The sequence below is a fragment of the Xanthomonas sp. WHRI 7945 genome (genome assembly GCF_035026585.1).
The window spans coordinates 1-57,671 of record NZ_JAYIQP010000003.1; the positions used below are offsets into that span (position 1 = coordinate 1).

Genomic DNA, 57,671 nt, shown 5'->3' on the forward strand with positions numbered 1-57,671 from the left:
CGACGCCTTACCGGTAACGCGTCGGGGCTGAAGCCCCTCCTACAGAAACGCGCAAATGCGGCGAACTTGCGAAAATCCCGAGTCCCGAGTCCCGAGTCCCGAGTCCCGAGCTTCATTCCGCCTGCACCAACAACGTCATCCCATCCACCCCGACGATGCGTACCGCGGTGCCGGCCGGCAGGTCGGGGCCGCCGACCACCCAGAACGCGTCGTCGACCTTGGCGCGGCCGCGGCCGGCCTGGATCGGCTGATCCAGGGTCACCACGCGACCGATCAGCTGCTCGGCGCGGCGGTTGAGCAACGGCCGGTCGCTGGCCCGGTCGCGGCCGCGGAACCAGGTGCGGTACACCTGGATCGAGACGAAGCTGAGCACCACGAACGCGCCGATCTGCAGCAGCAGCGAGATATCCGGCAGGACCAGCACGGCGACGAACACCGCCGCGGCGGCGAAGCCCATCCACAGCATGAACGCGCCCGGCGCCAGCGCTTCGGCCGCGAACAGCAGCAAGGTCAGCGCGCCCCACGCCACCACCTCCGCGCGCATGGCTCAGACTCCGCTGCGCGGCGGCATGCCGCGCGGTACCGCCGGCGGCGCGGACTGCTGCTTGCTCAGCGCCTCGCGCGCCAGTTCGCCGATGCCGGCGATCGAGCCGATGATGCCGCTGGACTCCATCGGCATCAGCACGAACTTCTGGTTCGGCGCGGTGGCCAGTTCCTTGAACGCCTCCACGTACTTCTGCGCGATGAAGTAGTTGATCGCCTGCACGTCGCCCTCGGCGATCGCCTTGGACACCATCGTGGTGGCGCGCGCTTCGGCCTCGGCCAGGCGCTCGCGCGCCTCGGCGTCGCGGAACGCAGCCTCCTTGCGGCCTTCGGCCTCCAGCACCGCCGCCTGCTTCTCGCCCTCGGCGCGCAGGATCTCCGACTGCCGCGAACCCTCCGCTTCGAGGATCTGCGCGCGCTTCTCGCGCTCGGCCTTCATCTGCCGCGCCATCGAATCGATCAGGTCGCGCGGCGGCTGGATGTCGCGGATCTCGATGCGGGTGACCTTGATCCCCCACGGGTTGGTCGCATGGTCGACCACGCTGAGCAGCTGCGCGTTGATGGTCTCGCGCTGGCTCAGCGATTCGTCCAGGTCCATCGAGCCGATCACGGTGCGGATGTTGGTCTGCACCAGCGCGATGGTGGCGATCTCCAGGTTCGACACTTCATAGGCGGCCTTGGCCGCGTCCAGCACCTGGAAGAACACCACCCCGTCCACGCGCACCACCGCGTTGTCCTTGGTGATCACGTCCTGGCTGGGCACGTCCAGCACCTGCTCCATCATGTTGACCTTGCGGCCCACGCCGTAGACCACCGGGATCAGGAAATGCAGGCCCGGCGACAAGGTGTGGGTGTAGCGGCCGAAGCGCTCCACCGTCCACTGGAAGCCCTGCGGCACCATGCGCACGGTCTTGAACAGCACGATCACGCCTGCGACCAGGATCACCAGCGCGAGGAAATAGGTGGACGGCATCGATTTGCTCCATGTAACCGAAAGGGTGTATCCGGCGAGTATAGCGAGCGCCCGGGACGGCGCCGGCTACCAGCGGATGCGCCCGAGCAGCATGTCCTTGAACATGACCCAGTCGCCGGCGAACGAGTACAGCGGGTGGCGGAAGGTGGCCGGGCGGTTCTTCTCGAAGAAGAAATGCCCGATCCAGGCGCAGCCGTAGCCGCACAGCGGCGCGGCCCACAGCCAACGCGGCTGCCCGGTGCAGATCGCCAGCAGCACCGCCAGCAGTACCGCGGCGCTGCCGACGAAATGCAGCCGGCGCGACAGCGGATGCCGGTGCTCGCTCAAATAGAACGGATAGAACTCGCGGAAGCTGGCGAAACGCCGCATGCGGTGGCCCTCCCGAGGCAACGCAGGCAGCCAGCATACGCCGCGCTGGCGCCTACATTAAAGAAGGGAGTATCGGCGCCCGGCGTGGCCGGCCACCGCCGGCAGCGCACCCCCTCCTGCACGGTCACGCACGCAGCAGCGTCGAGCGCGCCAGCGAATACGGAGCGCCGCCTCGCCACAGCCCACCGCCATCGCGCCGAAGATCGCGGCGCACGGCAGGCGCCGATCCCGCGCGCTGCGCGTGCGTCAGCCCTGCCGCGGCGCGAACATGATCACCGCCATGCCGAGCAGGCACAGGCCGGCGCCGAGCAGGTCCCAGCGCGTGGGCCGGATCGATTCCACCGTCCACAGCCACAGCAGCGCCACTGCGATGTAGACGCCGCCGTAGGCGGCATAGACGCGGCCGCTGGCTTGCGGATGCACGCTCAGCAGCCAGACGAACGCGGCCAGGCTGGCGGCCGCCGGCAGCAACAGCCACGCGCTGCGCTGCTCGCGCAGCCACAGGTACGGCAGATAGCAGCCGACGATCTCGGCCAGCGCGGTCAGCACGAACAGCAGCAGCGTCTTCACTGCGCCGCGTCGCGTTCCTGGCACTTGGCGCGTTGCCAGTACGCTTCCTGCTGCTCCAGCGACAGCCCGTCCAGCGCGCCGCCGTCGCGCTGCGCCAACTGTTCCATCGCGCGGAAGCGGCGTTCGAATTTCTGGTTGGCATGGCGCAGCGCAGCACCGACATCGACCTGGGCGTGGCGCGCCAGATTGGCGCAGACGAACAGCAGGTCGCCGATCTCGTCCTGCAGCCGCGCCTGGTTGTCCAGCACCGCGCCGCGCGCGAACTCCACGCGCACCTCCTCCAGTTCTTCCTGCAGCTTGTCCAGCACCGGGTCGGGGCCAGGCCAGTCGAAGCCGACCCGCGCCGCGCGCGCCTGCAGCTTCACCGCGCGCTGCCATTCCGGCAGGCCGCGCGCGATCCCGGCCAGCGCCGAGCCGTCGGTCTTGCCGGCCGCGGCGCGCTCGTCGCGCTTGATCTGTTCCCAGTTCAGCGTCTGCTGCTCGGCGTCGGCGATCTGGCTGTCGCCAAACACGTGCGGATGCCGGCGCACCATCTTGTCGCAGATCGCCGTCACCACGTCGTCGAAGCCGAAGGCGCCCTGCTCGCGCGCCATCTGCGCATGGAACACCACCTGCAGCAGCAGGTCGCCGAGTTCGTCCTTCAGTTCGCCCAGGTCGTTGCGGTCGATCGCGTCGGCCACCTCGTACGCTTCTTCGATCGTGTACGCGGCGATGCTGGCGAAATCCTGCTCCAGATCCCAGGGGCAGCCATGCTCGCGGTCGCGCAGGCGCGCCATGATCTCGAGCAGGGCGGGAAGGTCGTAGCGGGCTGCGGTCACGGGGTCGTTCCGATGCGACGGCCACGGCGCCGCCAGGCGGTTAGTTTGGCAGAGCGGCCGGCACGGCGGGCGCCACGCGGCACGGCACCTGGCGGCGCGCGGCGTTCGCCGCACGCGAGGCCCGGCGCCGTTGTCCGCGCATCTTCGTCATGACGTTTGCCGGCCGCTGGCGCGCGTCGCCGCGCGCCAGCCGCAGCGGCGACGTCCGTACCGCGACCGCCTGCGGCGGCAGCGCTCGCTCAGCCCAGCCAGTTGCGCCACGGCAGCGCCGGATCGCCCAGCGCCATGAAGTCGCCGTTGAGCAGCGATTCGCGGCGGTTGTAGCGGAACGGCTTGCCGGTGGCGGCGGCGAGCAGCGCGCCGCCGGCGGACTGCAGCACGCACTGGCCGGCCGCGGTGTCCCATTCGGAGGTCGGGCCGAAGCGCGGGTACACGTCCAGCTCGCCGTCGGCGATGCGGCAGAACTTCAGCGACGAACCCTGCGCGACCGTCTCGATCTCGCCCATGCGCAGCAGCAGCGCATCGGTGCGCGGATCGCGGTGCGAGCGGCTGGCCGCCACCCGCAACGGCGCGCTGGCCGGGCGCCGCGTGGCCAGGGCGGTGTCGCGGAAGCCTTCGCGGCGGTACGCCTGCTCGCCGCGCACCGCGTGCCAGACGCGGCCGTCGACCGGCGCCTGGACCACGCCGAACACCGGTGCGCCCTGGTGGATCAGCGCGATGTTGACGCTGAACTCGCCGTTGCGCTTGACGAATTCGCGGGTGCCGTCGAGCGGGTCCACCAGCCAGTAGCTGGTCCAGTGCTCGCGCACCTCCCACGGAATGTGCGCCGACTCCTCGGACAGCACCGGCAGGTCCGGGGTCAGCCGCTCCAGGCCTTCGACGATGATCCGGTGCGCGGCCAGGTCGGCCTGGGTCAGCGGGCTGGCGTCGGCCTTGTGCTCGACCTCGAAGCCGGTGGCGTAGACGGCCATGATCGCCGCGGCGGCGTCGATGGCGATGGCGATGACGGTTTCGCGCAGGTCTGCGGTGATGCGGATCATCCGGCGCGACCCAACCACTCGCGGGCGATGAACAGCGCCGCCAGCGAACGCCCTTCGGAAAAATCCTCACGCAACATCAGTTGATCCAGCTCAGCCAGTTTCCAAGGCACCACTTCAAGTTCCTCCGGCTCGTCGCCGGCCAGTTTTTCGGGATAGAGGTCTTGCGCCAGCACCAGCCACGATTGGTGGCTCATGTAGGTCGGCGCCAGGGTCATCGCGCGCAGCACCTGCAGCTGCCGGGCGCCGTAGCCGGCCTCTTCCTTGAGTTCGCGGTCGGCCGCCTGCAGCGGCGTCTCGCCTGCATCGATACGGCCTTTGACCAGGCCCAGCTCGTAGCGGTGCACGCCGGCGGCGTACTCGCGCACCAGCAGCACGGTCTGCGCGTCCAGCATCGGCACCACCACCACCGCGCCGTGGCCGGGGGATTTGAGCCGGTGGAACACGCGCCGTTCGCCGTTGCTGAACTCCAGGTCCAGTTCCTCGACCTTGCGCTCGGCGGCGGACTCGCTGCGCTCGCGCAGCGCATGGATGATCGGCAACGGACGGCTCACGCTGCCGCCCCGCGGCGCGGCGCGGCATCGGCCGATAGAATGCACGGAGCGAAGAACCTGTTCATGAGCGCGAAATGCTAACAGACCTGACCGCATCACAGACTGCCGCAACCTGGCGGCAACGCGACCTGGCGGTGCTGTGGCATCCCTGCACGCAGATGCGCGAGCACCCGGACACCCTGCCGCTGCTGCCGATCGCGCGCGGCGAAGGCGCCTGGCTGATCGATCACGAGGGCAACCGCTACCTGGACGCGGTGAGCAGCTGGTGGACCAATCTGTTCGGCCACAGCGAGCCGCGCATCGCCGCGGCCATCGCCGCGCAGGCCACGCAGTTGGAACAGGTGATGCTGGCCGGCTTCAGCCACGCCCCGGCGGTGGAACTGGCCGAGCAGCTGCTGGCGCTGGCGCCGCGCCAGGACGGGCGCGCGCCGCTGGCCAAGGTGTTCTATGCCGACAACGGCTCGGCCGGGGTCGAAGTGGCGCTGAAGATGGCCTTCCACTATTTCCACAACCGCGGCGAGACCCGGCGCACCCGCTTCGTCGCGCTGGAGAACGGCTACCACGGCGAGACCATCGGCGCGCTGGCGGTCGGCGACATCCCGCTGTACCGGCGGGTGTATGCGCCGCTGCTGGCCGAGGCGCTGTTCGCGCCCTCGCCCGACGCCTACCTGGCCGCGCCCGGGCAGACCGCGCGCGAGCGCGCCGACGCCGCCGCCGATGCGCTGGCCGACCTGTTCGACCGCCATCCGGGCGAGATCTGCGCGGTGATCCTGGAGCCGCGCCTGCAGTGCGCCGGCGGCATGCGCATGCACGACCCCGCCTATCTGCGCCGCGCCCGCGAACTGTGCGACGCCAACGGCGCGTTCCTGATCGCCGACGAGATCGCCACCGGCTTCGGCCGCACCGGCACCCTGTTCGCCTGCGAGCAGGCCGGGGTGATGCCGGACCTGCTGTGCCTGTCCAAGGGGCTGACCGGCGGCTTCCTGCCGCTGTCGGCGGTGCTGGCCACGCAACACTTATATGACGCCTTCCTCGACGACAGCCGCGAGCGCGCCTTCCTGCATTCGCACAGCTACACCGGCAATCCGCTGGCCTGCGCCGCCGCGCTGGCGTGCCTGCGGATCTTCCAGCAGGACGACGTGATCGTGCGCAACCGCGGCACCGCCGAGACCATGCGCGCGCTGTCGGCGCCGTTCAACGACCATCCGCACGTGGCCGACGTGCGCCAGGCCGGGATGGTGGTCGCGTTCGAACTGAGCCGCGACGGCGACAAGCGCACGCCGTTCGCGGCCGGTGCGCGGGTCGGCCTGTGCGCGTACCGCGCCGCCCTGCAGCGCGGCGTGGTGCTGCGCCCGCTCGGCGACGTGCTGTACTGGATGCCGCCGTACTGCGTGGACAACGAGCAGTTGGCGCTGCTGGCCGAGACCACCCTGGCCGCGATCGACGAGGCCGTCGCATGCGCCTGACCCGCTGCCATGTCGATGTGCCGCTGCGCGCCGGCGACGACCTGATCCTCCCCGAGGACGTCGCCGGGCACCTGCTGCGCGTGCTGCGGCTGCGCGAGGGCGACCGCTGCGTGCTGTTCAACGGCGACGGCTGCGACTACGACGCCGAACTGCTGCAGGTCGGCAAGCGCGGTGCCAGCGCGCGGATCGGCGCGGCGCGGCCGGCGGACAACGAATCGCCGTTGGCGATCACCCTGCTGCAGGGCGTGGCGCGCGGCGAGAAGATGGACCTGATCCTGCAGAAGGCGACCGAGCTGGGCGTGGCCGCGATCGTGCCGGTGTGGGCCGAGCGCACCGAAGTGAAGCTGGATGCCGCGCGCGTGGACAAGCGCGTGGCGCACTGGCGCAGCGTCGTGGTCGCGGCCTGCGAGCAGTCCGGTCGTGCGCGCGTCCCCGACCTGGCCGCGCCGCTGGCGCTGGCCGATGCCGCGCGCGCCGTCGCCGCCACGCAACTCAAGCTCACGCTCGATCCGCAGGGCGAGCACCGGCTGCGTACGCTGGAGATCGTCGGCGATGCCGCAACGATCGCGATCGGTCCGGAAGGCGGCTGGTCGCCACGCGACCGCGCCACCCTGCAGGCCGCCGGCTTCGCCGGCCTGCGCCTGGGGCCGCGCATCCTGCGCACCGAGACCGCGGGCCTGGCCGCGATCGCGGCACTGCAGGCGCATGGTGGCGACCTGTGAACTGATGCACACAATCGCGTAGACATCGGCTACGGAAGAGACCGCCCCCAACGGCGCCGCAGAGCGCCTCGTGCCGGCGCATTGCCCTGAAAAACAGTGGTTTTTGAAGGAAATCGCCAGCCGCACACGCGTTGACAACGAAGGACAAGCGCGACACAGTCGGCGCTCCTGAGCCAACACGGATACCTCCGGTTTGGATCGATCAAAACCACGCGACGCAACATCGTCGGCGTGCGGCCGCCTGTCCGAACGACGTCCGCACGCAACACGACGCGCGATCTCCGCAACCAGCGCGCCCATGCATCGCGCACGCTTGCCGGCATGCAGCGCCGCCGCATTCCACACCCCGCATCCGCCGCTCGGCGGCATGCGCGCACTACCGCCCTTTTTGATTCGCTCATCGCGCCGCATCCGGGCCGATGGCGTCGCTTGCCCGCCGCCACGCCGGCGGGCCTTTCGTGCCCTGTGCCACTTTCGGAGACCGCCCACTTGAACCGCATCCGCCTCGCTCCCCTGGCCTTCGCCGTCGCCGGCGTCCTGGCAACGCCCGCCAGCGCCTTCGCCCAGCAACTTCCCGAACAACCGCGCGACGCCGCAGCGCCGCCCACGACCGACGGTGCGGCCGCCACGGACAACGCCCAGGCCTCGCCAGCGGTGCAGGAACTGGATGCGGTCAAGGTCACCGGCTACCGCGCCAGCCTGCAGAAATCGCTCAACATCAAGCGCAACGCCGATGCGATCGTCGATGCGATCTCGGCCGAGGACGTGGGCAAGTTTCCCGCCGCCAACGTCGCCGAATCGCTGTCGCACCTGCCCGGCGTCAGCGTCGACCGCCAGTTCGGCGAAGGCGAGAAGGTCTCGATCCTGGGCACCGACCCGGCCTTGAACCGGGTCCTGCTCAACGGCCAGAGCATCGCCTCCACCAGTTGGGGCGGCGATCCGAACAATCCGGACAGCCGCTCGTTCAACTATTCGCTGCTGGCGCCGGAAGTGATCGGCAGCGCCGAGGTGTACAAGAGCCCGCAGCCCAGCATCGACGAAGGCAGCCTCGGCGGCACCGTGATCCTGCACACGCGCAAGCCGCTGGAGCTGGACAAGAACCTGCTGACCGGCAGCGTCAGCTACGGCTACAACGACCGCTCCGAGGACGGCAAGCCCAACGCCTCGCTGCTGTACAACTGGAAGAACGATGCCGGCACGCTCGGCGTGCTCGGCTCGGTGATGCATTCGGAGCGCTCGCTGCGCCGCGACGGCGTGGAGATCTTCGGCTACAGCGACATTCAGGGCGCCGGGTTTCCCGACGCGGTCGCCGCCGGCAAGCAGGGCGTCTACCCCACCGCGATCAACAGCGCGCTGTTCACCCAGACACGCAAGCGCGACGGGGTCACCGGATCGCTGCAGTGGAAGCCCAACGACGCGTTCGAACTGACCTACACCGGCCTGTACGTGGAGGAGACGTTCGACAACGTCAACCAGAGCCGCTACGCCAACTTCGTCCCGGCCAACGCCACCGCGCTGGACGTGGTCGACGGCGTCGCCACCTCCGGCGCCTACGGCGGCAACGCCGAGACCATCCTCGATTCCTACGTGCGCAACACCACGGTCAAGACCAGCAGCAACACCTTGCGCGGCGACTGGCACGGCGACGGCTGGAACGTCTCCGGCCAAGTCGGCGCGACCCGCTCGGCCGGCGGCGCCGACCGCATCTACGGCCTCACCTTCCGCGGCAACGGCGGCTACGACTACGCCATCGATCACCGCAGGGTCGGCGTGGACTACGCCGTGCCGCCGTCGGCGCTGGATACGATGTCGGTGATCGGCGCCACCGTGAACCGCTATCCGAACCTGGACAAGGAGCGCTACGCGCAGTTGGACTTCGACCACGACGTGGCCTGGGGGCCAATCACCAAGCTGCGGCTCGGGGTCAAGGCCACCCGCCACAGCACCGCGCAGGACATGTACTACGACAGCTTCCCGGCCGATCCGAACACGACGTTGGGCGCGGTCTACGGCGGCGACACGCCCGGCGGCTACCTGGACGGCCTGTCGGTCAGCGACGACATGCGCCATTGGCCGCGGCAGAGCCCGGGCGCGCTGATCGACTACGTCAGCGGCCTGCCCGGCAGCGATACCCTCGCGCCGAGCTACGGCAGCACCTTCGACGTTGTCGAACGCAACCGCGCCGCCTACCTGCAGGCGGATTTCTCCGGCTACAACTACCGCGGCAACATCGGCGTGCGCTACGTCAACACCCGCGACGCGATCGGCGGCTACCAGTACGACGGCAGCGCCTATGCGCCGGTGCGCTACAACAAGTCCTACGGCGAGTGGCTGCCGTCGCTGAACTTCGCCTACGACCTGTCCGACGCGCTGATCCTGCGCGTTGCCGCGGCCAAGGTGATCGCCCGCCCGCGCTATGCCGACCTGACGCCCTACGTCAACGCCGACGACAACAAGCTCACCGCCAGCAGCGGCAATCCGGCGCTGGATCCGTACCGCTCCACCAACTACGGCGCATCGCTGGAATGGTATTTCGCGCCCAACAGCGTGTTGGCCGGCGAACTGTTCTACCGCGACATCTCCAACTACATCCTGCAGACCCTGGTGCAGCGGCCGCTGCACAACAACACCTACGACCGCGAGGACATCTACGAGGTGACCCTGCCGCAGAACTCCGGCGCGGCCAAGGTCAAGGGCGTATCGCTGAGCTACCAGCAGGAATTGGGCGGCGGCTTCGGCGTGGCGGCGAACTACACCTACTCCAAGGCCGACACCCAGGGCGACTACAACCTGCCCTACAACTCAAAGAACAGCTACAACCTCAGCCCCTACTTCGAGAAGGGGCCGTGGGAGGCACGGCTGACCCTGGGCTGGCGCTCGGCCTACTTCACCCAGATCGGGCGCCTGGGCGCGAACCAGATGACCGACGCCTTCACCCAGCTCGATGCGTCGGTGTCCTATGCGATCACCGACAAGGTCAAGCTGCAGCTGGAAGGCAGCAACCTGCTCGACGAGACCTACTACAGCTACGTCGGCCAGGAGAGCCAACCCTACTATCTGTACAAGAACGGGCGCGGCTACATGCTCAGCGTGCACTTCACCCTGTAGCCGCGGCAACGGCGGCGGCCGCGCAGGCCGCCGCCGCATCACAGGCACGGCGCCGCCGCCAAGGGCTCGCAAGGCGTCGCTGCGGAAGTGATTGCGATCCGATAAACGCTACTACGCAGGCAAAAGCCCGTCGCGACGGAAAGGGAACCTGTCGCGACGGATCGCCTAGCTCTACTCCGCCGACACGGCGACCTGTGGGAGCGACTTCAGTCGCGACGGGCCTTGCCGACGCCGCGACGGTGTTGCGGCACCCACGAAAACACCCGCGTCGCGAACGCGCTATCGCTGCTGCTGCAGGAACCAGTTCGCCGCGCCGATCACTCCGAGCTGGCCATGCTCGACCAGCTTCACCGGGATCTGCTCCAGCGCCGGACGCATCGCACCCTTGTTCAAGTAGCGCGCGACGAAATCGCTGGCGGCCAGGAACTCGCCGATCTGCGGCAGGAAGCCGCCGGCCAGGTAGATTCCGCTCTGGATGCCGTACAGCAGCGCCATGTCGCCGACCACGCTGCCGAGCAGGCCGCAGAACGCCGACAGCGCCTCGCGCGCCAGCGGATCGTGCCCGGCCAACGCCGCCGCGGTGACCTCGCTGGGCGTGGCGTGCGCCGGCGCGGCATCGCGCAACTCGCACAACACCTTATAGAGATTGAGCAGGCCAGGGCCGGACAGCAGGTGTTCGACCGGCACGTAGCTGCGCGTGCGCAGCAGCCGCTGCGCCATGGCCATTTCCAGTTCGCTGCCGACCGGCAAGGCGGCATGGCCGGCTTCGGTGGCCAGCACGACGGCGCCGCCGTTGGCCGGAATCCACACCGCCGCGCCAAGCCCGGTGCCCGGACCGATCACCAGCGCCGGTCCGCGCTGCGCCTTGCGCGGGCCGGTCAGGTGCAGCACTTCGCTGGCATCCATCGACGAGGCCGCGTACGCCACCGCCTCGAAATCGTTGACCAGGTGCAGCGCCTGCAGGCCCAGCCGCTCGCGGATCTCCGGCGGCGACAGGCTCCACGGTAAATTAGTGGTGATCACCCTGCCGTCCTCCAGCGCGTAACCGGCGCTGGCGATCACGCCACGGGTCGGCGCCGGGCCGCTCACGCCGGACAGGAACTCGCCGATGATCTCGGTCAGCCCCGGGTAGTCGGCACAGCGGTACTTGCGATAGTCCAGCACCTTGACCGGCGCGGCATCAGTCGCATCCCCGCGCGCCACCAGGCCGATGCGGACATGCGTGCCGCCGACGTCGGCGGCAATGAAAGGTTCGGCGCGCGACGCGGCCGCTACCACTGGTGAACTGCTTGCAGACACGTATTCTCCCGTTGCGCCCGACTGGGCGCACGCCGATGGGCCTGTTGACCGATCGAGTTTCAGACCACCTTGACAACGTTGTCAAGATGAATTCGTCCAGTCTCGCTCTTCCTCATTCCTTCACCACGGCATCGTGGCGTCTTCGTCGTCCTGCTCGAATGGGTCACAACCATGCCATTCAGGGCTGTGCACCAGTAAACAGTTGTCGCAAAAAGCTCGCCGCAATGCACAAATTTACATGGAAAGTGTGCTGACGACCACAATTAGCGCGTCATTGCAGATGTGTCAGCAAATGAACCCCGCAATTCTGCCCGCGTCATAATTTCCTTCGTAGACAAATACCTACGTTCAGCGGCAGCGACCACTTCCAAGCTATTGCGCCGCGCTTGGCCGCAATCGCACCGAGATTTGTCAAAATTCTGTGAAGCATGTGTTGACAACGCTGTCAGCGCTATTACAGACTCGGATCACACAAATTTTTACAGCTTCGCGACATGGCACGTTCAGGGCCTGGAACCAGCACCGACTGCAGTTCCAGCGTCATGGCAAGCGCGTACCGAAGCCGTCCTACGGCGCGCGCCCGCAATGGAAAGCGGATCGCTTGCGCCACTGCCCGCCAGGCCGTCCCGGCGAGCACGAAATATCGGGACATGCACTGTTTGCTGTATTTGGTTTTGCACCAGGACACAAAGGAAGGACCGGCGCCGCGGTGCCGCCGGCCGGCTACTTCCGCGTCAACGACCGGACGACGCGCACCGAAACGCGATACGCGCAGCCACCGCAAGGTGCCGCGCAGTCAACAGGCCGGGCAGCGGCCAGCACGCCGGAACATCGGTTGGCACCTCATGCCCATGTACTAACCCAGAGGTTTAGCCAATGAATAGCCGCACCACCACGTTAGCCATCAGCATCATGGCCGCGCTGTACCTGTCCGGTAACGCAATGGCGCAGGAAGCACCCGCTTCCGGCGCGGAATCGAAGAACGTCCAGGAACTGGACACGATCACCGTCACCGGCTACCGCGCCTCGCTGGAGAAGAGCCAGGCGGTCAAGCGCTCGGCCAACTCCATCGTCGACGCGATCAGCGCCGAGGACATCGGCAAGTTCCCGGACACCAATGCCGCCGAGTCGCTGGCGCACCTGCCCGGCATCAGCGTGGACCGCCAGTTCGGCGAAGGCGAGAAGGTCAGCATCAACGGCACCGACCCGGCGCTGAACCGCGTGCTGCTCAACGGCCAGACCATCGCCTCCGGCGACTGGGGCGGCAACCCGTCCGACACCAGCGGCCGCACCTTCAACTACACCCTGCTGTCGCCGGAAATCATCGGCCTGATGGAGGTCTACAAGACCCCCGAGGCGCGCATCGACGAAGGCTCGATCGGCGGCACCGTGATCGTGCATACCCGCAAGCCGCTGGACCTGCCGAAGAACACCATCCGCGGCTCGGTCGGCTACAACTACAACGACCGTTCGGAAGAGGGCAATCCGCGCGGCTCGGCGCTGTGGAGCTGGAAGAACGACGACGAGACCTTCGGCGCGTTGATCTCCGCCACCCACGACAAGCAGGACATCGCGCGCGCCGGCATCGAGTTCTTCGGCTACACCACCGGCGCCGGTATCCCCGCCACTGCCGCCATTTCGGGCGACGGAGGTAACGTTGCTACTGCCAAGATTCCGGCCGGCATCAACAGCGCCTACTTCCAGCAGACCCGCGAGCGCAACGGCCTGCAGGGCGCGCTGCAGTGGAAGCCGAACGAGCAGAACGAGTTCAACCTGACCGGCATCTACATCAAGGGCAAGTACAACAACTTCAGCGAATCGCGTTACGTCTGTCCGGCGTGCAACAGCGATCTGCAGAAGGTCACCAGCGCCAACGTCCAGAACGGCTACATCACCTCCGGCACCGTCACCGACGGCGCCGCCGGCCAGCCCTACGCCCAGCTCGACACCAACTATCGCGAGAGCGAAGTCACCACCAAGAGCGTGAACCTGCGCCACGACTGGTACGGCGACAACTGGGTGTTCACCACCCAGGTCGGCACCACCAAGGCGACCGGCGGCAAGAATCCGGAATACCTGATGAAGTTCCTGCTGCAGGATGGCGGCTACAACTTCAACTACGACGGCTCGCACACCGGCGTCACCTACGACAACAACAGCGCCTCCAACTGGGGCCTGGCGTCCGGCCAGCAGGCCGGCGGCGTCGAGTACACCACCACCGAGGACAAGGAGAAGTACTTCCAGTTCGATGCGGCCCGCGATCTGGAATGGGGCCCGTTCAACAAGGTGCTGGTGGGCTACAAGTACATCAACCACAACAACGGCCAGAACTCGCGCGGCAATGCGATCTTCGCCAACCAGGACGTGCTGCTGACCGGCTTCAACCCGGGCACCACGCCGGGCGGCCTGTACGACGGCCTGGGCGCAAGCGGCGACCTGGTCACCTGGCCGACCGCCAACCTCAACTCGGTGCTGGACTACCTGAAGGGGCTGCCGCAGGCGGCGCTGACGCCCAAGTTCGGCCAGATCTACGACGTCAAGGAAATCACCAGCGACCTGTACGCGCAGATGAACTTCGAGGCCGGCAAGTTCCGCGGCAACGTGGGCCTGCGCTATGCCGACACCAAGGACAAGTCGCAGTATTACCAGACCAGCGATGGCGGCACGACGTATGCGTTCCAGCAGGTCAGCAACGAATACAAGAAGCCGCTGCCGAGCTTCAACATCGCCTACGACCTGGACGACACCAAGGTGCTGCGCTTCTCGGCCGCGAAGGTGATCGCGCGTCCGCGTTACGGCGACCTGGCCGGTTCGTTCTCGCTCAACAGCACCAGCGGCGACCTGACCGCCAGCGGCGGCAACCCGGACCTGAAGCCGTACGAGTCGACCAACTACGATCTGGCCGCCGAGTGGTACTTCGCTCCGTCCAGCATGCTGTCGGCGGAACTGTTCTACCGCGACATCGGCTCCTACATCGTCAGCACCACGACCACCGAGATCCTCAGCGACCCGACCAACGGCATCGTCAACCAGCCGTACAGCGTGACCCGCCCGGTCAACGCCACCGGCGCCAAGGTCAAGGGTGCGTCGCTGAACTACCAGCAGGCGTTCGGCTACGGCTTCGGCCTGCAGGCGAACTACACCTATGCCGAGTCCAGCTCGCAGGACGGCCTGAACCTGCCGTACCTGTCGCGCAACACCTACAACGTGATCCCCTACTGGGAAAACGGTCCGTGGATGGTGCGGGTGAACTACAGCTACCGCTCCAAGTACTTCACCCAGATCGGCCGCCTGGACTCGAACGTGTTCACCGACGAGTACAAGCAGCTGGACCTGACCGCCTCGTACGAGATCAACGACTGGATGAGCGTCAGCGTCAGCGCCACCAACCTGCTCGACTCTACGTACTACTGGTACAACGAGGTCAAGTACGCGCCGATCGGCATGTACAAGAACGGCCGCGGCTACCAGGCGCAGCTGAACTTCAAGTTCTGATGTAGGACTGGCGCGCCACCGACCCTCCACGGTGGCGCGCCCTTTTTTTGTCCGACGTAACGCTACACCGCTACATGCAGGAGCGCAGCCGCGCGTAACGCGTCCCATGATCCGGGCGCGGCAGATTCGCTCTCCTGCAATCCCCGGAGCCGGCGTCCATGCGCCGGTACCGACTTCGACCCAGGAGTGCAGTTCCATGACGTCCGAGACCCGCCCACGCGCGGACCGATCCCGCCACGCCGGAGCTGTACGCAAGACTCTGGCCAGTACCCTCTCCCTGATTCTCGCGCTGGCGGCCGTGCCCGCCTGCGCCGCGGATGCGCCGTCGCCGACCGCGCCCACCGCCACCACGCTCAGTCCCGAACAGATCGACCAGCAGTGGCTGCAGGCCACCGCCAAGTACGCGCCCGAGCGCGCGCGCCTGGTCCGCGAAGCCGCTGCCGGCGCGCGCAAGGGGCCGTTCCGCCCGGACTGGACGTCGCTGAAGAACTACCGTTCGCCCGGCTGGTACGACAACGCCAAGTTCGGCATCTTCATCCACTGGGGCGTGTTCTCGGTGCCGGCGTTCGGCAACGAGTGGTACTCGCGCAACATGTACCAACCCGACGCCAAGGACAGCAAGGACTACGCGCACCACCGCGAGAAATACGGTCCGCAGTCCACGTTCGGTTACAAGGACCTGATCCCGCTGTTCACCGCGCCCAAGTTCGACCCGCAGGGCTGGGCCAGGCTGTTCCGCGATGCCGGCGCCCGCTACGTGGTGCCGGTGGCCGAGCATCACGACGGCTTCGCGATGTACGACTCGCAGCTGTCGGAGTGGACCGCGACCAAGATGGGCCCCAAGCGCGACGTGATCGGCGAACTGTCCAAGGCGATCCGCGCCGAAGGCCTGCATTTCGGCCTGTCCTCGCACCGCGCCGAGCACAACTGGTTCTTCGACGGCGGCCGCACGTTCGAATCCGACGTCAACGATCCGCGCTACGCCGGCCTGTACGGCCCGGCGCAGATCCGCCTGCGCGGCAAGGACGACGCCGACGTCGCCAACGACTGGACGCCGGTGTCGCAGGCATGGCTGGACGACTGGCTGGCGCGCACCACCGAGCTGGTCGACCGCTACGACCCGGAACTGATCTATTTCGACTGGTGGATCGCCCACCCGACCTTCCGCAGCACCTTGCCGACCATGCTGGCGTACTACTACAACCACGGCGCCGCGCACGGCGACGGAGTAGTGGTGAACTACAAGCTGGGCGCGTTCCCGGAAGGCGCCGGCACGCTGGACATCGAGCGCGGCCAGCTCACCGGCATCCACCCCACCCACTGGCAGACCGACACCTCGGTCAGCAACGCCTCGTGGGGCTATGTCGAAAACGACACCTACAAGACCCCGACCTTCATCGTGCACATGCTGGTGGACGTGGTCAGCAAGAACGGCAACCTGATGCTCAACATCGGCCCGCGCGCCGACGGCTCGATTCCCGACACCGAGCGCGACATCCTGCTGTCGATCGGCAAGTGGCTGAAGACCAACGGCGAGGCGATCTACGACAGCCAGCCGTGGCGCACCTACGGCGAAGGCCCGACCGAAGTGGTCGGCGGCACCTTCCAGGACACCAAGACCAAGCCCTACACCGCCGAGGACTTCCGCTTCACCACCGGCCACGGCGCGCTGTACGCGATCGAGCTGGGCTGGCCGGCCGGCGGCAAGGCAGTGATCCGCTCGCTCACCCCCGCCGACGGCGTGCGCGGCGTGACCCTGCTGGCCACCGGCAAGAAGGTGCCGTTTGTACAGCGCGCCGACGGCCTGCACCTGACCCTGCCGGCCAAGCCGGCCGGCGAACACGCCTACGTGTTCCGCATCGACCTGCCCTCCCCCACCTCCACCCGCTGACGGATATCCCCCCGATGATGAAGCGATTCGCAGGGCTGCTGCTTGCCCTGGCCATGGTCTGCACGCCGGCCATGGCCAAGAACCCGACCGCGCTGTTCTATCTGATGAGCACGCAAAAATCGACCAATTCGTTCCTGGCCAACGTCGACAAGATCGACGTGGTGGTGCCGACCTGGTACGGCGTGGACCAGAACGGCCTGGTCAACGGCACCCCCAACGCGTACATCTACGACATCGCCAAGCAGAAGAAGCTGCGGGTGATGCCGATCCTGTCGATGACCACCGGCCGCGACGGCTTCCACAAGCTGATGCACGACGAAGAGGCGAAGAAGCGCATGATCGCCTCGCTGCTGATCCACGGCAAAAAGCACGGCTACTACGGCTTCCAGTTCGATTTCGAGAACATCGCCTGGACCGACCGCGACGCCTACACGCTGATGGTCAAGCAGACCGCCGATGCGCTGCACAAGGCCGGCTTCAAGATGTCGGTGGCGGTGGTGCCGAACGCGCCGGGTTATGGCGAGGGCGGCCAGTTCTCCAAGTGGATGTGGGAATACTGGCGCGGCGCCTACGACCTGAAGGCGCTGGGCCAGGCGGTGGATCTTGTCAGCATCATGACCTACGACCAGCACACCCGCTGGACCACGCCCGGCCCGGTCGACGGCATGGTGTGGATGAAGAAGCACCTGGACTACGCGCTGACCCAGGTGCCGAAGGAGAAGCTGTCGCTGGGCATCGCCACCTACGGCTACCGCTGGTACACCGGCAACCCGGTGAAGGAAGACGGCACCGAAGCGTCGAACATCTCGGCGACCTACATCGACGCCGACGAATCCTTCCCGCTGGCGATCGAGCAGAACGCCACCGTGCAGTGGGATCCGGTGGAGCAGGAATCGTGGTTCTACTTCTACCGCGACGACATGCGCGAGTGGGTGTTCCGTCCGGACGCGCGCAGCTTCAAGGCGCGCTATGACATGGTCAAGCAGTACGGCCTGGAAGGCTTCAGCTGCTGGGTGCTCGGCGCCGAAGACCCGAAGGTGTGGGACGAGCTGCCGACCGCCTCGCGCTGATCCACTACGATAGAGGCCCCCAGGCACGAGATAGACCGCATGACTGCAGCAAGTGCACCCCCGCGCACGCCACATCGCCCGACGACCGCCCCGGCAGGCGCCGCGACGGCCTTTCGCACCACGTGGCTGGGGCTTGCCCTGTTCGCACTCACTGCCGTCCTGAGCGGCTGCGGCCGCGAGGCCCCCGCCACCGCGGACACGGCCAAGCCGGCCGCGGCGCCGGCCCCCGCAGCGCCAAAGCCGGCCAACAGCGCGCCGCTGCCGCTGACCCCGGCGCCGGCGCAGGTCAAGCGCGGCGACGCCACGCTGACCATCGGCACCGGCAGCACGCTGTCGGTGCCGACCGACGACGAAGCGGCGATGCGCGTGGCCCGGCAACTGGCCGCGCTGCTGGAAAGCACCCGCGGCCTGGCGCTGGAAGTGCGCGCCGAGACCATTCCGCCCAACGGCAGCATCCGCCTGCAGATGAACCCCAACACCGGGGTGGATGCGCCGGAAGGCTATGCGCTGGACGTGGACGGCAACACCATGCTGATCCAGGCGCGCGACGAGCGCGGCCTGTTCTACGGCGCGATGAGCGCCTGGCAGCTGCTCACCCCCGACGCCGGCAAGGGCGAGGTGGACGTGCCGGAGGTCAAGATCCGCGACTGGCCGCGCTTCGGCTGGCGCGGCCTGCTGCTCGACGTGGCCCGCCATTTCCACGGCCCGGACACGGTCAAGCACGTCATCGACGCGATGGCCGAGCACAAGCTCAACGTGCTGCACCTGCACCTGACCGACGACCAGGGCTGGCGCATCGAGATCAAGCGCTATCCCAAGCTCACCGAGATCGGCGCCTGGCGCACCCCGCCCGGCGCCGGCACGCAGGGCGTGCCGGACCGCTACGGCGGCTTCTACACCCAGGACCAGATCCGCGACCTGGTGGCCTACGCCGCCGCGCGGCACATCACCATCGTGCCGGAACTGGACATGCCCGGGCATGCGCAGGCGGCGGTGGCGGCGTATCCGGAACTGGTCGGCGTGACCCGGCAGCGGCCGAAGGTGTCGGTCGACTGGGGCGTCAATCCCTACCTGTTCGACACCGACGAAAAGAGCATGACCTTCATCCAGGGCGTGCTCGACGAAGTGCTGGCGCTGTTCCCCTCGCAATACATCCACATCGGCGGCGACGAGGCGGTCAAGGACCAGTGGGAGCGGTCGCCGGCGGTGCGCGCGCAGATGCGCAAGCTCGGGGTCAAGGATGCGCACGCGATGCAGGGCTGGTTCAACCAGCAGCTGTCCGATTACCTGACCAAGCACGACCGGCGCCTGATCGGCTGGGACGAGATCCTGGAAGGCGGCTTGCCGGCGAGCGCGTCGGTGATGTCCTGGCGCGGCGTCGACGGCGCGGTGACCGCGGCCAAGCAGGGCCACGACGTGGTGCTGGTGCCGGCCGGCTGGCTGTACCTGGACAACCTGCAGAGCGCGCGCAGCGACGAGCCCAACGGCCGCCTGGCGGTGCTGCCGCTGCAGAAGGTCTATGAGTTCGATCCGGTGCCGGCCGCACTCAGCGCCGAGGAAGCCAAGCACGTGCTCGGCGCGCAGGCTGCGCTGTGGGCCGAATACATCCCCTCGGCCTGGCACATCGACCACGCGCTGTTCCCGCGCCTGAGCGCGCTGGCCGAGGCGGCGTGGTCGCCGATGGCGGTGCGCAGCTGGGACGGCTTCCTGCAGCGCCTGCCGGCGCAGCTCAACCGCTACCGCGCGCTCGGCATCGACTACGGCGACGGCGCGTTCGCGCCGGACATCGTCATCCAGGGCGGCGACAACGCCGCGCTGGACAGCGGCAAGGCCAGCATCGCACTCGGCAACCAGGCCAAGTTCGGCAGCTTCCGCTACACCACCGACGGCAGCGAGCCCAAGGCCGATTCGCCGCGCTACACCGCGCCGTTCGAGGTCGCGTTGCCGGCCACCGTGCGCGTGGCCACCTTCGCCGACGACGGCAGCCTGCTGGCCGCCCCGCGCACCCGCATCCTCGACCGCCCCGGCCTGCTCAGCCGCGACACCCAGGGCCTGAGTTCCTGCGCCGACGGCAGCCTGGGCCTGCGCGTGCCGCTGCTGCCGGACCTGCCGGGCAAGGACGCGCCGGTGTTCAACATCGACCTGTTCAGCAGCTGCTGGCGCTATGCCGACGCACGCCTGGAGGGCATCGGCAGCATCCGCATCGATGCGGCGCGGCTGGCGCGCAACTACGGGCTGGCGCACGACCAGGTCAAGGTCAAGCGCTACCCGGCCAAGACCGCGCACGGCGAACTGGAAGTGCGCCTGGGCGACTGCAAGGGCAAGCTGCTGGCGCGGATCCCGCTGCCGGGCGGCAAGGCGCTCGGCGAGCAGTTCTCGCTGGAAGCGCCGCTGCCGAAACAGAGCGGCACGCACGACCTGTGCCTGCGCTCCACCGCACGCATCGACGGCCCGTACTACGCCATCGGTGCCGTGCACCTGATCGAAACCACCGCGCAGGCGCCCCCCGCCGCCACGCGCTGACCCTGGAGACCTCCGCATGACCCAGCCCCACCGCCGTCCCCGTTCCGCGCCGCGCTCGCGCTTCCCCGCCCGGCTCGGGCTGTTGCTGGCGCTGGGGCTGCCGCTGCTGGGCCAGGCCGCCCCCCCGTCCTCGCTGTCCTTGCAGCAGGGCTGGCAGGTGCGGCTGGCGCCCGGCGAGGCGCGCGCCAAGGAATTCCCGAAGGCGGCGAAGTGGCTGCCGGCGCAGGTGCCCGGCACGGTGCAGACCGACCTGATCGCGGCCGGCGTGGTGCCCGACCCGTTCTATCGCGACAACGAGGCCAAGATCCAGTGGGCGGGCCTGAGCGACTGGCAGTACCAGACCCGCTTCAAGGCCGATGCGGCGCTGCTCGCGCGCGAGCACGTGGAGCTGGTGTTCGATGGCCTGGACACCTACGCCGAGGTCTACCTCAACGGCAAGAAGCTGCTCGTCGCCGACAACATGTTCCGGCAGTGGCGCGTGGACGCCAAGCCGCTGCTCAAGCGCGGCGACAACGTGCTGGAGGTGCGGCTGTTCTCGCCGATCAAGAAGATCCAGCCGTGGCTGACCAAGCAGCCGTACGCGCTGCCCGGCGCCTACGACTCGGCGTTCGGCGACGAGCCGCTGGCGCGGCACAGCTCCACCTACGTGCGCAAGGCGCCGTACACCTTCGGCTGGGACTGGGGCCCGCGCATCGTCACCGCCGGCATCTGGCAGGACGTGCGCGTGGAAGCCTGGGACGCATTGCGCGTGGACGGCCTGCACATCGCCCAGCAGCGCGTCGATGCCGACACCGCGCAACTGCTGGCGCAGCTCGACGTGCAGGCCGGCCGCAGCGGCGAAGTGCAGCTGGACCTGGACGTGCTCGGCCCCGACGGCCAGCGCGTGGCGCAGCTGAGCCAGAAAGCGGTGCTCGACCCCGGCAGCAATACGCTCACCGTGCCGGTGCGCATCGCCAAGCCGCAGCGCTGGTTTCCCGCCGGCTACGGCAAGCAGGACCTGTACACGTTCAAGGCGCGCATCCGCGACGCCGCCGGCGACAGCTACGCCGCCCAGCGCGTCACCGGCCTGCGCAGCGTCGAGCTGCGCCGCGAGAAGGACAAGTGGGGCAAGGGCCTGGCGATCGTGGTCAACGGCATCCCGGTGTTCGCCAAGGGCGCCAACCTGATTCCGTTCGACAGCTTCCCCAGCCGCGTCGATGCGGCGCGCATGCGCGGCATCCTGCAGTCCACCCGCGACGCCAACATGAACATGCTGCGCATGTGGGGCGGCGGCCACTACCAGCCGGACAGCTTCTACGAAGACGCCGATCGCCTGGGCATCATGATCTGGCAGGACTTCATGTTCGGCGGCGCGATCCCGCCCTACGACGTGGCGTTCCGCGAGAACACCCGCGCCGAGGCCGAGGCGCAGGTCAAGCGTCTGGGCGACCACCCCAGCATCGTGATCTGGTGCGGCAACAACGAAGTGCAGACCGGCTGGGAAAACTGGGGCGACCGGGTCAAGTTCAAGCAGTCGATCGATCCGGAAGAACGCAGCCGCATCGAACGCGGCATGACCACGCTGTTCGGCACCGTGCTGCGCGAGGCGGTGAGCAAGTACGACAGCGACACCCCGTACTGGGCGACCTCGCCCGGCACCGACTTCGACGGCGCCGCCGACCAGCCCGACGACGGCGACATGCACTACTGGCGGGTGTGGGGCGGCCCGGCGCTGCCGGTCACCGAATACCTCAACGTGACCCCGCGCTTCATGTCCGAATACGGCCTGCAGTCGTTCCCGGAAATGCGCACCATCCGCGCCTTCGCCGAACCCGGCGACCTGCAGCCGGAATCGCCGGTGATGCGCGCTCACCAGAAGTTCGACAAGGGCAATGGCAACCAGCGCCTGCTGCTGTACATCCGCCGCGAGTTCGGCGAACCCAAGGATTTCGAGAGCTTCGTCTACCTGAGCCAGCTGATGCAGGCCGAGGGCATCGCCCTGGCCGCCGAGCACCTGCGCGCGTCGCGGCCGCAGTCGATGGGTTCGCTGTACTGGCAGCTCAACGACGTATGGCCGGGCGCCTCGTGGTCGAGCCTGGACTACTTCGGCCGCTGGAAGGCGCTGCACTACCACGCCAAGCGCTTCTACGCGCCGGAACTGATCGCCGCGCTGCGCAACGACAAGGGCCAGACCGAGATCTCGCTGGTGTCCGACCGCACCGTGCCGCTGGCCGCGCGCTGGCGCATGCGGGTGATGGACGTGTCCGGCAAGGTGCTGAGCAAGAGCGAAAAGCCGGTGACCCTGGCGCCGCTGTCCAGCGTGCGCGTGGGCAGCTTCAGCGACGCGCAGCTGCTGCGCCGCGCCGATCCCAAGCGCAGCTTCGCGGTGTTCGAACTGCTCGACGGTGCGCGCGTGCTGTCGCGCAACCTGGTGTTCTTCGACGCGGCCAAGCGCCTGCAGCTGCCCAGCCCCGACATCCGCAGCGAGCTGCGCGCCGACGGCGACGGCGACGGCTATGCGCTGACACTGACCAGCGCCACCCTGGCGCGCGAAGTATGGCTGGCGTTCGGCGACCTGGATGCCACGTTCTCCGACAACGCCTTCGACCTGCTGCCGGGCGAACCGTTGACCGTGCACGTGCGCAGCAGCGCATCGCTGGAGCAGTTGCGTGCGGCGCTGCAGGTCCGCGACCTGGCCGCCACGCTGGCCGGCGCGCCGGCCGAGCCGGCGGAGGCGAAGTGATGCGGGTGGCAAAGACGAAGACCAACCGGCCTGCGCCGCTGGGCAATGAACTCCGGGTAGATGCGAGCGGTTGCGTGCGGCGCGATGCGGATAGTGGGTGGTCGCGGCTGAAGCCGCTCCTACAGGGGATTTCGCAGGGGTTGTGCGTGCTTGGGTTGGCCGCTGCGCCGCTCGCCCATGCCGACGACGCCGAGGACCGCGCCGCCGCGCTGGTGGCGAAGATGACCCGCGAGGAAAAAGTGGCGCAGGCGATGAACGATGCGCCGGCGATTCCGCGCCTGGGCATACCGGCCTACGAATGGTGGAGCGAGGGCCTGCACGGCATCGCCCGCAACGGCTACGCCACCGTGTTCCCGCAAGCGATCGGCCTGGCCGCGACCTGGAACACCGCCCTGCTCGAGCAGGTCGGCACCGTCACCTCGACCGAGGCGCGCGCCAAGTTCAACCTCGCCGGCCGCCCCGGCAAGGACCATCCGCGTTACGCCGGGCTGACCATCTGGTCGCCGAACATCAACATCTTCCGCGACCCGCGCTGGGGCCGCGGCATGGAGACCTACGGCGAGGATCCCTACCTCACCGGGCAACTGGCGGTGGGCTTCATCCACGGCCTGCAGGGCGACGACCTCAGCCACCCGCGCACCATCGCCACGCCCAAGCACCTGGCCGTGCACAGCGGCCCGGAACCCGGCCGCCACGGCTTCGACGTGGACGTATCGCCGCGCGACCTGGAAGCGACCTACACCCCCGCCTTCCGCGCCGCCATCGTCGAAGGCCGCGCCGGTTCGGTGATGTGCGCCTACAACTCGCTGCACGGCACCCCGGCCTGCGCCGCCGACTGGCTGCTCAACGGCCGCCTGCGTGGCGACTGGGGCTTCAAGGGCTTCGTCGTCTCCGACTGCGACGCGGTCGACGACATGACCCAGTTCCATTATTTCCGCGCCGACAACGCCGGCTCGTCCGCCGCCGCGCTCAAGGCCGGCCACGACCTCAACTGCGGCCACGCCTACAGCGAACTGGGCACGGCGATCGAACGCGGCGACGCCGACGAAGCCCTGCTCGACCAGTCGCTGGTGCGGCTATTCGCCGCGCGCTACCGGCTCGGCGAGCTGCAGCCGCAGCGCAAGGACCCGTACGCGCGGCTCGGCGCCAAGGACGTGGACAGCGCCGCGCACCGCGCGCTGGCGCTGCAGGCCGCGCAGCAGTCGATCGTGCTGCTGCAGAACCGCAACGCCACGCTGCCGCTGAAGCCGGGCCTGCGGCTGGCGGTGCTCGGCCCCAACGCCGACGCGCTGGCCGCGCTGGAAGCCAACTACCAAGGCACCTCGGCCGCGCCGGTCACGCCGCTGCTGGGCCTGCGCGAGCGCTTCGGCGCCGCGAACGTGAGCTACGCGCAAGGCGCGCCGCTCGCCGCCGGCGTGCCCGGCATGATCCCCGAGACCGCCTTGCGCAGCGACGGCAAGCCCGGCCTGCGTGGCGAATATTTCGACAACGTCGATCTGGCCGGCACCCCGCGCACGCAGCGCCAGGACCGCGTGGTCAGTTTCAACTGGGATCACGTGGCGCCGGCCAAGGGCGTGGACAAGGACCGCTACTCGGTGCGCTGGAGCGGCGAACTGCTGCCGCCCGGGCCGGGCGACTACACCCTGGCGGTGCGCGTGGCGCGCTGCTTCGACTGCACCGGCCACGATCCGGTACGGCTGTACATCGACGACAAGCTGGTCGTCGCCGGCAACGCCGAGGACAAGCACCTGCCGGCCGGCATGCACAACGCCGACGGCCGCAACGTCGAGACCGTGCTGCACTTCGACGACACGCGTCCGCGCCGCATCCGCCTGGAACTGGAGCACCGCGGCCAGGACCAGGGCCTGCGCCTGGAATGGCTGGCGCCGGCCGCGCCGCAACTGGCCGAGGCCGAACGCGCGGTGGCGCAGGCCGATGCGGTGGTCGCCTTCGTCGGCCTGTCGCCGGACGTGGAAGGCGAGGAACTGCGCATCGACGTGCCCGGCTTCGACGGCGGCGACCGCAACGACCTCGCCCTGCCCGCGGCGCAGCAGGCGCTGCTGGAACGCGCCAAGGCCAGCGGCAAGCCGCTCGTGGTGGTGCTGATGAGCGGCAGCGCGGTAGCGCTGAACTGGGCCAAGCAGCACGCCGACGCGATCGTTGTGGCGTGGTATCCGGGGCAGTCCGGCGGCACCGCGATCGCGCAGGTGCTGGCCGGCGACGTCAACCCGGGCGGCCGCCTGCCAGTAACCTTCTACCGTTCCACCAAGGACCTGCCGGCGTACGTCAGCTACGACATGAAGGGCCGCACCTACCGCTACTTCAAGGGCGAACCGCTGTTCGCGTTCGGCAGCGGGCTGAGCTACACCAGCTTCGCCTACGCCGCGCCGCAACTGTCCACCACGACGTTGCAGGCCGGCGCCAACCTGCAGGTGAGTACGCAGGTGCGCAACAGCGGCACCCGTGCCGGCGACGAAGTCGTGCAGGTGTATCTGCAGTATCCGCAACGCCCGCAGTCGCCGCTGCGTTCGCTGGTCGGCTTCCAGCGCGTGCACCTGCAGCCGGGCGAAACGCGCGAGGTGCAGTTCACGCTCGACCCGCGGCAGCTGAGCGACGTCGACCGCGCCGGCCAGCGCACGGTGCAGCCGGGCGACTACCGCGTGTTCGTCGGCGGCGGCCAGCCCGGCACCGACGCTCCCGGTGGCGAGGCCGCGTTCTCGATCCAGGGCAGCGCACCACTGCCGCGCTGACCAGCGGATGCACGCCGCGACTGCTCCCCTGTAGGAGCGGCTTCAGCCGCGACCGGGCCTTGCCGGTAACACCCGGTCGCGGCTGAAGCCGCTCCTACAGAAAGCAACGCAACGCACAGCTGCCGCCGCGCAACCACGCACAACGACACACAGGAGCTCCACATGCCCTCCCGCCGCGATGTCCTCCAGTTGCTCGGCGCCACCGCCGGCGCCGGCCTGCTCGCCACCGCCGTGCCCGGCTTCGCCGCCGCGTCCAGCGCCTCGGCGACCGCGCTGCCCAGCAAGCGCCCGCCACCAGCGAAACGCCACTTCGTCAGCGCCGCGGTGGAAAAGCACCTGCGCGCGATCAAGGCCGACATCGGCGACCCGCGCCTGGCCTGGCTGTTCGAGAACTGCTACCCGAACACGCTCGACACCACCGTGCGCACCGGCACCCGCAACGGCAAGCCGGACACCTTCGTCATCACCGGCGACATCGAGGCGCTGTGGCTGCGCGATTCCTCCGCGCAGGTGCATCCGTACATCCCGCTCGCCAAGCGCGACCCGGCGCTGCGGCGCATGTTCCATGGCCTGATCCAGCGCCAGGCCGCCTGCATCCAGCTCGATCCCTACGCCAATGCGTTCCTGCCCGACGGCACCAGCCAGCGCCTGAAATGGTCGGTGGCCGACATCACCGAGATGAAGCCCGGCGTCGGCGAGCGCAAGTGGGAAATCGATTCGCTGTGCTATCCGATCCGGCTCGCGCACGAGTACTGGCGCGCCAGCGGCGACACCGCCCCGTTCGACGACGACTGGCGCGCGGCGATGCACGTGGTGGTCAGGACCTTCCGCGAACAGCAGCGCCTGCACGACCGCGGCCCCTACAGCTTCCAGCGCCCCTCGCCGCTGGCCACCGAGACCCTGGTGCTGGAAGGCTACGGCCAGCCGACCAGGCCCAACGGCATGATCCACTCGATGTTCCGCCCGTCCGACGATGCCTGCGTGTATCCGCTGTTCGTGCCGGCCAACCTGTTCGCGGTGGCCTCGCTGCGCCAGCTGGCGACGATGAGCGAGACGCTGCACCGCGATACCGCCTTCGCCGCCGAGTGCCGCGCGCTGGCCGACGAAGTGGAGACCGCCACGCGCAAGTTCGGGCAGATGCGCGATACCGACGGCCAGGCGTTCTGGGCCTACGAAGTCGACGGCTACGGCAACCAGCTGTTCATCGACGACGCCAACGCGCCGGGCCTGCTGAGCCTGGCCTACCTGGGCTGCTGCGATCGCCGCGATCCGCTGTTCCTGCGCACCCGCCAGCTGGCGTGGAGCGAGCGCAACCCGTATTTCTACCAGGGCCGCGCCGCCACCGGCGTGGGCAGCCCGCACAGCGGCATGGGCACGATCTGGCCGATGGCGATCATGCAGTACGCGCTGGCCAGCGACGACGACGCGCAGATCCGCCAGTGCCTGGCATGGCTGAAGAACACCGACGCCGGCACCGGCTTCATGCACGAAGCCTTCGACAAGGACAACCCGAGCAAATTCACCCGCGACTGGTTCGCCTGGGCCAACACCTTGTTCGGCGAACTGATCATCGACCTGCACCAGCGCAAGCCGCATCTGCTGAAAGCCTGACCACCACCGCCCCCTGTAGGAGCGGCTTCAGCCGCGACCGTGGCATTACCGATACACCCGGTCGCGGCTGAAGCCGCTCCTACAGAAAACACATAACCCGCATCCCTCTCCGCCGCAGCACCCCGAGGACAGCACCATGGCCACACGACGCGGTTTCCTGCAGGGCGCCATCGCCCTGGCCCTGTTCGGCAGCAGCGGTATCGCCCGACTGGCGCAGGCGCGCGCCGGCAGCTACGCGCTGCCCGCCGACGCGCGCGCCAAAGCCGCGCTCACCCGCCACGTCGATGTGTTCATCGGCACCGGCGGCCACGGCCATACCTTCCCGGGCGCCACGTTGCCGTTCGGCATGGTGCAGCTGAGCCCGGACACCTACAACGCGGTATGGGATTCGTGCTCCGGCTACCACGAGTCCGACGGCTCGATCATGGGCTTCTCGCACACCCACCTGTCCGGCACCGGCATCGGCGACATGCTCGATTTCCTGGTGGTGCCCGCCACCGGCGACGTCAAGCTGGTGCCAGGCACGCTGGAAGATCCCGACGCCGGCTACCGCTCGCGCTACGACCATGCCGACGAAGCCGCCTCGCCCGGCTACTACCGCGTGCGCCTGAAGGACAGCGGCGTGCACGCCGAGCTGACCGCCACCGCGCGCGCCGGCCTGCACCGCTACCACTTCCCCAAGGGCAAGCCGGCGCACCTGCTGCTGGACCTGTGCCACGGCATGCAGGACAAGCCTGAGATCGCCACCCGGGTCAGCGACGCGCAACTGCGCATCGTCGACGCCAGCACGCTCACCGGCGGGCGCCGCGTGTACCAATGGGCGAAGGGCCGCTACATTTACTTCGCGATGCGCCTGTCGCGGCCATTCGCAAACGCACAGCTGTATTCGGAAGACCAACCGCTGGCCGCCGACGCGCGCCAGGCCGACGGCACCCACCTGAAGGTGGCGCTGCACTATCCCGATGCCGCCGAAGCACCGCTGCTGGTCAAGGTCGGCATTTCCGCGGTCAGCGCCGAGAACGCCCTGGCCAACCTCGACGCCGAACTGCCCGACTTCGATTTCGCGCGCGTGCACGCCGCGGCGGTGGCGGCGTGGGAGAAGGAACTGGCGCGGGTGCGCATCGACACCGATGACGACACGCAACGCCGCATCTTCTACACCGGCCTGTACCACAGCCTGCTCGCGCCGACCCTGTTCAGCGATACCGACGGCCGCTATCGCGGCATGGACCTGCAGGTGCACCAGGCGCCCGCCGGCTACCACAACTACAGCACCTACTCGCTGTGGGACACCTACCGCGCACTGCACCCCTTGCTGACCCTGGTGCAACCCGAGCGCGTGCCCGACCTGGTGCAGTGCCTGGTGCGCGGCGCCAACGAATGCCCGGACGGCGTCGGCATCTGGCCGCTGCAGGGCGTAGAGACCGGCTGCATGATCGGCTACCACTCCGCCGTGGTGCTGGCCGAAGCGCACGCCAAGGGCTTCACCGGCATAGACTACGCCGCCGCCTGGCCGGCCTACCGCAAGCGCGCGATGGACGACACCACGCATGGCCTGGGCGAGTACCGCAAACTCGGCTACATCCCCAGCGACACCGTCGACGAAGCGGTCAGCCGCACCCTCGAATACGCCTACGACGACTGGGCGGTGGCGCACCTGGCGCAGGCCGCTGGCGCCGCCAAGGACGCAAGCGCCTTGCGCGAACGCTCGCGCAACTACCGCAACGTGTTCAACCGCAAAAGCGGCTTCGTGCAGCCGCGGCTGAGCAACGGCGACTGGGCCGCCCCGTTCGATCCGCGCGCGATGGGCCACATCGCCAAATGGCGCGACTTCACCGAGTCCAACGCCTGGCAGGCCACCTTCCTCAACCAGCACGACCTGTACGGCTACATGGAGCTGTTCGGCGGCCGCGACGGCTTCGCCGCCAAGCTCGACGAACTGTTCTCCACCAGTTCCGAACTGCCGGCCGACGCACCGCCGGACATCGACGGCCTGGTCGGCCAGTACGCGCACGGCAACGAGCCCAGCCACCACGTCGCCTACCTGTTCGCCTACGCCGGGCAACCGTACAAGACCCAGGCGATGGTGCGGCGGCTGCTGCGCGGGCAATACCACGACGCGCGCAACGGCCTGTCCGGCAACGAGGACTGCGGGCAGATGAGCGCCTGGATGGTGCTCAGCGCCCTGGGCTTCTACGCCGTGGACCCGGTCAGCGCCACCTACGTGCTCGGCAGCCCGCTGTTCAAGCGTGCCGACGTCGACGTCGGCAACGGCCGCACCCTCAGCATCGTCGCCCACGGCAACAGCGCCACCAACGTCTACATCCAGCGCGCCCGCTGGAACGGCAAGCCCTATACGCGCAGCTGGCTGCGCCACGCCGACCTCGCCGCCGGCGGCACCCTGGAACTGGAGATGGGCCCCAAGCCGAATCCCGCCTTCGGCGCCGCCAAGGAAGACCTGCCGCCGTCGTTCGTTTGAGACGCACCCTCCTCGCCCCTGTAGGAGCGGCTTCAGCCGCGACCGAGACTCTCCGGTAGCACTCGGTCGCGGCTAATGGCCCGAGGCCACCCAGAGCCGCTCCTACAAAAGCCCAACGCCCCCGCCAGAGACCCCACATGCTGCGCCACTCCCTGTCCGCCCTTGCCCTGTCGCTCCTGCTCTCCCTACCGGCATCCGCACAGCCGACGCACGCAGCCACGCCCTGGCCCGCCTTCGCCACCCAAGGCGAACACTTCACCCGCGACGGCAAGCCGTACCAGATCATTTCCGGCGCCATCCACTTCCAGCGCATCCCCCGCGCCTACTGGAAGGACCGCCTGCAGAAAGCGCGCGCCATGGGCCTGAACACCGTGGAGACCTACGTGTTCTGGAACCTGGTCGAACCGCGCCAAGGCCAGTTCGACTTCAGCGGCAACAACGATGTCGCCGCCTTCATCGACGAAGCCGCCGCACAAGGCCTCAACGTCATCCTGCGCCCCGGCCCCTACGTCTGCGCCGAATGGGAAGCCGGCGGCTACCCCGCCTGGCTGTTCGCCGAACCGGGCATGCGCGTGCGCAGCCAGGATCCGCGCTTCCTCGCCGCCAGCCAGGCCTACCTCGACGCCGTCGCCGCGCAGGTCAAGCCCAAGCTCAACCGCAACGGCGGCCCCATCATCGCCGTGCAGGTCGAGAACGAATACGGCTCCTACAACGACGACCACGCCTACATGCAGGCCAACCGCGCCATGTTCATCAAGGCCGGCTTCGACCAGGCCCTGCTGTTCACCTCCGACGGCGCCGACGTGCTGGCCAACGGCACCCTGCCCGACACCCTGGCAGTGGTGAACTTCGCCCCGGGCGAAGCCAAGAGCGCCTTCGACGCCCTGGCCAAGTTCCGCCCCGGCCAACCGCAGATGGTGGGCGAATACTGGGCCGGCTGGTTCGACCAATGGGGCGCCAAGCACGCCGCCACCGATGGCGCCAAGCAGGCCAGCGAATTCGAATGGATCCTGCGCCAGGGCCATTCCGCCAACCTCTACATGTTCGTCGGCGGCACCAGCTTCGGCTTCATGAACGGCGCCAACTTCCAGAAGAACGCCAGCGACCACTACGCCCCGCAGACCACCAGCTACGACTACGACGCCGTGCTGGACGAAGCCGGCCGCCCCACCCCCAAGTTCGCCCTGTTCCGCGACGCCATCGCCCGCGTCACCGGCGTACAGCCGCCCGCCCTGCCCGCACCGATCCGCTTCGCCGAGCTGCCGGCCACCCCGCTGCGCGAATCGGCCTCGCTATGGGACAACCTGCCCGCGCCGGCCACCACCACCGACAGCCCGCAACCGATGGAGCGCTTCGGCCAGGCCTACGGCTACATCCTCTACCGCACCACCGTCACCGGCCCGCACAAGGGCAGCCTGTACCTGGGCGAGGTGCGCGACTACGCCCGCGTCTACATCGACCGCACCCTCGCCGGCAGCGCCGAGCGCCGCCTGCAGCAGGTGGCGGTGGACGTGGACATCCCCGTCGGCACCCACACCCTGGACGTCCTGGTGGAGAACAGCGGCCGCATCAACTACGGCGCGCGCATGGCCGACGGCCGCGCCGGGCTGATCGACCCGGTGCTGCTCGACGGCAAGCCGCTGACCGGCTGGCAGACCTTCCCGCTGCCGATGGACGACCCGAGCAAGCTCACCGGCTGGACCACCGCCAAGATCGACGGCCCCGCCTTCCACCGCGGCACCGTCAAGATCGGCACGCCCACCGACACCTTCCTGGACATGCAGGCCTTCGGCAAAGGCGCCGCCTGGGCCAACGGCCATAACCTGGGCCGGCATTGGAACATCGGGCCGCAGCGGGCGCTGTATTTCCCGGCGCCGATGCAGCGGAAGGGCGAGAACAGCGTGATCGTGTTCGATCTGGATAGTGCGGCGGATGCGAGTGTGCGTGGGGTTAAGGGGCAGGTTTGGAGCACGGCGGGTAACTGAGTTATTCGCGGAACGCGCCATCCGGTAAATCTGGACGGCGCGGCATCAAACAACTTGTCTACAAATTGAGGCCGCCGGCGGTTCCGCCGAGCGGCCTTTAACTTGTGACGGCCGTCAACAAGTGATAGCGTCGGCCGTGTGCGGGGATGCACTGGGGAATGGCTGTGGGTTTAGGCGCAAGGATTGGGCGACGGCTCGAACCACGAAAGATCGAAGCTGCAACACGTGCTGCTACGAAAAGCGGCTGTATCGGCACGCTACACATGCGTGTTTTACACATCATTTTGTCGCCGAATAATAGTTAGGCGTCACAGGGAGACCGCCATGCTCAAGGCCCTCTACTACCCCCACACCGAGGTTCGTAATCCGACGATCCTGAAGAATGCGCTTCTGCTGTGGGATTCGCTTGAGACCATCGTTCCTCGCATGCCGCGAACGTCTCCAAACGGTCCGAAGAATAGAGAACTACGAGAAGCAGCAAGCTTGGTTGTCAGGCCGCGGCGCCCAAGCGACAAGGAGCAGCAAGAGGCCCACAAGACCCTCGAAACTCTTTTAACCACCGGCAAGCTCGCTGCAATCATGGCGAAGGCGCCGTCCGATTGGCGGGGCGGCAGATACCCGATCTACCCAGACAAGTTCCTCCATATGACTTGGAACATGTTGGAACGAGAGGGATTGGCCCGATTTGAAGCCGGTGCGATGGACTATGACGTCCCGGCAGCTCTGGGCTTCCTGATGATGTCGCTCCTCGCGGACAGTTGTGCCGGGACGCTAATTCAGAAGATCACCGACCGGACCGATGCCTACTCTTGGCTAGCAGAAGCACATGCAAGCGCACTTGGAACGTCGCCGATTACTGGTCTCGATGTAAGCCAAGTTGCTCCAGCCTATGATCGACTGGTTTCGATATCTCTTGACGTTCTGGACGCGCGTGACGTCCCACTCAAGAAGCTTATTGACTTCCGTAAGCGAGAGGCCAGCAGTAGCAGCACGGACTATGCCGCAATGCGTAGAAGATATCTGGCCACACTAGACGCCCACATCAAGCGGGTCACGAAGGAAGCAAAGAGCGTCACTGATCTCCGAGAGCTGGAACGCCAGTTCCGAATCGATCTAAAACATGACCTTGCAGACCTGAAATCCGAGCTGGGTGTTGCAAGCCTGAAGACGCTCTTTTCCAAGGAAGTGGTGATCTCGACGCTCATCGCGGCGGGTTCTTTGGTCTCTCCCGTTGCGGGCCTAACGGCCCTGTCAACACAAATCGGCCTAATCGGGATCATTCCCTTGCTCAAGTCCGCGACGGACTTGCGGGGCGCGCGTAGAACTGCCTTACTCAAGCACACATCTTCGTGGCTTTATCTCGCCACAAAGCCGCGACTTCAACTCCGCTGAGGGCGCGAAGCAGCAGAAACGGGGTCAGGTTGACTTCCTCAGTGAAACTGCCCGTTACACGGTCCAAGCCAAGACCCGGTGCTTCGCAGACATAGGCCCGCATGCCGCCCGCGCAAAGGATCCAACTCAACCGATAAGTGAACCTGACCCCGTTAGTCTGTTGGCATGTCATGTCCACATTCGTACAGGAGATCGAATGACCGCTGGATGGAAGGATTACCAAGAGGAAGCGGCTGCTTTCTTCCGCGCTCTAGGTTTAGACGCGCAGACTGATGTTACGGTGCAAGGTGTCCGCACCAAGCATGATGTAGACGTTCTTGTTAAGTCGCATCATGTTGGATTCGAGATTACCTGGCTCGTTGAGTGCAAACACTGGAAGTCTCCTGTCTCTAAGCTCCATGTTCTGGCTTTAAGAGAGATAGTGGCTGATGTCGGTGCAGACCGGGGGATTCTCCTCGCCGAATCTGGCTATCAAAGTGGCGCTGTCGAGGCAGCCAATCTCACCAACGTCCAAGTTACCTCGTTGGCCGAGGCTACAGGATTCACTAGGGAAACCGTTTACGCCATGCGGCTACGGGAGCTCTATGACAGGGTTGAGCAATGCAGCGAGCGATACTGGGACATACCTAAAGACGAGAGGATCGCACATGGCCTCCGCCCGGAAATGGGAGGCTGGGATTTTTCTGGGGCTCGCGCAGTTGACCTCTGCCGGGATTTGCTGACCAAAGCGTTTCGTGGCCTATATCCTGTGTCGAGCGATGAGATGGCTGCGGCAGTAGACTCCGAGCTCCAGCGACAATTCCACTCTCCCGAGGAGCTTGTCGCGGTGGTGGAGACCCGCGTAAGTGAACTGGAGCGAAGGCTTGCAGCATATGACGCGCGGGAGTGATGCTTCGCAGAGACGCATGGCGCCGTGTATTTTGTCCAAAAGACACTTGCGCCTAACGAGGTGCTGCAGCCGACGGCTTAGCCCCGGCTGAGCTTCGCTGTTAGGCATCATAGGACACATCATCGAGAGCCCATGGACATATCAATTCTTTCGTTAGTTGTTGCGGCTCTCGCGGTTTTTTTCGGGCCACTAGTCTCTTGGCAAGTTGCTAAGCATCAGATCAGGTCAGCCAGCAACTTATCCACAGCTCAGACCTCCGCTGCGCTTCTCACCTCAAACAAGCAGATTATTGCTCCAATGCGCCAGGCTTGGATCAACAATCTAAGGGATCTTCTTTCAGAGTTGTTGAGCAGTACGCTTCACTACTACGTTTCCGGGTACGAAGATCGCACAGACCAAGAGTATCAACGCGTCACTCTCCTTGAGCACAAGGTCAAGCTCATGCTCAACCCAAAGGAAGAGGATCATCAGCATCTGGAAGAACGAATCAGGAACATGATCGCTTCCATAGAGCAGCATCCTAAGTTTGCAAATGACTTCCCAGATCCCCATGACGAAATCGTTTCTCTCTCTCGGCAAGTTCTGAAACGAGAGTGGGATCGGGTTAAAGAGCCTCTTGCGCTCGTCGGCAATGGCAGCGATGCCTAACAATTCATTCAAGCCGACCTCACTTCGCAGGGCGACTTAATTCAGGTGTTAACGCCCATGGAAGAAGTTCTCCGGCTCCCTAGGTTCAGCAAGGCATTGGCCGCTCTGTCACTGGCTATTGCCCTCTGGAAGCTCATCACGCTCAGCCCTTACGGGATCGGCTTCTCGCTGAATTATCTGGCATCGCCCAGCATTCTATACAGCTTTGCATTTGATCTTGCCTTGGCCGTAGGAGCCATCTTGTTATGGCGGGGCCGGCCGGCGAGCAGATGGCTCTTCGCCGCCCAAGCCGTCATGACCTCTGCTGGGTGGCTTGCAACAGGCGGTCTGAGCCGCCTGCCGTTCATCCTTATCTACCTGAAGGGCACCCGCCATCCTGACGCACCAGCAATTCTGGCTTATATGGCACGACCGTACCTAATCTTCGGCATATGGTGCCTGTTCGGCTGGGTTCTTGCACTTGCCTGCTTCGCCTGCTTTCGAAAAGTCGGCGGCAAGGGGGAAAGAGTCGGACGTAATGTCTCGAAGGCAGCGGAAGGCCCCACGCTCGGCGAGATCATGCGTCGCCGCACAGATGGGAGCTAATATTTCATCAAGCCGACGCCGTTTCGCGGCTCGGTTTAATTCAGGAATTAGGCAGGATGGGCAACTGCTTCGCAATCCTAGAAGAACTTACTAAAACCTCATCTTGGGGCGATGTAGTTGAAAAAGCTCTTGGCGGCAAGTCCGAGCTACCATGGGGCAACGAAGATTTTGGTACGTATTGGATTGTGGCAGGCCATCGAATTCGCGAACAGGTCGCGAACGACCTCTCACTGGAGCGATTTCTCCGCAAAGTTCTTCCACCTTACACCGGTGGTCAGCTAGTTCTCTTTCGCGGCGAAAGCCGCGAGCGATTCTTAGCTGATAAAATTGGCTTCTCTTGGAGCCAAGACCAAACCGTCGCGGAAATGTTCGCTGCCGGCCTCAACTCTGTTGGCGGTGGATTGGTTCTTCGTGCAACCTTTGATCCAGCAGGCATACTTATGGGGCCAAATGATCACAGCCGATATCTTGGTGAGCATCAGTACACAGTTTACCCCTCTGCCGCCCAAGGAATTGAAGTCGTTGCGGAGTTTCCATCAGATATTGCCTGACACTTCATTCAAGCCGACACAGCTTGGATAATAGGGCCGACCTTACTTCAAAGCTCATCTTCGCGTTACAGCCCAAACCAGTTGACATCCCCAAAAACCAGTAGCACCATTCCCTCCAAGGAGCGTAGAAACTCCTCAGAGAGCGGCACCCACCTCCGTCAAACCGGTGGGTTTTTTGTGCCTGTTCGCAGGCACACTCCGACGCGCTGTCTGCGTCGGGAGGGCGGTGAATACAACACCCTTCGGGGAAATAAGCCCGCCGGCTCTCTGCGGTTTCTAACCTCCCGACATCCCGTCGCCGTTCGGCGCGGGTTCCTGTCTGCCAAGGAGGCTGTGCCATGCGTCAACCGTCATCCCGCCCCGCCACTCCCCGCAAGCGTGCGCCGCGCAAGCCCCACTGCCGATGCTGGACGATCGCCGAGTCGACGCTCATCCCCACGCTGACGCCCGAACAGGTCGCCGCCGCCGATGCCGCCGATCTAGCCCGCGCCTCGCGCCCGCCCCGCCGCCCATGCCCGCCGCAGAAGTGCACCGTCGGCTGCGGCCACTACGCCAACGGCAAGCGCATGCCCGCGTTGCGCCTGGCCGGCCGTTGGATGGAGGAACTGGGTTTCACGATCGGCAGCACGCTGCGCGTGCAGGTGCGCGACGGCGAACTGGTGGTGAGTGTGGCCAGCAGAGACTGACACGGCCTTCACCCACCACGCATCAGAGGCTCGCTGAGATGGCGTCCGCGCGCCTTAACACAGTGGGACGATAAGACGCCGAAACTGGTGTAAATCGCCTCACGGCAAAACAGGGGGCAGAGTGCACTTGCCCCCCCACCCCCTTCCTAAATCGACAGGCACAGCTTGCCGAAATGCTTGCCCGCCGCCTGATGCGCAAATGCATCGGCAATGTCTTCCAGCGCGAATGTCTGGTCGACCACCGGTTTGATGCCGGTTGCGTCGATGGCGCGGACCATGTCGCGCTGGTGGCTCCGGCTCCCGACGATCAATCCCTGCAGGGTCTGGTGGCGTTGCATCAGCGCCACCGTCGGCACCGGGCCGGCAATGCCGGTCAGCACGCCGATCAGGGCGATATGTCCGCCGATGCGGCATGCCTGGATGGATTGCCCCAACGTGTCGGGCCCACCCACTTCGATCACGTTGTCGACGCCACGGCCGTTCGTATAGTCGAGCACCTTGGCCGCCCAATCGGTATCGCGCCGGTAGTTGATCGTGAAGTCGGCGCCGAGTGCCTGCGCACGCGCCAGTTTCTCGTCGGAGGATGATGTTGCGATCACGGTTGCGCCCATGCGCTTGGCGAACTGCAGCGCGAAGATCGACACGCCCCCCGTGCCGAGCACCAGTACGGTGTCGCCGGCCTTCAGGCGCGCGTCCACCACCAGCGCCCGCCACGCGGTGAGCCCGGCTGTCGTCAGCGTCGCCGCTTCGGCGTGGCTGTAGCCGCGCGGCGCATGCGTGAACCAATGCGCTGGGCGAACGACGTATTCGCGCGCATATCCGTCGACACCGTCGCCGGGCACCGTCGAAAAATCGGCGATCGTCGGCCCGCCATCCAGCCATGTCGGGAAGAACGTCGAGACGACCGCGTCCCCCACGGCGAACTCGTCCACGCCTTCACCCACCGCCTCCACCACGCCGGCACCATCGGACATCGGGATGCGGCCGTCGGCGCTGGGCATGCGGCCGGTCACCACGCCCAGATCGTGGAAGTTGAGCGAGCTTGCATGCACGCGCACGCGGATTTCGCCGGCGCCCGGTTGGCCGGGGTCGGGCAGGTCGACGAGGCGGAGGTTCTCTAGGCCAGCGGGCTGGCGCAGGGTGATGGCTTTCATGAGCACGGCATCCTTGGTGGAAAGGTGGCGAGGGGCAGCGCTGCATCATTTGCAGCGCTGCCTCATTGCAGGCATTGTCAGCAGGTACCTCCTGCATCGCAAGAACGTACAATTTCCACTGGTACTATCAATTTTGTAGGTACGACACCATGCGTCTGAAACGTCAGGACGGCAAGAGCGGTTGCGCAGTCGAAGTCACGCTTTCCGTGATCGGCGGCGTCTGGAAACCCGTGATCCTGTTCCACCTGCTCTCTGGAAAGAAGCGCTTCATGGAGCTGACGCGCTTGGTTCCGAATGCCACGCAGCGCATGCTGACGTTGCAATTGCGCGAGCTCGAGGAGGACGCCGTCATCGTGCGGCACGTCTATCCGCAGGTGCCGCCCAAGGTCGAATACGCGCTCACCCCGCTCGGCGAATCCCTCGCGCCGGTCCTGATCAGCCTGCGCGAATGGGGCGAGTCCTATCGCACCAGCGAGATGTCTCGCGCGCCGGCCGACGCTCCGGAATGCGCGCGTGGCGAGGCTATGGTGCCGTGACAGCACGCAAGAGCTTCCAGCAAGGAAAACCGGGAAAACAGGTGCCCGAACTTTCCTCACCTGTCAGCCTGACCTTCGGCAGCCTATCTATTCGCGCAGCGGGTGCGACATGACCGAAAACAGGGGGCAGAGTACATTCCCGTCTCCTGCCGGTCCGCCCTTTGGCGACCTACCCATTCGCGCGGCGGGTCCGACACGGCGGCCAAGCTGGAACTGATCGCTGCACGGAAGCGATCATTGCCCAGCGCATGTTGGCGCTGCAGGTTGAGATGGATGGCAGCTGTCTCGCCCTGGTCGATGACATCCAAGACCAAGCGACGATAGCGGTGTACTCGCTCGGCAGCCGGGGCAGCGGCTAGATAGCTCCCATGCGGTTGCACCAAGGCGTTGGCTTGGCCGAGTCCGCTGCAGGAACGGCTCGGCCAACGATAGTCCGCCGGATAAGGTTCGCGCGTCCAAACGAGCCACCTTGTCGGGTAACATCGAACCCATGTAGAGGAAGTACACTCTGGCCCCCGTTTTGCCGCGTGCCTATTACATAGGCACGCGTCCGCCACCCAGATGCGTGGCAGCTTCACCTAGGGCGTTAACTGTGAATCCAAAGACCGAGCGGCTTCCAAAGAAAGAGCGCTTAGCAAAGCTATATGCAGTCCTCAAAGCTGCCGATCCAGCTTCTGACCTTCAGACCGCATGGGATCTAGTTGATCGAGAACTCCGGAAGATAGAGGATCAGTACACAAGCCTCCCCTATGATCGCCCGAGTAACTATGGGCTAGGTGAAAGAATGTACATTCCACCACTTCACCTGGCGGACACCTGGTCTTACGCAGCCTGTTGGCATACTGCCGACCTGTTCTCGCACACCCTCAAGCTATCAGATCGAGGAGATATTGAGGTCGTGAGTAAGAAGACATCAGAGATTGAGTTGCACCAAGATGGTCGCACTCATAGCTAACGGAGCAACGAGGTCAGGTTGACTTTCCGATGCGCGGACACGGTATCTTCCGATCACGTGGCGAGACCTGTTCGAAAACAAGGGTCAGAGTGCAATTTCAAAAATCTACAAATTCTCATTCTTGGCTTTAAGTGGGCATGGCAATGACCCGACTCTTAATCAAACGTGATATACCAGGAAAAATCAATCCATGATTCTGGCTCTCGGACTTGTATGCACCCTCATGGGTACCATCTTTTTTATTGGTTGCTTCACCAGAGTGGATTCGCCCGCTTTCATTTCTCGTGCTGCTGGAAATGAAGCAAAGATCGCGAAACTCCGCTCACTGCAAGACGCATGGGACCGGCTAGGAAAGGTCAGGCAGTTCTTTGCCTCTTGCGTTGGCTACCTGATCATGGCTGCTGGCTTGTTGCTCTTGTGGCATGACCCACGCCTTGCACGGTACTTCTGGGTAGTTCCTGCACTGTATGCGATCAATCTCTCTGTTCTCCTTCAGATCAAGCGATATGCGAGGTCTGTTCTGGATCAAAAATCTATTGGCCATACCGAAGTTCTGCGGGTAATCAGCCAGCACATCACGATGTGCATCATGTTCAGCATCATCTTTTCGCTCCTAGCGCTCAGGCCCTAAAAATTCAGGAGGGAGTAACTGGGTCAGGTTGACTTTTCCGATGCGCGGACACGGTATCTTCCGATCACGTGGCGAGACCTGTTCGGACTGAACTAACCATCGAGAAGGGCGACGCTGGCTCGCATGGCCCGACTCCCTCGCATCAACTATTCCTGGAATTCCGCAGCATGTTGTCCAGCGCGGGAACAATCACCTACCTTGCTTTTTGGATGACGGTGATCGGCTGCGCTACCTGCAGCTGCTGCGCGATGCACTACACCACTGCGACTGCACGCTGCATGCCTACGTCCTGATGGACAACCACGTCCATCTGCTGCTTACCCCGAAAGCCCATGGTCCAAGCCAACGCTTCGCAGGCATCAGGCCCGCACACCGCTCGCGCAAAGCATCCAACTCAACCGATAAGTGAACCTGACCCGTTAGTCAGACCCCGTTAGTCAATCCGGCGCGTCGTCGGTGTTGCCGGCCTTCTCGGCCCCCGTGCTTGGTGCAGCCGTCGCCACGGTAACGACAGCATCGGCCGGCAGGTCGATCTCTTGAAGTTGCGGGGCATCGTCGGCCGTCGCCGCCATCTGCTTGAGCAAGGCGGCTTGCGCCGCCAAGGCTGTCTTGCTGTCCTCGCCGAAGTACGCGCCCGCCGACGGCGCAGAGAAAACAGGGGTCAGAGTGCACTTTCCTCTCCTGTCACCCTGGCCTTCGGCGGTCTACCCATTCGCGCAGCGGGCCCGACACGACGGCCAAGCTGGCGCTCGATGGCCGCACAGAAGCGGTCGTTGCCCAGCGCGTGTTGGCGCTGCAGATTGAGACGGATGCCAACTGTCTCGTCCGGGTCGATGGCATCCAGAACGAAGCGACGATAGTGGTGTACGCGGTCGGCGACCGGGGCAATGGCTAGATAGCCCCCATGCGGTTGCACCAGCGCATTGGCTTGGCCGAGTCCGTTGCAGGAGTGGCTCGACCAACGATAGTCCGCCGGATCGACAACCATTCCAGCCCGTACCGGGTTGAGTTCAATGTAGCGGTAGCAGCGGAGCAAGTAGATCTCCTCCTGCACGGGGCACGATTTGTAGCGGCCTTCCCAGAGGGTGCCGGTGCGACGGTATTGAGTTGATGTAGCGCACATAGCGGCGTCCAAGCGACTGCATCAGCGTTGACGCCGCACCGGTCTGCTGACTGGTGAGCAGCAAGTGCACATGGTTGGTCATCAACACATAAGCATGTACGGCGATCCCAAGCTTGAGCGATAGCTCGTGCAGATCTTGCAGGTAGCGTATACGGTCGATGTCGGTAAAGAAACATGGCTGCCGGTCATTACCCCGCTGCACGACATGCTGAGCGACACCGGGTAGATCCAGTCGGGGGCGGCGTGGCATGTGCGATCCTTCGCTCTGAGGCGGGATCAGCGTCGCGCATCCAAACGAGCCGTCCCATCGGGTAACATCGAGAGCCTGTGTAGGGGAAGTGCACTCTGACCCCAGCTTTCTTCGTCACGCCCTCAAGTCAAATGTTAGGACTCATGAAAGCTCTGCTGCTAGCGGCTCTCTTATTAATCTCATCCATGCCTGCCTCTGCTCAGGAGCATAGAGAATTCCTGTCTTGGTACAACGGCTGGACGATTCACACCATCTGGGGCATCGGGAAAATCTACGGCAGTTACTTCGGCACGACAGTGAAGTGCGGAAACGTCACAATTCCGGTGCATCCGATCTACGACACCCATCAACACTCCACTCCGCCAACAGCTAAACAAACAAGCGAGTATGCAGCGTCGGCAAACTCTGCGCTCCTACATGCACTTGATGCAGATGGAACCAAATGCGCGTTCCAACTCATCAAGTGAAAACAAGGCATAGGGTTTACCTTCCTCCAGGACGCTGGGCAACAACTGAGAGATCCAGCCGGGGGTGGCGTGGCATGTGAGATCGTTCGCTCTGCGGTTAGGAACAGCGTTGCGCATCCAAACAAACCATCCCATCTGGCAGCCTCGTGAACTTGGCAGGGGAGGTGCACTCTGAGCCTGTGTAGGGGAAGTGCACTCTGACCCCAGTTTTCGAAACCTTGGCGGGATTACACTTCGTCATCTTCACCATCCTCATGCTCAACAATGCTACCGCTATCCTTCAAAGTTCATAACACGCTCTAGCCGTCGTCGGATAAGGAAGGTGCATAGGCAGGATTTGTAGGAAATTTTGCATGTCGCGTCTAATGATGTCTAAAAATATGCCGATGCGCGGAAAGCGGTCTGTGTCGACGCAATATGTGTGCCTGATCACCTTTCATGTTGAAACGATCCTTGCTGTTAGTTGATCGGATTTCTTCAAGCCGTCCAATTTTTGTGACAAAAGTACAAGAAATATATCCAGCAGCACCTTAGGGTTGGCTCATTCCTGCATAAATATCTATCGGGAGTACCTAGGGCTGCAATTGCTCCGGCATTAGTGGCGTTTCTGAAGGTTGAGATAATTGCAGAATTTTAGAAATTAGATTGTCTATAGGCTGCATTCATCACAGTTTGAAATAAATTCCTATTGGCGCAAATTTTTAAGGATTATCATATCTATGCCAGATGCAATCTCAGGTGCCGATATCCTTGTAAAAAGCGGCACGCGCGCGCAGTTTGATGCTGCCGCTACGGCTGGTGAACTGGCTGCCCGCGAGCCGTACTTCATAAGTGATGAAGGTCGGTTCGCAATGGGTGCTAGCGCAAATAGCTACGTTACTTACGCCGTTGCCTTGACTCAAGATTTGTCTTTGTACGTCTCCAACACGGGCAGTGATTTCAATGATGGGCTAAGTGCTGCGACGGCATTCCAGACTATTCAACATGCTGTAACTGTGCTGCGAACACGCTATTCATTATGCGGCTATACGGTAATTATCAATGTCGCAGACGGAACTTACGTAGAAAATGTTTTGATGGGCAGCGTGACAGGTGGCGTCGTGCGGTTTGTAGGTAGCACATCTGCCATTTGGCGTAACACCGCAGGATGGCTCCTTGTGGTGAATGACGGTAGCGTTGTTGAGGTTTCTGGTTTCACTTTAGGTGGCGGGGGAACACAGCACGGCATCGGGGCCAGGCATAGCGCGTTTTGTACTTTCCAGGGTGGCCACGTGTTTGCAGCGATGACCGGCTACCAAATCCTCGCCACGCGCAATGGCGTTTGCGTCGTCACAGGCGACTACAGTATCACTGGAGGTGGTTTTGCCCATTATGGGGTATTCGATGGTGGTCGACTCACTATTTTTAGCATTACAGTCACCTTGACGGGTGCGCCGGCTTTTACTGCTTCCTTCGCTCTCGTTGGTCGCGTGGGCAGCATAAATGGTGGAGACGCGACATTCACGTTCTCCGGAGCGGCTACAGGCTCACGGTATGGAATCAATGCAAACGGGGTGATCTGGGTGAATGGAAAAGGCCCAAATGTCTTTCCAGGGAGTGTAGCTGGATACGTGAACACCGGTGGTAGTTATTCCTGATATTCACACCTCACGAAGGCTGTTCGGTCCCGTAAAGACTTGCATTATTAATTCAGATACTGGGATGGCAAAGCGCGCCTGCTTGCTGTCCACCAAGTCGGCAATTTGACTATCGGCACTGTCGTCGCAGATCACCAGCTCCAGGGAGGGATAGGGCTGCGCCAACAGGTTATCCAGTGCCGGGAAACAGGGGTCAGAGTCTGAGGTTTCCCCACCTTTTCCTTTTTTCAGATCAATGCTTTGCGCTGATTCTGATTTGCAAAAGTGCGCGCATGGCGCGATCTTCGTGGTCACCACACCAATGAGGATTGCAGACCATGCGCGCGAGCCAAGTATTGCAAAAATGCCTGGCGCCGGCACTGGCGTCGATGCACGCCCTGCGCCGGACCACCTTGCTGGGAGCGGTCGAGTCGCTGCTGTCCGGTCGCCGTTTGGTCTTGATTGATTTGGCTCGCAGTTGGGTCGGTGCTGAGCGCATCAGGGCACCGCTTAAGCGATTGGATCGGCTGTTGAGCAAGTCGCGCCTACACGACGAACGCGAACGCATATATGGCGGCATGGCGCGCTGGCTCGTGCGCTCACGCACACCCGTGATTGCGGTCGACTGGTGCCGTTTGAAGGGCAATGGTCAATGGCATCTCTTGCGTGCTGCCGTGCCGGTGGGTGGGCGCACGCTGACCCTGCTCGAGCAGGTCGTACCAGACGCGATCTGGCCTCGCCCAAGGTGGAGCGCCGGTTTCTGGAGTGTTTGAAGACACTGCTGCCCGCTGATGCTCGTCCGATCCTGATCACTGATGCCGGGTTTCGCGCGCCGTGGTGCCGGACGGTCGAGGCGTTGGACTGGCAGTGGGTCACCCGTCTGCGCCATCGCACGCAGGTCAAGCCGGTCGAGATTGAAAACCAGCCTGATCAGTGGGCTCCCTGCCGTGCCTTGTACTGCTTGGTTGCCACGGGCAAGACACGAGATTGGGCCTGTTTGAGATTGTACGTAACGCGCCGATCACCACGCGTTTGGTGCTGCATGCTTCACCCGCACGCGGACGGCGCGATACCACCTTGAAGGGCACTGCCCGCCGCAGCAAGCAGAGCCGTCAGAACGCCTGCCGGGAAGCGGAGCCGTGACTGCTCATGGCCAGTCCCACGATGACTCAAGTGGAGGCTAGGCAGATCGTGACGTTGTATCGGCGACGGATGCAGATCGAACTGGGATTTCGCGGCCTGAAATCCCACCGATACGGCCAGGCCTTCGAGGACGGCCTCACGTGCAAGCGCGTGCGCATCGAGGTGCTCTTGTTGCTCCATGCGATGGCGATGTTCGTTTCCTGGCTCGCAGGATGCCGCTGAGGCGATCAATGCGCAGGCGCGGCTCAATCCCTACCCAACGACACGCCGGCTGTACTCGCTGATTCGGCTTGGCTGGGAGGCACTGACCCGAAGATGGCTGGAAAAATGCGGCGTCGCCATGCTTGATGCCTTGCATCGATTGTCGCCGGAAGCCCGTCAGAACATAGAGGGCGCCGCATGAGAAATGTGGGGAAACCTCAGGGTCAGAGTGCACTTACTCTCTCGGGTCTAGCCGATCTATTGGGCGAGGCCTAACAATTCATTCAAGCCGAACCCGCTTCGCGGGCCGGCTTAACTCATGCGCTAGGGCATACGGCGGTTCAACGGCTAGGCCGAGATACAACCAATGTCGATGAACTCTCTTGGGATGGCAGCCCCCTCGGAGACCAGGTAGACCAGTGTGCGGCGGATGGGCGCTCTATCTGTGGCCCGTATCATGCGGGCACGCTCTGCAGCACGCTCTGCAGCACGCTCTGCAGCACACGTTGAAGCACCGTCGCTGCGGCCTGGGGCTTGCCGAGCGCAAGGCTGCACGCGGCCATGGTTCGCAATTTCGGCCGATCGGCCATCAACCGTTCGATCTTGTAGTCGAGGCCAATGTCATCGTAGGCCAGCCATGCAGCGCCTTCTTCCATCAGGAAGCCGGCGTTGTGTTCTTCTTGGCCGGGGATCGGCGAGATCAGCAGCATCGGCTTGCCCAGCGCCATGCATTCGGACACGGTGAGGCCGCCAGGCTTGGTGACGACCAGATCGGCAGCTACCATGAGTTTGTGCATCTCGTCGGTGAAGCCCACCGCAATCATCCGGCCCGGATGGCGAAGCGCCAGCGCCGCCAGTCTGGCGTGGGTTTCGGCATTGCGGCCCGCCACGGCGATTACCTGGAAATCGCTTGCCATGCCCAGTGCACGTTCGACCATGCTCGCAAGATCGCCAACGCCAGCACCGCCTGACGCCATCAGAAGCGTGGGACGCGATGGCTCCAGACCCAGGGCAGCCGCGCACGCGTCGCGCTCCAGCGCAGGGGCGTCGGGCTTCGAGAATGCCGGCATCACCGGAATTCCTGTGACGTGCACACGGTCGGCCGGAATGCCGCGTGCGCGAAGCCGGAACGCGACCTCTTCGTTCGCCGCCAGGTAGCCGGTCATCTCGGGAACGAGCCACATGTTGTGCAGGTCGTAGTCGGTGATCTGCAACCAGACGGGATAGTCGAGGCGACCGTTTCTGCGTTCGCGCATCAGCAACTCGGCCGGCAGGAAATGGGTGCAAATCACAGCGTCGGGCTTCGCGTTTCGAATCTCGCGCAGCAGCGCGCCGGTGCTCAGTCGCTCGATGCCGCGGCGCAAGCGCTGCGACGCCGCGTGGTGCGGCGTGACGTCGCTGCGCTGATGCAGATACGACCAGAGTTCGGGCGCGCGATTCACGAGCTGGATGTACCAATCGGCGTAGATACTGCGGAACGCCCCTGACACATTGGCCATGGCGTCGATATGTACCGCCGTGCACGAGGGAGCGAGAGACTGTGCGGCGGCAGCGAGCGCCTGCGCTGCGCGCACGTGGCCATTGCCGGCGCTTACACTGAGGATCAGAACTTTGGTCATGGCTGGAGGTCGGTGGTCGGTGTCGGGGGATGAAACTGGGAAACAGGGCGCAGATTCTGAGGTTTCCCCAGCTTTAGTTCTTGGCAATCAACATTGTGCAGCGGCGTTGGTTGCAAGCGCGCGCGCATGGTGCATCTTCACGGTTACCACACCAATGAGGATCGCCAACAACGGGGCCAGAGAAATATCAATTTAAAGCACATAGTTCCTCTGGCCCCACTGTCGAGCCCCGCCGTTGCCCTTAACGCCAGGTCGGCTTACGGCGCCAGATACCCGTTCACGTCCTCGGCAGTGCGCTGCATGTCGATCGCCAACAGGTCCTTGAGGATCGCCGTGTGGCCGGATCCAGCAATCACCAGCACGCGATGGCCGGGTTGCGCGGCCTTCTGCACGTTGGCATACATGCGGAAGTTGCGGTGCCACCAACTGGCCGCAGCGTCGGCGCCGGCAAAGCTGCCACCGGCATCCACGGCATTGGTGCGGATGTAGAGATTCTTGTTCTCGCGGTCGCGCGCGGAATCGTTCGTCAGGCACAGCAGCTCGTGCAGCGGCAACGTCGATTGCTCGCGGTCGGCGCGCGCGGAAAGATCCTTGAACGTGGCATCCATCGTCGCCTGCATGGCCGGGTCGTTCGCCTTGATGTAATCGAACATCGGATCGGCTTCCCAGCCGACCTGGCCCTCGTCGAAGCACGTCACTCCCGCAATCCCCGAGGCTTTGGCGACGCGGAAGCCGATCTGGTGGACTTCGTTAGCCGGCAGGGTCGACTGGCCGTCGCGGTAGCGGGCAAACGCGGCGTCATAGTTCGCCTGCTCGGACGGCTCGCACTCCACTAGTACGTCGGTGGGGCGAAACGCGGCGATCCGTGCGGCAAGGCCCGCAAGGTAGGCCTGGTTGTCTTTCGACATCACATCGGAGACCTTGAACTTCACCATGTCCCGGCCCGGATTCTCGAAGTGGAACGAGCCAAGCATCATCACAGTCGCCGGCGCGACGGGCGCCTGCGTCGCGGCGACCGCGAGCCCGGGCAACGTGGTCAGGCAAGCGGACAACGCGGCGACAAAAAATCGATGGGCGTTCAAGGTGTTTGCTCCAGTACGGTAAGCCGATGGCGGCTGCGGCATTAGAGCACTCGTTTGAGCGTTGGGCATAGGGGTTGCCCGATCGCCGGCTTGGGCAGACAAACAACCGACACACGATCTCGCCATTGTGCTGCTGCTTCTGCTACCACGTCCAAAGGACTCAGCGCTTTGCCGGCTGCCATCCCACGCACAGCGCATCCGCAGGGCGACAGAACACGCGCTCGCCGCGGCTCAGCGACCCGGCCACAAACTTCACTTGCACAGGTGTGCCCACCGCAGGGCACCTAGCGCTAGTAGGCATCCAGAGCGCGCTTGCTGCCTGCTATTGCACCAGGTTCCCAAAGAAGTAGCGCTTCCCTACATCGAAACGCATGGGCGAGGACATGTACTTGTCCAGGATGGTGGCCGCATTGCGCGGCAGGAACTCGGCGCTTTCCCCGTAGAACCCCGAACAATCGACGCCCGAATACACCTCGAACTTGCGCCGCCAGAGCAGGAAATCACTCCAATCGATCCACTCGTCGTTGCCTTTGGGAACAAGCGCCTTTCTCATCAACCAGACCTGCTTCTCCATATCGACGGGCTCGCCCGCCAGGACTGCAACTCGGTCGCTGCCATGGGTATCGCTCAACGCGGCAAGTCGCGCCTCGACAGCCCGCCTGTAGTCGGCCTCGCCCAAGCCGGTATCGAAGAACGCTGGCTCGCCTTCACGGACATCGAGCAGGTTGGATATGTTCGCCTCGATGGCGTCCCGGTCGGCGCGCCGATCAAGCGAACACCAGGCTTCGACCATGAAGGGGATCAACCAGAGCACCCCTGACCATTGCGCCGCCAGGCTGGCCTCGATGCGTAGATAGCGGGGCCCGTCGATCATGAGTTCGGCGAGGAACTCCAGGTCCGCATCAAGCCCTGAATCGGCGGTCAAACCCAGGCAGGCAGACACCAGGGTCGGATCGTTGTCCTTGTCCACTATCCACTTTTTCAGCTGGGATACGTGACTGTAATCACCATGCTTCGCACACTCCATGATCGACGCAAGCGCGATCCAGGGATTGTCGCTCAAGCATCCATCTGGCGACACCATCCCTTCAGGTGCGGAGTTGGAATAGTGGTACCCATGCCCTTTCCAATAGAAGCAGCCCTGAAGAAATGTCGGCCTCTGGGGGTGCTGGTGAGTAGTGGTGCGCATGGCTAGGGCTTCGGATCTATTGGCGCGTTTGCCTTGAAGTGTACTCAACTACGCGTATGACCGACGGTGCGCTAAGCTGCTCGATCCCTCGCTGCTCGACGGCAAGCCGCTGACCGGCATACAAAACTCTTCCGCTGCCGATGGACGATGCGAGCAAGCTCAAGGCTGGACCACGCCAAGGTCGAAGGCCCGCTTTCCACTGTGGCAGCGCCATCAAGATCGGCGCGCCCACCGCCCACCGCACGTCCCTGGATATGCGTGCCTTCGGTCAAGGGCTCCGCCTGAGCCTAGGGCCGCGATCTTGGCCCCGCGGGAAGATCGGCTCGCAGCAGGCGGCTGTACGCCGTGCCGGTGCAGCGCAAGCGACAACAGCGTGCACCACCGCCCTATAAGATCTATTTTCGAGGAAGCTCCACATGCCTGAAACACCGTTGAATGGCCTCATCATGCGCACTGCGGTAGTACGTCTACCCGGCCTTGGTTATATCTATGCCGCAGACCCTAAAAAAGAAGCCGATGAGATTCCACATGCCATTACGTTCAGATACAAGGACGGTACTTTTACCAGAGGCGAGGCCAACTATGACGCCCATTCGTTAGCTATTGTTTCTCAGCCTGAGCTTGGACTCATTGCCATATCTGGCGCCGGCTATTACTCAGCCATCATGGCAAGCGGCACCACTGCCGGCGACATATTCGACGACAGCACACCTGCACCAAAAGCGCCAAGAACGGGCGGTATTCGCAGCGTGGCGGCGATCGACGGACAAGCCTTTGCGGTTGGCCTGAGGGGCATGGTGTACCGCTTTGACGGCCCCAAACGCTGGATACGGATCGATGATGGCCTACCGGAAACGTTCGATGCGCAGGCGATTCATGGCTTTTCAAATGCAGAAATCTATGCAGTCGGCCGGGATGGCGCGATATGGCGATTCGACGGACATGACTGGCACCCTTGCGAATCGCCAACGGCGGTGACTCTCACATCGATCAAGTGCGCGCCTGATGGAACGGTGTACATAGCGGGCCACCGCGGGGTGCTGCTGCAAGGGCGCAAGGATATGTGGAGCGTCATCGATCAAATAGCAGTCTCCGATGATATCTTGGATCTTGAATGGTTTATCGATACCCTTTACGCCTCTACCATGTCGAATGTCTATCGGCTGAAACAATCGCAATTAGAGCCTTTGAACTTCGGCGATGATCGTCCAACGTCCTGTTACCAGTTGAGCGCCACCAGTGACGTGATGTGGTCGAATGGCGAGTCCGATCTTATGTCTTTCGATGGAACTGAATGGACGAGGATCGTTTGAGCGGCTGTCTGGCTTTGAGCAATGGGCCTTCCCCGATAGGCCACTTGCCTTCAATGGGTGCATGACGTCAGAATTTCCGATCGTCCGACAGGGAGCGATGAGCATGGACTTACATGACCACTCCACCTTCGAGTGGGTGCAATTCCCGGAGGGGCGCGCCAGGTTTTCAGGCGGCGTACGCGGCATCATGGATGAGCAGGGCCATGAGACGTTTGCCGTCGAAGTGGATGGCGAAGAATACTTCGGCGAAATCCAGAATGCATTCCTGCCGAATGGCAATGACTACAACATCGAGGTCGTCTCATTTGGCTATGGCCGCGACGGCGACATCGGAATGCCGATGCAGGGAAGGACATGTCGGGTCTTCACGGCAGCACAAGCAAGCATCATTCAGTCCCTGACAGTCCAATTGATCGCTGCTGGCATTCAATTTTCGGGCAGGCCTTCTTTGCTGAGGGAATATCCGGATGCGCACTTCATGGGCCACGTGACCTTCAGGAAGGGCTGGGCTTTAGTTACGGGTGATGAGACCACTTCGCAACCATCGCGTTTTTCTTGAAATCCCCGCTGTGATGGCAGAAGCTATCATCGAGTCGTAGAGTAGGAGCTCGCAGGTCGGGCACCAAGCGAATCGCCTGATCGGACCTGGCAACTGGAAGCCCGCTTGCAAGGTTGTAATTTCCGATGACCCAACATGGAAGACTAAGCATGGACTTGTCCAACCACCCCACTTTCGATTGGCTGCAGTTCCCAGAGGGACGCGCCAGATTTTCAGGCGGCGTGCGCGGCATCATGGATGAACAGCGTCATGAGACGTTCGCCGTCGAGGTGGATGGCGAAGAATACTTCGGCGAAATTAGAAGAGCCTTCCTGCCGAACCACAATGACTACAATATTGAAGTCGTCTCATTTGGCTATGGCCGTGACGGTGACATTGGAATGCCGATGCCAGGCGCATGCCGTGTCTTCACTACAGCGGAGATCCACGCTGTTCATACACTAATCGTTCGACTGATCACTGCCGGTACACATTTTTCGAATAGACCCACGCTGCTGAACGAGTATCCGAATGCCCACTTCATGGGTGAAGTTTTCTTCAGGGACGGCTGGGCCTTAGTCATGGATGACGGGGTACGCCATGAGTGACGACTACTCCAAACAGATCGAGCAGATAAAGAAGGCAGCTTCTCTTGAAGAAATTCAAGCGATCGCGCGCCAGTATCCTGCCAAAGCTATAGGCGAAGGGGGCATTCTCTACAGTCGCCCAATCGGCGACGTGTCATCCGAGGTGATCGCCAAGGAACTCGCGAGTAAAACCGGCGAGCCCATCATCAACAATACTGCGCGCGCACGATTCCTTGGGAACAAGGATGTCGAAATGGCGATCGCCGACGCAGCTGAGCGCATATTCACGGTGCAAGGACAAGATCTCGATCAAGTCGAGAAGTCGGTGGCAGACTTCCTGTATGGCAACCCGAAGGCCGCTGCTCGAAGCGCCACTTCGTTGGAAGGCTCCCTTTGGGGCGAAGCCTCCAACGAGTTCGCAGGCTCGCTACGCGGCGACATCAAAGTGGTCGCCACCAATGCCAACGTAGAGCGGGTTTTCGGCAAGGTGGAACTGCCCGCCGTGCTGGAGAACCCCAACGTCAGAACCCTGGGCGGGCAGCCGGTAAGTGAACTGAAAGCGCTCTACGCCCAAGGCGGCGCCGATGCGGTGCTGCCCAAGGTGCAGGCGCAGTTCATCGAGGCGGCGCCCAAGGGCATTTTCGTGGCGCCCGACAATGTGGGAGCGAAGGTCACCAAGGTCTCGCTGTCGCAGGAGGTTGCCGCGACCCTCGGCGCAGATGCCGCCAAGTTCCCGCCCGCTGCCGAACTGGCAAACGCGGGCTTGACCCGTGCGCCCACCGGATTCAGTGCGCCTGCGGCGTCGGTGGGAGAAGCGGCCATCACCGGTGAAGCGGTGGCGGCGTCCAAGGGCCTGCGTCCTGGCATGCTGGCGAAAGGCGGGACCGTGATCGCGGTGGCCGCGCTGGCGTACGACTTCTCCACCACCGGCCATCAGGTGGTGAAGCTGGAAGCGCAGGGCAATACGACAGGGGCCGAGTCGGCCAAGACCCATTTCATCGGCCGCAATGTCGGCGGTATCGGCGGCGGTATCGCGGTCGGCTTCCTGGCCGGTGCCGGCTATGGCCTGGCGGGCGGCTCGCCGAGCGGCCCGGGCGCGCTCGTCACGTCGGCGATCGGTGGCGTGGCCGGCGGCGTCGGCGGTGCGTTCCTGGGCGAGAAATGGGCTCAGCAGAAGGACATCGATAGCGTCTTCACCCAGAAGGACCGGGACGGCAACGAATGGAGCCGCGATCCCAACGATGCGAAAGGCACCTGGTCGCGGGTAGCCGAGACGCAGCAGATCAAGGCCACGACCACCACGGCATCGCCGGACAGCGGAAGCGCCACCTACAGCAAGGTCAGATACGTGGCCGGAGACGTGCTGGCCAACCAACTGAACTACAAGTCCGCCAACGCGTCCTACGAATTGGGACTGGCGAATCTGTCGCAGCCGCAGAATCCGTATTCCATCCCATCGGGCAAAGGCGAAGCCCGCAGCCTGGACGGGGAAGGAAACTGGGTCCGTGATCCGCAGACCCATGGCTGGTCGCGGACGGTCGTCGACCAATACATCGAGCACGGCATGAAGGTCACCCATGCCGAAGTCGCCACCCCGCAACGCGCGGCCGAGCTGGACCAGGCCTCGAAGCTGATCATCGCCCAGAACGCGGCCAACACGCCGGCCGCGATCGCGGGCCGCTACGAAGTGGCCTACAACCAGTTCGGCTGGCACCAGCACGGCGACATGCCAGCCGCAGTGAAGCACGCCAGCGCGCAGACGGACTCCCTGCAGGCATCCGATGGCCACACCTACACCCGCGGCGCCAATGGCGAGTGGGCGACGCCGGGCATGATCTACGGCACCAACCAGGCGCAGGGCAACATCCGCGACGAATTGAACGAAGTGCACCGCAGCCAGCAGGCCGGGTTGCAGGAGTACGCGGCCATGGCAGCCGAAGCGCAGGCCAATCCGACGCTGCCGAAAGCCACGACGATGCGCGGCATGGTGGCCGGCACCTATGCCGCCGCCGGTATCGCGCGAACCGACGCGGAGATCGACGCCGCCACGGCCGCCGTCGCCCGCACGCACGCCCACGACGGCCTGGACGCCGGCAAGCCGTACTCCCTGATGCTGCAGCCCGATCCCAAGACCGGCCGTCCGGGCTCGAACAGCGCGATCGTGACGATGATGGACGATGGCCGCGACGGCTTGCTGTCGGAAAGCAAGATGGTGCCCAAGGCCATCACGACCGCCGCAGAGATCAAGCAGGCGCAACAACCGGCGCTGGACGGCCAGAGCCCGGCGATCAAGGGCGAGGCCAAGCCAGCGGAACCCAAGCCGCATGCCTCCCTGCCGGCGGGCGGCTCAACGACGGCCGCCGCTGCCGAGCACACCGACAAACAGGCACCGGCCCTAGGACAACTTCCTCCGCACGATCAGGCGCTCTTCGCGAAACTCCGCAGCGATACGCCGCCACAGGTCTCGGACGATCACGTGGCCCGCGCCATGCTGCTGAGCAAACAGGAGGGCATGACGGACGCCAGCACCATCGGTGGCGTGCGGATGGCGGGCGACACGCTGTGGGTTACCGGGACCACGCCGGGGTTTAGGGTGTCGGTCAATACCAACGAACCTGCGCCCCCGCTGCAGGAAACGTCGCAGCAATCGCTGGCCTTCAACCGAGCGCAGGAGCAGCAGCTTGCGCAGGACGCGACGCAGCGACATCAGGACAGCCTTGGTCGTGGCGGACCGACCGTCTGACGACCAGGCCGCGCCGAGCAGCGGCGCGTTTTATCCAGCATCCCAGCGCGAACCAACATGCCCATCACCGTCACCGCCGAAAGCGAACTGATCGTCGGCACCGCCTTGGTCGTCGAGGCGCAAGCGCCGCAGGACGCCTTCGTTGCCGTCTTCGAAGACGACGGCGACACCGGCTATTTCTATGCGCTCGACACGTCGGCGCACGACAACCCGATCCAGGACGCCCTGCACATCTACAACGCTGCCGACGTCGCCGACAAAGAAACACCTTCCGAAGTGCAGATCGGCTGGTCCCAGGACAGCAGGAAGGTGGTGCTGCTGATCAAAGGCTATCCGCATGCGGTATTCGATTTCGAGGCAAAGCGCGGTTACTGCCGGACCGGGTTCCCGCCGGCTGCGGAAGACAACCCGTGGGGTGTGCACGGCCATGCGTGGAGCGATGCCGCCGTGGAGTTGTTCGCGTGACGCGCTTGCAGTAGCCGGCCGACCGGGGATCAACCCACCGGGGGGCGGCTGCACGGACAACGGCGCCAAGCTCGCTCATCGCACCCGAGCCTCGAACCAGGCCCATCGCCATACGAAAAGCCCGCGCCCGGATGATCGGGCGCGGCCTGTGCATGTCGCGGCTATGGCCCAGCGCCGCGCTCTCGGCCGCCTGCCGCAGGTGCACGTTGACCTGCGGATAGGGCTTGATCTGCACCACCGCCGGCGGCAGCACGAAGCGCGCCTGGCTGTGGGTGGTGGTCAGGGTCAGCTGGCCCTGGCTCTCGCGGCGCTGGTTGGCAGCGCAGGTGCGGATGGGCGGGTTCAGCGCGTAGCGGCGGCGCCACGTCGAACAGTTGGAACTCGCGGATCTGCGCTGCATCCGCGCCGGACAAGATCAGGCTCACGCGCGAGGCGCTGATTGCCGGGAAGTGATCGACCTTCATGCGCCCGATCGCCTGCGCCACCCCGCTCCAGGCACCGTCGCGGAACACTTCCCCCGGTCATCGGACAGCCGTTTGCTGGCGCCAACCGCGGCATGTGGTATTTAATTGATAATAGAGAGGTATCGTCAAAACCCGGCCAGGACCGGACCACCATGCTGCGTTCCTTGCTGTTCCCGCTGCTGTCGCTGTTCGCCGTCCGCGCGATGGCCGCCCCTGCGCCGGCCGCGCCGTCGTCGGCCCCGCCCTCGCCCATCGTCTACAGCGAATTCGTCAACGCCGAGGCGCCGACCGCGCAATGCCACGCCTCCACCCTGCTGGAAACCCGCGACGGCCTGCTCGCCGCGTGGTTCGGCGGGCGCCACGAAGGCGCCGACGACGTCGGCATCTGGGTCGCGCGCCGCGACGCCCGGGGCTGGCAGCCGGCGCAGCGTGTGGCCGACGGCGCGCAGCCGCAGGGCGCCCCGCTACCGGCATGGAACCCGGTGCTGTTCCAGCCGGCGCGCGGACCACTGCGGCTGTTCTACAAAGTCGGCCCCGACCCGAAGCGCTGGTGGGGCATGCAGATCACCTCCGCCGATGGCGGCGCGCACTGGTCCGCACCCGTGCGCCTGCCCGACGGCATCCTCGGCCCGATCAAGAACAAGCCTGTGCAACTGGCCGATGGCCGCATCCTCAGCCCCAGCAGCAGCGAGGATGCCGGCTGGGTCGCGCACATGGAGTGGTCCGACGACGACGGCGCGCACTGGACCCGCGGCCCGGCGCTGAACGACCCGGCGCTAATCGGCGCGATCCAGCCCAGCGTGCTGGTGCATGCCGACGGCCGCGTGCAGGCGATCGGCCGCAGCCAGCAGAACCACGTGTTCAGCACCTGGTCGCGCGACCACGGCCGCAGCTGGGACCCGATGACCTTGCTCGACCTGGCCAACCCCAACTCCGGCACCGATGCCGTGGTGCTGGCCGACGGCCGCTCGCTGCTGGTCTACAACCCCACCGAAGCGGGCAAGGACTGGTGGGACGGCCGCGGCACGCTGGCGGTGGCCCTGTCCGACGACGGCACCCACTGGACCCGCGTGCTGACCCTGGAAGACAGCGCCAAGGACGAGTTCTCCTACCCGGCAGTGATCCAGACCCGCGACGGCCTGGTGCACATCAGCTACACCTGGAAGCGGACACGCATCAAGCACGTGGTGCTGGATCCGAAGCGGCTGCTTGCTGCTGCAGCGAAGCTTGATGGCAAGCAATGAGATGAGATCGCGCGCCGGCATGAGGCGCCCTGGCGATGTCGGCGGCGTCACCGAGCATGGGGCTGCTCGAAGCGGCATTCGCGCCGTGCGCGAATGAGCGATCCGGCGCCGCAGCTATCAGCGAAAGCAGCGCGGACTTTCCCCTGTAGGAGCGGTTTCAACCGCGACACAGACCCCGGCGATCGCGGGCTTCGGCAGCGTCGGGACTGAAGTCCCTCCCACAGTGCACGCCAGCCGACTAACCGCATGCCCCTTTGTAGGAGCGGTTCCAACCGCGACACAGACCACAACGCGATAGCGTAGTTCGGCAGCGTCGGGACTGAAGTCCCTCCCACAGTGCACCGAACCAACTAACCGCAAGCCTCCTTGTAGGAGCGGTTTCAACCACGACACAGACCACGACGCGATCGCGGACTTCGGCAGCGCCGGGACTGAAGTCCCTCCCACAGTGCGCCCAGCCAGCTAACTGCAAGCTCCTTGTAGGAGCGGTTTCAACCGCGACACACACCACGACGAAGCAGCAAACTTCGGCAACCGGCGGGGCTGGCGCCCTCCCACAGTGCCCAAGGAAGCCCGACCGCAAGCCCCCTGTGGGAGCGACTTCAGTCGCGACGAACGGAGCCTGCCACCAACCATCGATCTGGTGACATGCAGAGGCCGAAGCTCCTTCTGCAATGTCGCGGACACTGACCGCAATCCGCATCATCGGCGGCAACCAAGATCGCTCCACCCCATACCGTCGCTGCGGTCCGATCACCCACGCACAAACCACCAGCGCCCCTACTCCGCCAACAACGCCACCATCCGCCGCACCCGCTCCACATCGGTCTGCATGCGATCGCCGCCCAGGCTGCGCACATGCGGATGCGGCGCCAGCGCCCGCGATGCCAGCGGCCCGCGCGCCGAACCATGAAACTCGCGCGCCCCGGTCAGCGCCCGCAATCGCGCCAGATTGGTATCGGACACCCCCGACCCCGGCATCACGCTCAAACGCGCGCCCGCCTGCTGCACCAACGCCGCGATCAGCGCCGCGCCCTCCTCCGCCGTCTCGCGCGCGCCGGATGTCAGCACCCGCTCGCACCCCAACGCGATCGCATCCTCCAGCGTACGCCGCGGATCGGCGCTGACGTCGATGGCGCGATGGAACGTGACGCCGAGCGATCCCGCCGCCGCGATCAACACCCGCATCGTCGCCATGTCGACCTCGCCGGCCGGATCCAGCGCCCCCAGCACCACCCCGTCGCAGCCCAGTCGCACGCACTGCTCCACGTCGCGGCGCATCGCCTCCACTTCCGCTTCGTTGAACACGAAATCGCCGACCCGCGGACGGATCAGCACATACAGCGGAATGGTCAATCGATCGCGCAACACCGCCAGCGTGCCGAACGACGGCGTCAGCCCGCCGCCGTCCAGGCCGCCGCACAATTCCACCCGCATCGCCCCGCCAGCCTGCGCCGCCAGCGCCGAGCCGATCGAATCGGCGGCCACTTCCAGTCCCATCTTCACCGCCTCGCTCATGCGGCCGGCTCCGCGAAATGGCTCTGTCCGGGCAGCAACAGATCCTGCCGCTGCGCATCGCAGACCGCGTAGCTGAAACCGGGCTGGATCGCGAACG

At 64.9% G+C, this 57,671-nt stretch carries 47 protein-coding genes and 2 pseudogenes (1 of these 49 running past the window's edge); 30 read left to right on the top strand and 19 right to left on the bottom strand.

The window, feature by feature from the left end:
- Positions 1-112 precede the first annotated feature (112 nt).
- The 7 genes from VDQ83_RS03195 to nudE all read right to left on the bottom strand — a co-directional run bounded on the left by VDQ83_RS03195 (position 113) and on the right by nudE (position 4,864).
- Positions 113-544 carry an NfeD family protein gene (locus VDQ83_RS03195; RefSeq protein ID WP_455433835.1) on the bottom strand — a complete coding sequence of 144 codons (432 nt, stop codon included), beginning with the start codon at positions 542-544 and terminating at the stop codon, positions 113-115.
- Between the two features lie 3 nt (positions 545-547).
- Positions 548-1,516 carry an SPFH domain-containing protein gene (locus tag VDQ83_RS03200; RefSeq protein ID WP_263395317.1) on the bottom strand — a complete coding sequence of 323 codons (969 nt, stop codon included), beginning with the start codon at positions 1,514-1,516 and terminating at the stop codon, positions 548-550.
- Positions 1,517-1,582: 66 nt separating this feature from the next.
- Entirely contained in the window at positions 1,583-1,885 is a 303-nt protein-coding gene (locus VDQ83_RS03205; RefSeq protein WP_455433836.1) for an Mpo1-like protein, read from the bottom strand.
- Positions 1,886-2,131: 246 nt separating this feature from the next.
- On the bottom strand, positions 2,132-2,455 hold the full coding sequence (locus VDQ83_RS03210) for a YnfA family protein (protein ID WP_455433837.1): 324 nt from the start codon (positions 2,453-2,455) through the stop codon (positions 2,132-2,134).
- Positions 2,452-3,231, bottom strand: coding sequence for a nucleoside triphosphate pyrophosphohydrolase (gene mazG / locus VDQ83_RS03215; RefSeq protein WP_455434002.1), 780 nt, complete (start codon positions 3,229-3,231; stop codon positions 2,452-2,454). Before mazG ends, VDQ83_RS03210 begins: the two co-directional genes overlap by 4 nt.
- A gap of 281 nt (positions 3,232-3,512) precedes the next feature.
- Positions 3,513-4,313 carry a 3'(2'),5'-bisphosphate nucleotidase CysQ gene (cysQ, locus tag VDQ83_RS03220; protein ID WP_263395320.1) on the bottom strand — a complete coding sequence of 267 codons (801 nt, stop codon included), beginning with the start codon at positions 4,311-4,313 and terminating at the stop codon, positions 3,513-3,515.
- Positions 4,310-4,864, bottom strand: a complete 555-nt coding sequence (gene nudE, locus VDQ83_RS03225; protein WP_263395321.1) for an ADP compounds hydrolase NudE — start codon at positions 4,862-4,864, stop codon at positions 4,310-4,312. The genes cysQ and nudE overlap by 4 nt, the downstream gene beginning before the upstream one ends.
- Positions 4,865-4,938: 74 nt before the next feature.
- Between nudE and bioA the strand changes: the two genes are divergently transcribed.
- The 3 genes from bioA to VDQ83_RS03240 all read left to right on the top strand — a co-directional run bounded on the left by bioA (position 4,939) and on the right by VDQ83_RS03240 (position 10,160).
- Positions 4,939-6,330 carry an adenosylmethionine--8-amino-7-oxononanoate transaminase gene (bioA, locus tag VDQ83_RS03230; protein WP_309917895.1) on the top strand — a complete coding sequence of 464 codons (1,392 nt, stop codon included), beginning with the start codon at positions 4,939-4,941 and terminating at the stop codon, positions 6,328-6,330.
- The gene (locus VDQ83_RS03235) at positions 6,321-7,052 is read left to right on the top strand and encodes a 16S rRNA (uracil(1498)-N(3))-methyltransferase (RefSeq protein WP_455433838.1); all 732 of its coding nucleotides are present in this window, start codon (positions 6,321-6,323) and stop codon (positions 7,050-7,052) included. Before bioA ends, VDQ83_RS03235 begins: the two co-directional genes overlap by 10 nt.
- Positions 7,053-7,541: 489 nt before the next feature.
- Positions 7,542-10,160, top strand: a complete 2,619-nt coding sequence (locus VDQ83_RS03240; protein ID WP_455433839.1) for a TonB-dependent receptor — start codon at positions 7,542-7,544, stop codon at positions 10,158-10,160.
- 279 nt (positions 10,161-10,439) lie between these two features.
- Here VDQ83_RS03240 and VDQ83_RS03245 read toward each other — a convergent pair whose 3' ends face one another.
- Positions 10,440-11,459 carry a glucokinase family protein gene (locus VDQ83_RS03245; protein WP_455433840.1) on the bottom strand — a complete coding sequence of 340 codons (1,020 nt, stop codon included), beginning with the start codon at positions 11,457-11,459 and terminating at the stop codon, positions 10,440-10,442.
- An 876-nt stretch (positions 11,460-12,335) separates the two neighbouring features.
- Here VDQ83_RS03245 and VDQ83_RS03250 point away from each other — a divergent pair.
- From VDQ83_RS03250 to VDQ83_RS03320, 15 genes are all read left to right on the top strand, one after another.
- Positions 12,336-14,954: a TonB-dependent receptor gene (locus tag VDQ83_RS03250; RefSeq protein ID WP_455433841.1), complete on the top strand. Its 2,619-nt coding sequence runs from the start codon at positions 12,336-12,338 to the stop codon at positions 14,952-14,954.
- Between the two features lie 196 nt (positions 14,955-15,150).
- Positions 15,151-16,845 (top strand): alpha-L-fucosidase, encoded by a 1,695-nt coding sequence (locus tag VDQ83_RS03255; RefSeq protein WP_309917880.1) that lies wholly within the window; start codon positions 15,151-15,153, stop codon positions 16,843-16,845.
- 14 nt (positions 16,846-16,859) lie between these two features.
- Entirely contained in the window at positions 16,860-17,915 is a 1,056-nt protein-coding gene (locus tag VDQ83_RS03260; RefSeq protein ID WP_455433842.1) for a glycosyl hydrolase family 18 protein, read from the top strand.
- 39 nt (positions 17,916-17,954) lie between these two features.
- Positions 17,955-20,438, top strand: a complete 2,484-nt coding sequence (locus VDQ83_RS03265) for a family 20 glycosylhydrolase (protein ID WP_455433843.1) — start codon at positions 17,955-17,957, stop codon at positions 20,436-20,438.
- Between the two features lie 16 nt (positions 20,439-20,454).
- A complete protein-coding gene (locus VDQ83_RS03270) occupies positions 20,455-23,160 on the top strand; it encodes a beta-mannosidase (RefSeq protein WP_455433844.1) in 2,706 nt (901 codons plus the stop codon).
- Between the two features lie 146 nt (positions 23,161-23,306).
- Complete coding sequence (locus VDQ83_RS03275; RefSeq protein WP_455433845.1) at positions 23,307-25,910, top strand: glycoside hydrolase family 3 C-terminal domain-containing protein; 2,604 nt, start codon at positions 23,307-23,309, stop codon at positions 25,908-25,910.
- Positions 25,911-26,072: 162 nt separating this feature from the next.
- Complete coding sequence (locus VDQ83_RS03280) at positions 26,073-27,521, top strand: glycoside hydrolase family 125 protein (RefSeq protein ID WP_455433846.1); 1,449 nt, start codon at positions 26,073-26,075, stop codon at positions 27,519-27,521.
- 136 nt (positions 27,522-27,657) lie between these two features.
- On the top strand, positions 27,658-30,000 hold the full coding sequence (locus VDQ83_RS03285; RefSeq protein ID WP_455433847.1) for a GH92 family glycosyl hydrolase: 2,343 nt from the start codon (positions 27,658-27,660) through the stop codon (positions 29,998-30,000).
- A gap of 137 nt (positions 30,001-30,137) precedes the next feature.
- Positions 30,138-31,985: a glycoside hydrolase family 35 protein gene (locus VDQ83_RS03290; RefSeq protein ID WP_455433848.1), complete on the top strand. Its 1,848-nt coding sequence runs from the start codon at positions 30,138-30,140 to the stop codon at positions 31,983-31,985.
- A 324-nt stretch (positions 31,986-32,309) separates the two neighbouring features.
- A complete protein-coding gene (locus VDQ83_RS03295; protein ID WP_455433849.1) occupies positions 32,310-33,377 on the top strand; it encodes a hypothetical protein in 1,068 nt (355 codons plus the stop codon).
- A gap of 196 nt (positions 33,378-33,573) precedes the next feature.
- On the top strand, positions 33,574-34,266 hold the full coding sequence (locus VDQ83_RS03300; protein ID WP_455433850.1) for a restriction endonuclease: 693 nt from the start codon (positions 33,574-33,576) through the stop codon (positions 34,264-34,266).
- Between the two features lie 132 nt (positions 34,267-34,398).
- Entirely contained in the window at positions 34,399-34,914 is a 516-nt protein-coding gene (locus tag VDQ83_RS03305; protein ID WP_455433851.1) for a hypothetical protein, read from the top strand.
- 57 nt (positions 34,915-34,971) lie between these two features.
- Positions 34,972-35,499 (top strand): hypothetical protein, encoded by a 528-nt coding sequence (locus tag VDQ83_RS03310; RefSeq protein WP_455433852.1) that lies wholly within the window; start codon positions 34,972-34,974, stop codon positions 35,497-35,499.
- A 56-nt stretch (positions 35,500-35,555) separates the two neighbouring features.
- On the top strand, positions 35,556-36,050 hold the full coding sequence (locus VDQ83_RS03315; protein ID WP_455433853.1) for a hypothetical protein: 495 nt from the start codon (positions 35,556-35,558) through the stop codon (positions 36,048-36,050).
- 338 nt (positions 36,051-36,388) lie between these two features.
- Positions 36,389-36,736 (top strand): SymE family type I addiction module toxin, encoded by a 348-nt coding sequence (locus VDQ83_RS03320; protein ID WP_455433854.1) that lies wholly within the window; start codon positions 36,389-36,391, stop codon positions 36,734-36,736.
- 146 nt (positions 36,737-36,882) lie between these two features.
- Here the strand turns inward: VDQ83_RS03320 and VDQ83_RS03325 are convergent, their stop codons facing one another.
- Positions 36,883-37,890, bottom strand: coding sequence for a zinc-dependent alcohol dehydrogenase family protein (locus VDQ83_RS03325; RefSeq protein WP_455433855.1), 1,008 nt, complete (start codon positions 37,888-37,890; stop codon positions 36,883-36,885).
- A gap of 149 nt (positions 37,891-38,039) precedes the next feature.
- On the opposite strand from VDQ83_RS03325, the gene VDQ83_RS03330 reads away from it, so the two are divergent.
- The 3 genes from VDQ83_RS03330 (at position 38,040) to VDQ83_RS03340 (ending at position 40,421) form a co-directional block, all read left to right on the top strand.
- On the top strand, positions 38,040-38,426 hold the full coding sequence (locus VDQ83_RS03330; protein ID WP_455433856.1) for a winged helix-turn-helix transcriptional regulator: 387 nt from the start codon (positions 38,040-38,042) through the stop codon (positions 38,424-38,426).
- A 1,145-nt stretch (positions 38,427-39,571) separates the two neighbouring features.
- Positions 39,572-40,012 (top strand): hypothetical protein, encoded by a 441-nt coding sequence (locus VDQ83_RS03335; protein WP_455433857.1) that lies wholly within the window; start codon positions 39,572-39,574, stop codon positions 40,010-40,012.
- A gap of 205 nt (positions 40,013-40,217) precedes the next feature.
- Positions 40,218-40,421: a transposase gene (locus VDQ83_RS03340; RefSeq protein ID WP_455433858.1), complete on the top strand. Its 204-nt coding sequence runs from the start codon at positions 40,218-40,220 to the stop codon at positions 40,419-40,421.
- A gap of 28 nt (positions 40,422-40,449) precedes the next feature.
- Here VDQ83_RS03340 and VDQ83_RS03345 read toward each other — a convergent pair whose 3' ends face one another.
- Genes VDQ83_RS03345 through VDQ83_RS03355 form a run of 3 tightly spaced genes read right to left on the bottom strand, consistent with a single transcriptional unit; the run spans position 40,450 to position 41,385 of the window.
- Positions 40,450-40,614: a hypothetical protein gene (locus tag VDQ83_RS03345; RefSeq protein ID WP_455433859.1), complete on the bottom strand. Its 165-nt coding sequence runs from the start codon at positions 40,612-40,614 to the stop codon at positions 40,450-40,452.
- Positions 40,615-40,673: 59 nt separating this feature from the next.
- Positions 40,674-41,048 (bottom strand): hypothetical protein, encoded by a 375-nt coding sequence (locus tag VDQ83_RS03350; protein WP_455433860.1) that lies wholly within the window; start codon positions 41,046-41,048, stop codon positions 40,674-40,676.
- Positions 41,023-41,385: a transposase gene (locus tag VDQ83_RS03355; RefSeq protein WP_455433861.1), complete on the bottom strand. Its 363-nt coding sequence runs from the start codon at positions 41,383-41,385 to the stop codon at positions 41,023-41,025. The genes VDQ83_RS03350 and VDQ83_RS03355 overlap by 26 nt, the downstream gene beginning before the upstream one ends.
- Before the next feature lie 143 nt (positions 41,386-41,528).
- Here VDQ83_RS03355 and VDQ83_RS03360 point away from each other — a divergent pair, with 143 nt between their 5' ends.
- The gene (locus VDQ83_RS03360; protein ID WP_455433862.1) at positions 41,529-41,852 is read left to right on the top strand and encodes a hypothetical protein; all 324 of its coding nucleotides are present in this window, start codon (positions 41,529-41,531) and stop codon (positions 41,850-41,852) included.
- Between the two features lie 719 nt (positions 41,853-42,571).
- Positions 42,572-43,489: a hypothetical protein gene (locus VDQ83_RS03365; protein ID WP_455433863.1), complete on the top strand. Its 918-nt coding sequence runs from the start codon at positions 42,572-42,574 to the stop codon at positions 43,487-43,489.
- A 3-nt stretch (positions 43,490-43,492) separates the two neighbouring features.
- On the opposite strand, the gene VDQ83_RS03370 is transcribed toward VDQ83_RS03365, so the two are convergent.
- The gene (locus VDQ83_RS03370) at positions 43,493-43,783 is read right to left on the bottom strand and encodes a glycosyltransferase family A protein (RefSeq protein ID WP_455433864.1); all 291 of its coding nucleotides are present in this window, start codon (positions 43,781-43,783) and stop codon (positions 43,493-43,495) included.
- Positions 43,784-43,806: 23 nt separating this feature from the next.
- Between VDQ83_RS03370 and VDQ83_RS03375 the strand changes: the two are divergent.
- Positions 43,807-45,014 (top strand): annotated as a pseudogene (locus VDQ83_RS03375) (IS4 family transposase).
- Positions 45,015-45,267: 253 nt separating this feature from the next.
- On the opposite strand, the gene VDQ83_RS03380 reads toward VDQ83_RS03375, so the two are convergent.
- The 3 genes from VDQ83_RS03380 to VDQ83_RS03390 all read right to left on the bottom strand — a co-directional run bounded on the left by VDQ83_RS03380 (position 45,268) and on the right by VDQ83_RS03390 (position 48,576).
- Positions 45,268-46,431, bottom strand: coding sequence for an MGDG synthase family glycosyltransferase (locus VDQ83_RS03380; RefSeq protein ID WP_455433865.1), 1,164 nt, complete (start codon positions 46,429-46,431; stop codon positions 45,268-45,270).
- A 257-nt stretch (positions 46,432-46,688) separates the two neighbouring features.
- Complete coding sequence (locus tag VDQ83_RS03385) at positions 46,689-47,513, bottom strand: DUF5694 domain-containing protein (RefSeq protein ID WP_455433866.1); 825 nt, start codon at positions 47,511-47,513, stop codon at positions 46,689-46,691.
- A 322-nt stretch (positions 47,514-47,835) separates the two neighbouring features.
- Positions 47,836-48,576, bottom strand: coding sequence for a hypothetical protein (locus VDQ83_RS03390; RefSeq protein WP_263395345.1), 741 nt, complete (start codon positions 48,574-48,576; stop codon positions 47,836-47,838).
- 542 nt (positions 48,577-49,118) lie between these two features.
- Between VDQ83_RS03390 and VDQ83_RS03395 the strand changes: the two genes are divergently transcribed.
- From VDQ83_RS03395 to VDQ83_RS03415, 5 genes are all read left to right on the top strand, one after another.
- Positions 49,119-50,015, top strand: a complete 897-nt coding sequence (locus VDQ83_RS03395; RefSeq protein WP_455433867.1) for a WD40/YVTN/BNR-like repeat-containing protein — start codon at positions 49,119-49,121, stop codon at positions 50,013-50,015.
- Between the two features lie 103 nt (positions 50,016-50,118).
- Positions 50,119-50,574: a hypothetical protein gene (locus tag VDQ83_RS03400; RefSeq protein WP_455433868.1), complete on the top strand. Its 456-nt coding sequence runs from the start codon at positions 50,119-50,121 to the stop codon at positions 50,572-50,574.
- A 149-nt stretch (positions 50,575-50,723) separates the two neighbouring features.
- Positions 50,724-51,161 carry a hypothetical protein gene (locus VDQ83_RS03405; protein WP_309917819.1) on the top strand — a complete coding sequence of 146 codons (438 nt, stop codon included), beginning with the start codon at positions 50,724-50,726 and terminating at the stop codon, positions 51,159-51,161.
- Entirely contained in the window at positions 51,154-53,883 is a 2,730-nt protein-coding gene (locus VDQ83_RS03410) for a hypothetical protein (RefSeq protein WP_455433869.1), read from the top strand. The genes VDQ83_RS03405 and VDQ83_RS03410 overlap by 8 nt, the downstream gene beginning before the upstream one ends.
- Positions 53,884-53,940: 57 nt before the next feature.
- On the top strand, positions 53,941-54,348 hold the full coding sequence (locus tag VDQ83_RS03415; protein WP_455433870.1) for a DUF2251 domain-containing protein: 408 nt from the start codon (positions 53,941-53,943) through the stop codon (positions 54,346-54,348).
- Positions 54,349-54,517: 169 nt separating this feature from the next.
- Here the strand turns inward: VDQ83_RS03415 and VDQ83_RS03420 are convergent.
- Positions 54,518-54,682: pseudogene (locus tag VDQ83_RS03420) on the bottom strand (CysB family transcriptional regulator); the annotation flags it as partial.
- 282 nt (positions 54,683-54,964) lie between these two features.
- On the opposite strand from VDQ83_RS03420, the gene VDQ83_RS03425 reads away from it, so the two are divergent.
- Entirely contained in the window at positions 54,965-56,056 is a 1,092-nt protein-coding gene (locus VDQ83_RS03425; RefSeq protein WP_455433871.1) for a sialidase family protein, read from the top strand.
- A gap of 780 nt (positions 56,057-56,836) precedes the next feature.
- On the opposite strand, the gene VDQ83_RS03430 is transcribed toward VDQ83_RS03425, so the two are convergent.
- Both VDQ83_RS03430 and VDQ83_RS03435 read right to left on the bottom strand, forming a co-directional pair.
- Positions 56,837-57,556: a copper homeostasis protein CutC gene (locus tag VDQ83_RS03430; protein ID WP_455434003.1), complete on the bottom strand. Its 720-nt coding sequence runs from the start codon at positions 57,554-57,556 to the stop codon at positions 56,837-56,839.
- A gap of 14 nt (positions 57,557-57,570) precedes the next feature.
- Positions 57,571-57,671, bottom strand: partial view of a N(4)-(beta-N-acetylglucosaminyl)-L-asparaginase gene (locus VDQ83_RS03435; protein WP_455433872.1) — the 3' end only. 949 nt of this gene lie beyond the right edge of the window; the window shows 101 of its 1,050 coding nt (coding positions 950-1,050); its start codon lies off the right edge, out of view; the stop codon is at positions 57,571-57,573.

Excerpts from the sequence above, each read along its gene's own strand:
- VDQ83_RS03195 (WP_455433835.1), bottom strand. The coding sequence starts at position 544 with ATGCGCGCGGAGGTGGTGGCGTGGGGCGCGCTGACCTTGCTGCTGTTC.
- VDQ83_RS03200 (WP_263395317.1), bottom strand. The coding sequence starts at position 1,516 with ATGCCGTCCACCTATTTCCTCGCGCTGGTGATCCTGGTCGCAGGCGTG.
- VDQ83_RS03205 (WP_455433836.1), bottom strand. The coding sequence starts at position 1,885 with ATGCGGCGTTTCGCCAGCTTCCGCGAGTTCTATCCGTTCTATTTGAGC.
- mazG (WP_455434002.1), bottom strand. The coding sequence starts at position 3,231 with ATGGCGCGCCTGCGCGACCGCGAGCATGGCTGCCCCTGGGATCTGGAG.
- cysQ (WP_263395320.1), bottom strand. The coding sequence starts at position 4,313 with ATGATCCGCATCACCGCAGACCTGCGCGAAACCGTCATCGCCATCGCC.
- bioA (WP_309917895.1), top strand. The coding sequence starts at position 4,939 with ATGCTAACAGACCTGACCGCATCACAGACTGCCGCAACCTGGCGGCAA.
- VDQ83_RS03235 (WP_455433838.1), top strand. The coding sequence starts at position 6,321 with ATGCGCCTGACCCGCTGCCATGTCGATGTGCCGCTGCGCGCCGGCGAC.
- VDQ83_RS03250 (WP_455433841.1), top strand. The coding sequence starts at position 12,336 with ATGAATAGCCGCACCACCACGTTAGCCATCAGCATCATGGCCGCGCTG.
- VDQ83_RS03255 (WP_309917880.1), top strand. The coding sequence starts at position 15,151 with ATGACGTCCGAGACCCGCCCACGCGCGGACCGATCCCGCCACGCCGGA.
- VDQ83_RS03260 (WP_455433842.1), top strand. The coding sequence starts at position 16,860 with ATGATGAAGCGATTCGCAGGGCTGCTGCTTGCCCTGGCCATGGTCTGC.
- VDQ83_RS03265 (WP_455433843.1), top strand. The coding sequence starts at position 17,955 with ATGACTGCAGCAAGTGCACCCCCGCGCACGCCACATCGCCCGACGACC.
- VDQ83_RS03270 (WP_455433844.1), top strand. The coding sequence starts at position 20,455 with ATGACCCAGCCCCACCGCCGTCCCCGTTCCGCGCCGCGCTCGCGCTTC.
- VDQ83_RS03280 (WP_455433846.1), top strand. The coding sequence starts at position 26,073 with ATGCCCTCCCGCCGCGATGTCCTCCAGTTGCTCGGCGCCACCGCCGGC.
- VDQ83_RS03285 (WP_455433847.1), top strand. The coding sequence starts at position 27,658 with ATGGCCACACGACGCGGTTTCCTGCAGGGCGCCATCGCCCTGGCCCTG.
- VDQ83_RS03290 (WP_455433848.1), top strand. The coding sequence starts at position 30,138 with ATGCTGCGCCACTCCCTGTCCGCCCTTGCCCTGTCGCTCCTGCTCTCC.
- VDQ83_RS03295 (WP_455433849.1), top strand. The coding sequence starts at position 32,310 with ATGCTCAAGGCCCTCTACTACCCCCACACCGAGGTTCGTAATCCGACG.
- VDQ83_RS03300 (WP_455433850.1), top strand. The coding sequence starts at position 33,574 with ATGACCGCTGGATGGAAGGATTACCAAGAGGAAGCGGCTGCTTTCTTC.
- VDQ83_RS03305 (WP_455433851.1), top strand. The coding sequence starts at position 34,399 with ATGGACATATCAATTCTTTCGTTAGTTGTTGCGGCTCTCGCGGTTTTT.
- VDQ83_RS03310 (WP_455433852.1), top strand. The coding sequence starts at position 34,972 with ATGGAAGAAGTTCTCCGGCTCCCTAGGTTCAGCAAGGCATTGGCCGCT.
- VDQ83_RS03315 (WP_455433853.1), top strand. The coding sequence starts at position 35,556 with ATGGGCAACTGCTTCGCAATCCTAGAAGAACTTACTAAAACCTCATCT.
- VDQ83_RS03320 (WP_455433854.1), top strand. The coding sequence starts at position 36,389 with ATGCGTCAACCGTCATCCCGCCCCGCCACTCCCCGCAAGCGTGCGCCG.
- VDQ83_RS03325 (WP_455433855.1), bottom strand. The coding sequence starts at position 37,890 with ATGAAAGCCATCACCCTGCGCCAGCCCGCTGGCCTAGAGAACCTCCGC.
- VDQ83_RS03330 (WP_455433856.1), top strand. The coding sequence starts at position 38,040 with ATGCGTCTGAAACGTCAGGACGGCAAGAGCGGTTGCGCAGTCGAAGTC.
- VDQ83_RS03335 (WP_455433857.1), top strand. The coding sequence starts at position 39,572 with ATGATTCTGGCTCTCGGACTTGTATGCACCCTCATGGGTACCATCTTT.
- VDQ83_RS03355 (WP_455433861.1), bottom strand. The coding sequence starts at position 41,385 with ATGCCACGCCGCCCCCGACTGGATCTACCCGGTGTCGCTCAGCATGTC.
- VDQ83_RS03360 (WP_455433862.1), top strand. The coding sequence starts at position 41,529 with ATGAAAGCTCTGCTGCTAGCGGCTCTCTTATTAATCTCATCCATGCCT.
- VDQ83_RS03365 (WP_455433863.1), top strand. The coding sequence starts at position 42,572 with ATGCCAGATGCAATCTCAGGTGCCGATATCCTTGTAAAAAGCGGCACG.
- VDQ83_RS03380 (WP_455433865.1), bottom strand. The coding sequence starts at position 46,431 with ATGACCAAAGTTCTGATCCTCAGTGTAAGCGCCGGCAATGGCCACGTG.
- VDQ83_RS03395 (WP_455433867.1), top strand. The coding sequence starts at position 49,119 with ATGCCTGAAACACCGTTGAATGGCCTCATCATGCGCACTGCGGTAGTA.
- VDQ83_RS03400 (WP_455433868.1), top strand. The coding sequence starts at position 50,119 with ATGGACTTACATGACCACTCCACCTTCGAGTGGGTGCAATTCCCGGAG.
- VDQ83_RS03405 (WP_309917819.1), top strand. The coding sequence starts at position 50,724 with ATGGACTTGTCCAACCACCCCACTTTCGATTGGCTGCAGTTCCCAGAG.
- VDQ83_RS03410 (WP_455433869.1), top strand. The coding sequence starts at position 51,154 with ATGAGTGACGACTACTCCAAACAGATCGAGCAGATAAAGAAGGCAGCT.
- VDQ83_RS03415 (WP_455433870.1), top strand. The coding sequence starts at position 53,941 with ATGCCCATCACCGTCACCGCCGAAAGCGAACTGATCGTCGGCACCGCC.
- VDQ83_RS03425 (WP_455433871.1), top strand. The coding sequence starts at position 54,965 with ATGCTGCGTTCCTTGCTGTTCCCGCTGCTGTCGCTGTTCGCCGTCCGC.
- VDQ83_RS03430 (WP_455434003.1), bottom strand. The coding sequence starts at position 57,556 with ATGGGACTGGAAGTGGCCGCCGATTCGATCGGCTCGGCGCTGGCGGCG.